The organism is Robertmurraya massiliosenegalensis JC6 (assembly GCF_000311725.1).
Taxonomy (GTDB): Bacteria; Bacillota; Bacilli; order Bacillales; family Cytobacillaceae; genus Robertmurraya; species Robertmurraya massiliosenegalensis.
Genome location: NZ_HE978511.1, coordinates 174,281 through 231,951, shown reverse-complemented (window position 1 = coordinate 231,951; position 57,671 = coordinate 174,281). Strand labels below are relative to the sequence as shown.

The window sequence follows — 57,671 nt, the reverse complement described above, 5'->3', positions numbered from 1 at the left end:
CGGTCCTTCAGATCTCAGAACATAATATCATTTCAAGAAAAGGATCCACAGTCAATATTCGTGAATATGAAGAAAAGGACTTTATCCCTTTTCAGTGCCTTCATCACGAAGCGTTCCCTAATACCTATCTTAGTGCAGATGAAATGAGTAATAAACATGGCAGTGAGCAAAAATTATTAATTGCAGAAAATCATCAGCAATTTTGTGGCTATGTTTTTTGTGAAGCCAACCCAAGTTTTTCTGAAGGCAATATTGAATTTATCGCTGTTTCACCATCTTTTAGAAAGCAGGGAATAGGGAATGCACTCATGAAGAAAGCCTTAGATTTTCTTTTTAGCTTTAAAGAGATAGAGGTTATTAGTTTAACGGTCAATGTAGAAAATCAAGCTGCCTTAAATGTCTATCTTCGTTCAGGGTTTAAGGAGCAACAACGCTTGTTTGCATACCGTTGTCAGTTATAAAAATGGACAGGCGGGTGCTAATATGTCACATGAAGAGAGACTAGTTAGAAAAGGATATCCAGAAGCCAAAAGAAAGTAGCTAACAGCGAGGAGACGAGACCGATGTTTGAACACATTTTTTACCGCGGTAAAATTATCTTTGAAAATGAGTTATTTAAGCATTATCACACTGCAGAAATGCTATTACTATATGATGGGAATTTCCTTCAGTTTAAGAGAATGCCATCATTAGAAGAATGTGAAAAGGCAGTAGAATATTTGAAAGAGTTCCATCAAAAAAATGGACAAGAACACATCAAGCTACTTTTTCCTGAAAACGAAAAGATCACAGGAGAGCTAGAACGATACTTTAAGCAGTCGGGATTCGAATCTGGTTTAATGGAAGTGTATCATATTTTGCCAAGCCAGTTTTTGAATATAGTCAAAAAACCTAATATCGTGATTCAAAAGGTTACGATAGATAATTGGGGGCAATTTACAAAGCTTGCATATGAGATCGATGCTGAAATTAGTGAAGATTTTGCTATGCATAAAAAAGTTATTCATGAGAAAAACTTCAAAAGCCCTAAATTTATGCAATTGATCGCTTTCTATGATGGGAAACTAGCTGGTACGGTGGATGTTATTCTTGGGGAAGACACAGCCGAAATAGATGGACTTGTTGTTTTGCCATCTTATCGAAATAAGGGAATTGGTAGCCATCTTCAGCAATTTGTGATGGAAGAATGTGCGGATAAGCGTGTCATTTTAGTAGCTGATGGGGAGGACACACCGAAAGAAATGTACAAAAAGCAAAATTATCAATATGCAGGGTTCAAGTATGAAGCGCTATTGGTTTATTAGTTCAAAAAGGTATTTTCAAGCAAATTGAGTTATAATAATTGTAAATTAAGAGAAGGAGTGTCATAGATGGAAGGAACGGAAAAGCATTATTCGGAGGATAAGTTTTGGAGTAAATTGAAGAGATTTGCTTTAAAAGCGGGACATTCAGTTGTCTACACCGCACTCTTGCTCTATTACACCTTGCAAAAACCTGAGTTGCCTAAAAAAGCTCGGGTAACTATATTAGCAGCACTTGGTTATTTCATTCTTCCACTAGATTTAATTCCTGATTTTGTCGCAGGGGTCGGTTTTACCGATGATTTAGGTGCTCTAGGTGTTGCTTTATTTCAAGTAGCGATCCATATTGATGATGAAGTAAAGAAAAAGGCAAAGGATAAATTAGTAAATTGGTTTGGAACAAATGTTGACACTTCTGAAGTAGACAATAAAATCTAAGAAAAGGCGGCATAAGTGAACGCTATCCTTCAATTAAGGAAAGGTTCATATAATTTGTCGCTTTTTATTTTGGGGCAAAAATTAAACTGTTGTATAATATTCTGAAAATTGTTATCATTTTATTTATATAAAAGTTCAACTTGTGATGAATAGAGGAGGAGCATTATGCTTTCTGAGCTAGGAATTGAACAAATAACGATTCCGTTACCTTTTCGCTTAAACCATGTTAATTGTTTTATAGCAGATGGGAAGAGAGGAAGAACGGTAATTGATACAGGCTTACATTCTGATGTGACGAAAAACATTTGGGCACCAATCATCGCGAAAAATGACATAAAGGATATCATCATCACCCATTATCATCCCGATCATTTTGGATATTCAGGCAGTATGCAGAAGTTAACAGGTGCTGATGTTTGGATGACAAAAGTAGATGCAGAAATGGGACTAAGTTATTGGAGTCCTGATTCAATAAAAACGAAAAAGCGAAATTATCTTACTTGTGGACTCCCTGAAGAATTAGCACACCAAATAACTTCGAATGAAGAAAGTTATACTGAACGGGTAGAGCCATATCCTGTCATTCAGCATGAAATAAAAGAAGGCATGAGAATTCTATTTGGTAAGCTGGAATATGAGGTCATTTTTACGCCAGGTCACTCTGATGGATTATTTGTTTTATATAATAAAGAGGAAAGTATTTTACTTTCGACCGATCATATTTTACCGAAAATCTCACCTAATATTTCATATCGGTTTAGAGGGAATCCGAATCCCTTGCAATCATTTATTACTTCTTTGGAAAAAATAAAAAAACTGAATGCTGAATACGTGTTCCCATCCCATTTTAAACCTTTTAAGAATGCGAATCACCGAATTGAAGAACTAATGAGTCATCATGAAGAAAGATTGGAATTTACATACACAACAATTAATAAGCCATCAACAATTTATGAAGTAACTCAAGCTTTATTTCATCAGTTAAATCTCCATCAAATGAGATTTGCTATAGGAGAGGCACTTGCCCATTTAGAATATTTAGTGGCTAATAATCAGTGTAGAAAATATCAAACTAATGGAACTTGGTACTATGAGGCAATATAAAGCCAGAGGGGATGTCCTCTCTGGCTCTTGTCAAGTAAGTAACTAGTTTCTCATATTATTCCTTTTCCATTAATTGTTTGATTTCTTCAAGAAGTTTTGTTTGTTTTCTTTGGTAGGTTTCATTTATAAAAACAAAATAGACGAAAAGTATCGCAATCAAGATCAGCATCTTTTTTTCTCCTTTACTACTAATATACCATTTTTTGTTAGGAAAAGAGACGCTTAATAAGGAAGGAAATGAGAGGAGAGGGACTTGGTAGGATTCGAACCTACAAAACACACATGCAGTGCCTGATTGACACCGCTGGTTGCTCTATCCACTTGAGCTACAAGTCCCTAACAAATAGTATGGGAAGTTTGATGTATAATATTCTTTTTTAGATGTGTTTTTAAAAACCATTTAGAGGCTTTAATAATGCGGGCGAATCATTTTTAGCTGAATTCACAAGTGTTGAAACCTCGTATTTTTCCATTTTTTCCGCAGGATAAGGCTTTAACAGCTTTTTTAAATCGCAAATTGGTTGGTAGGTGGGATTGAGCCAAGTTTCATATGCATCAGGTGATAAAATCACGGGCATTCGATCATGGATATCCTTTGTGACATCATTCGGTTCTGTTGTGATAATTGTACAACTCGTCAAAGGTGTTGTTCCTTTTGACCATGTTTCCCATATACCAGCAAAGGCAAAAGGTTTTCTGTCTTTCATCACAAAACGATACGGATGCTTTTTAGATTCTGTTCTTTTCCATTCGTAGAAACCATCTGCTAAAATAAGGCAACGTCTTTGTTGAAATGCCTGCCGAAAGCTTGGTTTTTCATCAATCGTCTCCGCTCGTGCATTAATCATTTTAAAGCCCATTTTTTCATCTTTTGCCCAGAAAGGGACAAACCCCCACTTCATATGTTGGGCGACTCTATTCGTTCCATCTGAGACAACCGTTAAAATATATTGTCCAGGAGCAATGTTATATCTAGGGCTTAGCTCTTCATCATTAAAAAACTCAAAATAAGCTTGCAATTGAACAATTTCATCTGTCAAAGTGAATCTACCACACATTGAAACACCTCATTTCCTTCATGGAATCTTTATTTTATTATTTCGAAAAGAATTGGAAGAATAAAAAATCCCTGTCGAGGGGGAATTTCGACAGGGATAAGGAGAGGACAAAACCCTAACTCTTATAACACAATACCCCAAAAAACGGAAACTTAAACGTCTGAATGTTAGAATAATTAGTGCCGTTACTTATTTTGTTTCCTCAATTTTCTCCGTTTTTTTCTCCTCTACAGTAATGACCTTTCTCGTCGTAAATTTTCCACCTAGTGTTTGCTTAAACATTTGGTGCCCTAAAACAGCTACACCTGCAGCAATGATGCCATTGAGAATCGCATCAACAGAAAAGCCAAAAGCAAATGTTCCGATCATAATAGCTAACCCAAGGAGAATCCAAATGATTGTCCAATTAGCGATTTTCGGAGTTTGCTTTAATGCGTAGCCGACGACCCATAGTGCTGGAACAAGTATATAGTAATTTTTATTTAAAAAATCTAATAGTTCCATAAATGAACCCCCTTTTCCCTGAGCCTAATCTAATCGACTATTTTTAAATTGAGAAGGATAAATCGACATGTATAAGCATGAGCTAGATGGAGCGACTCAGTTAATGTATTATCGAGATATTATATGTCATTTTCAGATTTATGCTTGTTCATTTGTAATAGTGATAAGAGTGGGTAAATTATTTTATTATAATATTCAGAATACATTGACTTTATGTATACGCTTTCATTATGATGGGGATGTAGGACATTTTAGAAAAGGGGGTAAAAGAATAGTGAATTCGATTTGGCTTGCGATTATTGGCATGATCGTTTTTGCACTTGGTTATCGCTTTTATTCAAAGTGGATAGCTGAAAAAATTTATCGACTTGATCCGAACTATGTCACACCAGCACATCAATTTGAAGATGGGGTAGATTTCGTACCGACGAATAAACTGGTCTTATGGGGACATCACTTTACATCTGTTGCTGGTGCTGCACCAATTGTTGGGCCAGCCATTGCTGTCTATTGGGGTTGGTTACCTGCGTTTCTTTGGGTAATACTCGGTACCATTTTTGCTGCAGGTGTCCACGATTTTGGAACAATTGTTTTATCAGTCCGAAATAAAGGTCAATCTGTTGGTACGATCACCAGTAAAATTATCGGTAGTCGCGCGAAAAATATGTTCTTATTTATTATACTCATTCTTGTATTAATGGTTAATGCTGTATTTGCTTGGGTCATTTCAAATTTGTTTATTCAATTTCCATCAAGTGTACTACCTGTTTTTATTCAAATTCCACTGGCTATTTGGATTGGATATGCAGTATATAAAAGAAAAGCAAGCATGCTTGTTCCATCCTTGATCGCCTTAGCGGTGATGTACATTACTGCTATTATCGCAAGTAATGTACCAGCTCTTCAAATTGATTTAGTAAAGGCCTTTGGTGGAGCAGAGAATACGGTTTTATTTGGTCTTGATGGAGTGGCCATGTCATTCTTTATTTGGATCATCATTTTGATGATTTATTGTTATGTTGCCTCCACTTTACCAGTTTGGAAACTGTTGCAGCCACGTGATTTCATTAATTCACATCAACTAGTAGTTGGTTTAGTCATTCTATATGCTGGTTTAGTTGTGCTACAACCAAAAGTAACAGCACCAATGACAAATGCAGCAGCAACGGACACTTCATGGATCCCTTTATTATTTATCACGATTGCATGTGGTGCGATCTCAGGATTTCACGGGCTTGTTTCTTCCGGAACGACTTCTAAGCAGTTAAATAAAGAAACGGATGCCCGCTTTGTTGGCTACTTTGGTGCTGTAGGAGAAGGGACACTTGCCCTTATTTCGATTATCGCCTGTGTTACTCTTTTTGCAACCAAAGGAGACTTTATGGCTGCTTATTCAAGTTTTGGTGCAGCAAATGGTGGCGGTTTAGGTAATTTTGTCAATGGAGCGGCGTTACTAGCGACAGGGATCTGGATCCCAGAAGATGTCGCTCGAACGATCGTAGCCGTCATTGTCGTTAGTTTTGCAGCCACTACTTTGGATACTTCAGTTCGATTAATGAGATATATTATCTCAGAGATTGGAGAGGAATATCAGATTAAATCACTATCAAAAGTGCATGTGGCGACAAGTTTAGCTGTTTGCACTAGTGCTGCTCTTGTATTACTCCCTAAAGGTCCAAATGGCTTTGGTTCAGGTGGTTACCTACTATGGCCACTTTTTGGAACAAGTAATCAACTTTTAGCTGGCGTCAGCCTATTACTCATTTCAATTTGGCTGAAACGTCAAGGACGTAATTATCTGCCTACCTTTATTCCAATGGTCTTTATATTTGCTATGACCGTTTGGGCAATGGTGCAACAAGTTGTTTTTGACTGGTCAGGACTTGGAGCTACTGATACAAATCTATTACTCTTTATTCTCGGAGGAATTATTCTCATTCTAGTCATCTGGATTATTTTAGAGGCAATTAGTGCTTTTCGGAGAAATGATCCACCTTCGATTTCACAGGACATGTAATCTAAAAGTAGAGGCTAGGACTTCCTAGTCTCTATTCCCTTACCATATGAGGAGTGTTTTTAATGAATTTTTTTGAGCAATTAAAAAAGGTTGTTGCTCTTTACGAAGAAATATTAGAGCAACCTCATCGCACAGAGCTTGCACGAGAATTAAGAGACGAAGAGGATTTATTTATGCTTCTATGTTTCTCAGAAATGGTTGGGATTCCAAATCCAGCTTTCTATTATACACTTGAACTGTATCCGTTACTGCTTGAACGTTTTCATCAGTGGCACTTACGTTTGGGACTCGAAACTTCTCCATTAGATGGAGTTCGATGTTGTTAAAAGGAGGATTCATAATGGATTTACTGCATAAAAAAATATATTTTATTGGAGGTAAAGGCGGAGTGGGAAAAAGTACTTCTTCCGCTGCATTTGCCTCATATTTATCCTCACTGCATAAAAAAGTCCTCCTTGTTTCAACCGATCCTGCTCATAATACAGGGGATCTGTTTCATTTGAATTCTAATGGAGAACTTACATCCATTTACAAAAATTTAGATTTTATTGAGATAGATTCAGAACGAGAATCAAAACGATACATAGATGAAGTGAAAAATAATTTGCGTGGCCTTGTAAAAGCCACTATGGTAGAAGAGGTACACCGACAAATTGAGCTTGCTGCTAGTACCCCTGGTGCGGAAGAAGCTGCGCTTTTTGATCGGTTATCTTCTATCATTATCGAAGAAGTTAAAAACTACGATGCGATTGTATTTGATACAGCTCCAACCGGCCATACCATACGTTTATTGACATTGCCACAATTAATGGGCGTTTGGATGGATGGAATGTTAGAAAGAAGGAAGCAAGTAAATGAAAAGAACTTTCATCGCTGGATGGATGACGGAGAAAGTCGAACGGATCCAATTTACGAAAAGCTCCAAGTGCGGCGGAGAAAGTTCTCTAGTGTGAGGAAATATCTACTCGATTCCAATCTGACTGAGTATATCTTTGTTTTAAATGCAGAAAGACTTCCCATTCTGGAGACTCGAAAAGCCATGGATATGTTAAAGCGGCATGAAATCAATGTGAAGACGCTTTTTGTAAACAAGCTCATTCCGGAAGATGCAGACGGAATGTTTATGGAAAAAAGAAAGGCCAATGAACAGATCTATCGAAAGGAAATTGAAAGGGTTTTTCCAGAAGCGAGAAAAGTGATGCTTCCAATGTTAGAATCTGATATTGCAACATTAGCGCATTTAAGGAGATTTACAACGTATCTACAAGAAGGATTAGAAAATATCAAAAATCAAATAGACAGTCACTGAGGTACCCCAGTCGATGGGAGTACCTTTTTTCTGCTTAGCATGTCTCCTTTTTTATCATTCTTATATATAAAAGGTGAAGGGAGGTGAAGAACATGGCTGAAGCAATGATTATGGATTCAAAGTTACGCCTTTTGTTTGAAACAGGTATAAATGAAAAGGGAGAGCCGGTCTATAAGACGAAAACTTATAACAATATTGATAAAGAGGCAACGGCAGACCAACTTTCTGAAGCAGCACAAGCACTAGGCAGTTTATCGCTCTATCCAGTGATAAGTGTTGAACGTACGGACAATTTTGAAATTGTCGGTTAATGAGTGAGATTTTGTTTAACGAATTTTACAAGAGGAGGTGAAAAAATGGCTAAAACATTAGAATTACAATTTGTGACAGATTTCGGAAACTCTTTCAATATCTCAGTAGATGCACCGAAAGAGCCGGTGGAACCAACAGAGGTAAAAGCAGCGATGGAAGCAGTTATTGCTTCTAATGCTTTCTTTAGTCAAAAGGGAAGATTAGCAAGTGTGAAGGGAGCACGCATAATTGAACGCAATGTAACAGAATATGAGATTTAAAGTTGGAAGGAGCCAGGAATGCCGTATCTGGCTCCTTTTGAAATAATAGGAGAGGAGAGATGAAAGGTGGAACAAATCGTTCCTTTGATCAGCGATGTTGGCTTTCCGATCGTCGTTACTCTTTATTTGCTTTATCGTATTGAAGCGAAATTAGATGTAGTCGTACAATCTATCGAAAGCCTTCCTGGGCAAATAAAGGAGGAGCTCCATTTGACTTTTTTATGGCATAGATGATCATAAAAATTCAAAGTGGAATAGTAATTTTTCGAGGTGTTCAGTCATGATTCGACACGTTTAAACATTGATATAAAGGCGTTTGTCGGATTTATTCAGATTGACAGAATTGACTGAAAATGTTATATTAAAAACAGCCGTTATCACGTGATTGTTTTTTGCAAGATGCTTGTTCCAACATGTTTCGAATGATTTCACAAGATTAAAGTGCTAGAATAATGATTTCATATTGTGCATTATTCATAGATGAAAGCCTTTTCGAAATGGACTCGAGTAATGTAAGTAGATGCAATACGTTGTAAATGGTGAATTTTACACAAGGCACTTGTCCTGTGCCGATTTAGGAGGATTTTTTTTAATGAAAAACGGTAAAGTAAAATGGTTTAATGCTGAAAAAGGATTCGGATTTATTGAATCTGAAGATGGAAATGATGTATTTGTACATTACTCTGCAATTCAATCTGAAGGCTTCAAAACATTAGAAGAAGGTCAAGAAGTATCTTTCGAAGTTGTTGAAGGTGCTCGTGGGCCACAAGCGGCTAATGTAGTAAAATTATAATTGTAAATGTTTAAACAGCTCAACCATTTGGTTGAGCTGTTTTTAATTTGGATGAATTCCATTTATTATAAAGTTCATCGTTTTTAAAAACTGGTATAATGATGACAGATAAACGAGGTGAAGATGATGAAATTTATTCATACTGCAGACTGGCATTTAGGAAAGCTTGTGCACGGTCTATACATGACAGAGGATCAACGAGTTGTCTTAAATGAATTTGTTAAATTAGTAGAGGAAGAACAGCCAGATGCTGTTATTATTGCCGGAGATTTATATGACCGTTCCGTGCCGCCGACTGATGCGGTAGAACTTCTGGACGAAATGCTTTTTAAGATGAATGTAGAATTAAAGACACCAATCATTGCGATAGCTGGAAATCATGATAGTGCAGAGAGGTTATCTTTTGGGAGCTCATGGTATCGAAACAGTCATTTCTATTTGACAGGAAAGCTGCAAAAATCATTTGAGCCTATCCGTTTAAATGGTGTTAATTTCTATTTGGTACCCTATGCTGAACCAGGTATGGTCAGACATTTGCTAGAGGATGATTCTATTCATTCGCATCAAGATGCGATGAAAGCCGTAATTGGCAAAATAGAAGAAACAATCAATGTAAATGAACCGAATGTTTTTGTTGGACATGCCTTTGTACTAGGGGGAAATACTTCCGACTCTGAGAGAACACTATCCGTAGGAGGGTCAGGATGTGTAGGTCAAGAATTATTCGAACCATTTTCCTATACGGCATTAGGGCATCTTCATAGTCCAGATGCAATCAAACATGACAAAATCTTTTACTCTGGTTCATTATTAAAATATTCTTTTTCAGAAGCGAAACAAAAAAAATCAGTTCAAATTGTTGAGATGAATGAGAATGGTTCCTTCGAAGTTCGCTATCATTCCCTTGCTCCAAAGCAGGATATGCGCGAACTAGGAGGGTATTTAGAGGAGTTATTAGACCCAAGTTTTTATGAAAAGCAAAAATTAGATGATTATTTAAAAATAACGTTACATGATGAAGGGGCACTTATCGATCCAATCAATAAGCTCCGTCAAGTGTACCCGAATGTTCTTCATCTAGAGCGAAAAATTAACCTGCAAGATATGAAACAAAGAGATCAAGTTACCGCTCATCGAGAAGAAAAGAAATCAGAATTAGAATTATTTGAGCAATTTTATATGGAAATGACAACTGCTGATTTCACCGAAGATAAGAAACAAGTGATGGCAAATTGTATCAACGAGGTGCTCGTAGAGGAGGGAGCGAAATGAGGCCGATTACGTTAACGATGCAGGCTTTTGGTCCTTATGCTGGGCGTGAAATGATTGACTTTAGTGAATTAGGAAGCCGGACGATGTTTGTTATTTCAGGAAAAACAGGTTCTGGGAAAACGACGATTTTTGATGGGATTAGCTATGCGATTTATGGAAAAGCAAGTGGCGAGGATCGCAACGGTCCAGAACTTAGAAGTCAGTTTGCTCCCGATGACCTCCATACAGAAGTCTCCTTAAAGTTTAGCTTGAGAGGGAAAGCCTATTTCATTGTCCGTTCACCCCAACAGGAAAAGAAAAAAGAACGGGGCGACGGTTATCGTACCATTGGCGCGAGCGCTGAATTATATCTATTTGATGAACATGGAGAAAAGCAACTTGTAGCTGCAAATGTTAGAGATGTGGACGAGAAGATTAAAGAGATCATGCTCATCGACAGCAATCAATTCCGCCAAATTTTAATGATTCCACAAGGTGAATTTCGCAAACTATTAACCTCAGATAGTAAGGAAAAAGAGGCGATTTTGCAGCGCTTATTCCACACGGAAATTTACAAAAGGGTGGAGGACAAGCTGAAGGAAGAAGCAACTGGATTAAAGAGAACAGTTGAAAAACAACAAGAAGAAAGAACTTTACTCCTTCGAAAAATTACCGCCCTTTATAATAAGGAATTACAAGCTTATTTAGAAGCTGGTAGTGAAAATGATGTCCTCTTATTTCCGCTTTTAGAAGATGAAATTGAAAAAATGGGCGAGAAACTAGAACAAATTCAGCTTGAGAAGGACACAAAAGAAAAGGATAAAGAGCTTCTCGTACAAAAGTTATATGAAGCAGAAAATATCGTCAAACAAATGGCCATGAGAGACGACTTAGGTGTCAAAAAGGAAAAGCTCGAAAATGAAAAAGAAACAATCCTGGGAAAAGAAAAGGAAATTGCGCAGGCCAATAAGGCTTCTATTTTAGCTAAGCAGGATGAACTTTGTCATCGCCTTAAAAAAGAACAGGATACACTTGTTGCAGATATGAAAGTAAGACAACAAAGAGTAGAGGAACTAAAACGACTTTTACACAAATATGAGGAAATTCTCCAAAAAGAATTGGAGAGAGAAGATGAGCGAAAGCAAGCACAAGCCGAAATCCATTCCCTCCAACAAATGAAAGAAGAAGTGACTTCATTTGCGCTTCTGGAGGAAGAGGTGCATCAACTAAAAGCGGGGACCGAGCAACTACTTGAACAACAAAAGCAATCAGAAGAAGCTTTTCAACGTGTCGGAGTTGAGTTAACGAAGCTTGTAGAAGAGAAATCCTTGTTAGAGAAAGTAGCCGTTCAACTAATTGAAAATGAGCGCAATATGGAAAGGTTTGAAACAGAAAAGACACTCGTTGGTAAATATGAGTTACAATGGCAAAAAAATAACGAGTACGATAAAAAATTCGAACAAAATCAAGGAATGCTTATGAGTGCTAAAGTGCGACTTGAAGATGCGAAGGCAACGGTTGAAGAGCTAGAAAATAGGTGGTTCCATGGACAAGCTGCGAATCTAGCACGTCAACTGCATGAGGGAGATGCTTGTCCTGTTTGTGGATCGTTGGAGCATCCGAATCCGGCCACAGAAGGTGCAGGATTGATCCCAGATGAAAACGATCTAAAAGCCGCAAAATTGCAAGTCTCGACGATAGAACAAGAGAAATCAAAGATTGAAGCAGCGTTTCTAGATGTGCAATATCGCGTGAAAACAGGATTAGAGGTACTCGAGGAAATCAATCAAGAACTGCTGAAGCTTCGTCCAGATTTTACTCAAGAAAATCTAGAACCATACAAACTCTTTTTACTTGATCGAAAGAAAGCTTTACAGGAGGAGCATAGAGGGCTCGTAGAAAAACAAGCGCGGTTGGAGAAAATTACGAATGAGATCAAGTCGTACGAAGAGAGAAAACTTCTTCTTGAAAAGAAAGTGGCCGATCTTAAGACTCTGGTTAATGAGAAATCACTCGTGTATACGGAGAAAAATACGCAATTAAATGGGGCGATCTCGCGTATACCAGAGGAATTACGGACGATTCAAGCTTTCGAGCGCAAATGGCAGGAAGCAGTAAGAACTCATGAAACGTTTGTGAAAAATTTGGAAACAGCACAAAAGAATTATCAAGAAACGAAGGAAAAGTTTTCTTCTGAACAAAGTGCTTTTGAAACAGTGGAGAAACACGCCACTGAAAAAGAAGCAGAATTGAATATAGAGCGTCAAGCGTTTCTGACACAAATGAAGGAACAAGATTTTGCCGACTATAAGCAATTTAACCGTGCTAAAAGGACTCCTAGTCAAATTCAACAGCTTGAAAAAGACATTCTTGAGTATCATCAAGAGCTTCGTTCTGTTAGCGACCGCTATCAAGAATTAGTGGAAGCCTTGCAAGATGTGGACAAGCCTAATTTGGCAGAGTTACAGCAAGCGGTACAAGATGTTCAAAAGCTAATCGGGGAATTGAGTGATCAGTATACGAATCTTCTCATTAAAAAGAAGGATAATGAACAAATCCGCGATTCCATTATTCGGATTAATGCAGAGATGAAGACACTAGAAGAGCGCTACAAATTGGTCGGTGAGCTATACGATATTACCCGCGGCCAAAATGCATCAAAAATTACATTCGAACGCTATGTGCTAGCAGCCTTTTTAGATGATATTTTACAGGTAGCAAATGGACGATTATTGAAGATGACCAGTGGTCGTTATGAAATGCTTCGGAAAAGAGACCGAGCGAAGGGCAATGCGCAAAGTGGTCTAGAGTTACTTGTGTTTGATCAATACACAGGGCAAGAACGTCATGTTAAAACCTTATCTGGTGGAGAAAGCTTTAAAGCTGCTCTTTCCCTTGCATTAGGACTGGCAGATGTCGTGCAAAATTACGCTGGGGGCGTATCGTTAGAGACGATGTTTATAGATGAAGGATTTGGAACCTTGGATCCGGAGTCTCTGGATCAAGCGATAGAAGCACTGATTGATATTCAAAGTAGTGGACGATTGGTTGGGATCATTTCTCATGTTCCAGAACTCCGTGAACGAATTGATGCAAGACTTGAAGTAACAGCGACACAAACAGGTAGTACGACAGCCTTTCATTTTCTAAATTAATGCTAAAAATAACTACTCGATTTTCGGATCGTGTAGTTATTTTTTTGTGTTTCCATTATAATACAGATATTAAATTGATGAGAGGGGAGAATAGGTTGAACGGCTTTTTTGGACATCAATATGAGCTCTATCCCTTTCAAATATTTTCTGCTTATCATGTCATCGTTCTGATCGTGTTTTTATTCGTTTGTTTATGTATTGTGAAATTCAGAGAGTCGCTTAAAAAAAGTGAAAGAGTGATAAAGATTGCCATGTTTATAGGACTCTTTCTTCTTGAATCACTTTACCATATTTGGTTGTATGCCGGTGAACAATGGGATATGACCTTTGCATTACCGTTTCATCTTTGCTCCATCAGCTTACTTCTTTGCCTCGTTCTACTCGTAACCGATTCGAAGCATATATTTCAGTTTGTCTATTTTCTTGGATTGGCCGGTGCCGTACAAGCGATCGTGACACCAGAACTATTTGTAGGGTTTCCCCATTTCCGTTTTTTTCAGTTTTTTATAACGCATATGTTGATTATTTGGGTGGCTTTGTTTTATGTATGTATAAAAAGATATGTCGTGACAAAGAGAGGGATGTGGGAAGCTTTCACGTTTCTGAATCTTTCAGCTATACTTGCCTATTTGGCAAATGTCGTGACTGGTGGAAACTATATGTTTTTAGCTCGTAAGCCTTCAAATCCATCTTTACTTGATTATTTAGGTCCGTATCCTTTTTATATTCTAGTGTTAGAAGGTATTGCCTTTATATTGTTTTTTATATTGTATCTTCCTTGGATAAAGAGAGAGGGGAAAAAATGAAGAAAATTATGGTTATCGGTGTCTCATCAGGTGTAGGAAAATCAACATTGGCAAAAAAAATAGCAAAGAAATTGGACATCCCAGTTTATCATTTAGACACTCTTTACTGGAAACCAGGTTGGGTTGAAGCAGAAATGGAAGATTTCAGCAAAGCTCAAGAGGTGATTGTACAGCAATCACAATGGATTATCGAGGGGAATTATAGTAGTACGTTTGATCTTCGCTTTAATCATGCAGACACGATCGTCTATGTGGAAAAGCCACTCCTCACCTGTCTGTATCGAGTTGTCAAAAGGAGGATTCAAAATCATGGAAGAACAAGGAGCGATATGACTCCAGGCTGTGAGGAGAAGATCGATTGGCAGTTTATTAAATTTATCCTAACGACCTATCACCGTCGCAAAAAGAAAATGGCGCAACGATGCGAGACGTTCAAGGACACGAAACAGGTTATTATGGTACGGAATAATCGCGAGATTGAAGCACTAATGGAACGACTGGGATAAGTTGACAAATATAGGTATGAGGTTAGTCAAGTAGGCGCCGAAAATATGTGTGGACGCTTTTTGCTTAATGTTAAAGTATGCTCGTTTTATTGAGACTAGGGGAGATTTTCCGCTTATGGAAAGCAAAAAATTTTTGAATCAATAAGCAAAAATCTCTCCTTTTATAAATCAGATAGAGCACTTCCTTTAAATGATTGCGACACCCCTATGAAAACAATGGCACTTATTATTTTTCAACCTCTTTATACGTTATATCAATGACACGTTCCGATTCTTTATCATATTCAATACTTACTAATACACCGAATTCTTTATCTTTCTCCTTAAGCCATAGCTTAAATTTTTCAACAGTGGTGTTTGTTCCTTGAACACGTCCTTCATGTTTATAATCTTTAATTTCTGCATTTGGGTATTTCTCCTTTGTTTTACTAACAGCAAGCTGGCCCCACTTTGCATACTTTTCTTCCGCTTGAATAAATGATGAATGATTTATCACAAAAGCAAACGGTACAGATAAAAGCATCAAACTTATGAGTATTTTTTTCATTTTTAGCTCTCCTTTTTTCTTTTAGCTTTTCTAAATTTTCAACACTATTCATGAAAATAGGCTATTTTCGTAAACATTGTGGCCTTTAAATAAAACTGTGATGTTCATCCTTGAAAGTAACCGTATTTCAAGCTACAGTTAATTTACATAGATAAAGGAAGGGAAAGTCAGAATGAAAAGATATTTTACGATTGGAATGGCAGGGCATATTGACCACGGAAAGACGACGCTGACGAAGGCATTAACGAATGTGGATACGGATCGTTTAAAAGAGGAGAAAGAACGTCAAATTTCGATTGAATTGGGATTTGCTCCTCTTTATGAAGATAATGAAATACAAATATCAGTCGTGGATGTACCAGGTCATGAACGGTTTATACGACAAATGATTGCTGGTGTAGCAGGAATTGATTTAGTTGTACTGGTCGTTGCTGCAGATGAAGGTGTGATGCCACAAACAAGAGAACACCTAGATATTTTAGGATTTTTAGGGATAAAAAATGGGCTTGTTGCAATTTCAAAAATTGATCGGGTCGAAGAAGAATTTATCGAGCTCGTAAAAGAGGATATTAAAGAAGAATTAATCGGAACCGTTTATGAAGATGCGCCAATCGTTTTAGTGGACAGTATTTCGAAATTCGGAGTGGAAAGTTTGAAAGAGCAGATTATACATATGTTAAAAGAACGAGAAATGCGAGATGTAAAAGGTGCATTTCGTTTACCTATTGATCAAGTGTTTACGGTTAAAGGGCAAGGTACTGTTGTGAGGGGAACCGTGTACGAAGGAATGGTGGAAGAAGGCCAATCCCTAACAGTTATTCCGAAGGGTCTAGAAGTGAGGGCACGACAAATCCAGGTTCATCATCATCCAGCGAAAGAAGCGTTTGCTGGTCAGCGGGCAGCTATTAATTTATCAGGTGTTTCTAAAGATGACCTTGAACGTGGAGATGTTGTCGTTTCTTCTGAGCACTTTAATGTAACGAGAACGATCGATGTCGCTATACGAGTTGTTGAAGATTTGGATTACATGGTAAAGCAAAGGATGCCAATTAAATGTCATATTGGTACGGCAGAGGTGATGGGCCGGATCGTTTTCTTTGACCGAAATGAACTAAAAGAAGAAAATGATGAAATTCTTTGCCAAATTCGTTTAGATGAAGAGATTGTCACAAAGCGAGGAGATCGCTTTATTTTACGAAGGCCAAGTCCACAAGAAACAATTGGTGGCGGTTGGGTAATCGATCCTCAAGGGCAAAAATATCGATTTGGGGAACGGACGATTTCAGAGTTAGAACAGAAAAAAGAAGGGACGCCTGGAGAAAGAATTGTAACGGCATTAATGGAATCGAAAAGTTTATTACTTGACGAATTAATCACGAGAACATCTCTTGAAAAAGATGTGCTCAAAGAAGAGTTACAAAGTGAAGACTTTGTTTTATACAACGGAAAAGAGTTTACATTAAAAGTGCTTGTTGAAGTAATTGAAGAAGAATTATACAACCGACTCCGGGATTACCATACGAATTTTCCAATGAAGCAAGGACTGAATAAAGGAGAGTTCATTCAAGCTTTAGTGAAACAATATCCGAAAGGGTTGCTCGATTACGTGATTGAAGAAGGAATTAAAAGGGGGGTATTCAAACGAAAAGAGCAATTTATCTCGTTAAATGAATTTGAGGCCCATGTTCCGAAAAATTGGCAAGCACGTTCGGAAAACTTGATTCAGAAGCTGAAATCTGATGGGATGCAGGTTCAATACTTTACTAATTATTTGAAAGATGCTGGAATTCCAGACAATATCGCTTTTGATTTACGAAAATTTTTAGAAGATACTGAGCAAATTGCTGCCTTAGATGGTCAATTTTACTGGCATGGAGATGTCTTTAAAGAATCAGTGGCGAAACTAAAAAGTCATACCGAAAAAGAATTTGAAGTAGGTGAAGCAAAGGATGTCCTTGGTTTATCGCGGAAATATATGATTCCATTTCTTGAGACGTTAGATCGAAGAGGATTAACTATAAGAGCGGGAAATAAACGTATTTGGAAGTAGAGGAAGAGACGAAACTCTCTTCTTTTTTATATTTCATTTTCCCAACAGAGGCGATATTACAATGGTGGTCATTTAAAAACGAAGATTTTTAGCATTTTTTTGAAGCGACCCATATAAAATTCGTTCTTTTTTAACTTGAGAAGCATAATTGCGAAATTAATTTAATAATATAAATATTTTAAAAATACTAAATATATATTAAAATAAAAGTAAGCGTTTTCTTATTCTCCAAAAGAGAGGGATTTGACATGCAGCATTTATATTTACAGGAAGAACATGAAATTTTTCGAAAAGCTTTACGAAAATTTCTTGAAAAAGAGGCTCATCCATTTTACGAAAGATGGGAGGAAGAGCGGTTAATTCCACGAGCATTTTGGGAGAAGATGGGTTCCCAAGGCTATCTTTGTCCAGATGTCGAGGAAGAGTATGGGGGAAGTGGAGTTGATTGGGGTTTTTCAGTGATCATTAATGAAGAATTGGAAAAGGTTGGTTCTGGATTAGTGGGAATAGGGCTTCATAATGATATTGTCATTCCTTACATTACTTCATATGGGACGGAAGAGCAAAAAAAGCGTTGGCTCCCGAAATGCGTGACAGGTGAAACGATTACAGCGATTGCTATGACAGAGCCAGGAGCTGGTTCAGATCTTGCTAATATCCAAACAACAGCAAAGCAAAAAGGGGATCACTATATATTAAATGGACAAAAAACATTTATTACAAACGGCATTCAAGCGGACTTAATCCTCGTAGCCTGTAAGACCGAACCACGAGCAGTGCCAAAGCACAAAGGAGTCAGTCTTTTGGTTGTTGAGAGGGATATGCCTGGTTTCTCACGTGGGAGAAAATTAAACAAGATTGGGTTACATTCCCAAGACACTGCAGAATTAATTTTTGAAGATTGCCTTGTACCAAAGGATAATCTTATCGGCGAAGAAGGGAAAGGTTTTCAATATTTAATGGAAAAGCTTCAACAGGAACGATTAGTTGTTGCGATTGCAGCACAAGCCGCTTCAGAAAAAATGTTTGAAATGACCATGTCTTACATTAAAAGCCGTGAAGCTTTCGGAAAGCCCATTAGTAAATTTCAAAATACACAATTTAAAATGGCTGAAATGGCAACAGATATTGAGATGGGAAGAGCCTTTCTCGACCAACTTATATTCGAGCATATGAATGGAGAAGACATCGTCACGAAAGTATCGATGGCGAAATGGAAGCTAACGGAGAATGCAAGAAAGATTGCGACTGAGTGTATGCAATTACATGGTGGATATGGATATATGGAAGAATACGAGATTGCTAGACGCTATCGAGATATTCCAGTAGCAAGTATTTATGCAGGCACAAATGAAATCATGAAGACGATTATTGCAAAAAACATGGGGCTGTAATATTTCTAATCTGAATGATGCTTAATTTGGAGGGATAAAAAAATGACAACGATTGGTAGAATTTTTGATTTAACCGTTGCGAAATACCCGAATAAAGAGGCACTTTATGATGTGAGAAAGAATCTTCGTTTAACCTATCAGGAATGGAGTGAGGAAGTAAATAAGTTAGCCAATGCTCTTATTAAGGAAGGGGTAAGGAAAGGGGATCGGGTTTCTACGTATTTATTTAATACAGAAGAACTGGCAACGACCTTTTTTGCTTGTGCTAAAATTGGAGCGGCTTTTAATCCGATTAATTTTCGTTTAATGTCTGAGGAGCTAGCTTACATTATTCAAGATGCTGAGCCAAAGGTTGTTCTCTTTGAAAAAATGCTTTCCTCAGCTATCGAACCGATTCATCATCGCTTTGAGCAAACAGCCTTTTGGTATATTGATGAAGACACGCCAGAATATGCAGCCAATTATAAAGAAAAAGTGGCTTCAGCACCAAATAATAAAATAGACGAAGAAATTGATGAAAATGATATCTACGCTATTATGTACACGAGTGGTACAACGGGTAGACCAAAAGGAGTTATTCATCGCCACCGAGATATGAGCGAGCAAAGTTTAATTGTTATTGCTTCCACGAAGGTAACGTCAGAGGATGTGGGACTTGTAACAGCCCCGATGTTCCATTGTGCAGAGCTGCACTGTGCCCTATTACCGAGGGTTCATGTTGGTGGAAAGAATGTTATCCTTCATCATTTTGCACCAAAGGATGTACTTCACTTAATCGAACAGGAGAAGATCACGAAGTTCTTTGCTGCCCCAACGATGTGGAATATGCTCCTGCAAGAGAATTTAAGTGATTACGATCTTTCGAGTTTAAAAATAGGCTTGTACGGGGCAGCACCGATGGCTCCTAGTCTTGTGTTTGCCTGTCAGGAAAAATTGGGCATCCAACTTGTTCAAGCATACGGTATGACCGAGATGGGTCCAGCGATTACCTTTTTAGCTGAAAATGATCAAATACGAAAAGCCGGCTCTGCAGGACAGGCGTGCTTAAATCATGAAATTCGAATTGTTAAACCGAAAGAGGATGGCCCATCAGAACCAGAAGACATTGTACCAGCAGGGGAAACAGGCGAGATCATCGTCAAGGGGCCTTGTATGATGAGTGGATACTTTCACCGTGATGATGCAACTGAAAAGGCATTATATAAAGGTTGGTATCATTCTGGCGATATCGGTTACCTAGATGATGAAGGCTATCTTTTTGTAAAAGATCGAGTGGATGACATGATTATTTCTGGTGGAGAAAATATTTATCCACGTGAGGTTGAGGATTGCTTATATGGACATAGTGGCGTTTTGGATGTTGCGGTTATTGGGCAGCCAGATGATAGGTGGGGAGAATCAGTAACAGCTTTTGTTGTTAAAAAAGATCCTACCATAACAGAGGATGAGTTGGACGAATACTGTAAAAACAGCGAACTTCTGGCCAATTATAAGCGTCCGAGAAAATATGTCTTCTGTGAAGTATTGCCACGAAATGCAAGTGGGAAAATCCAAAAATTTGTCTTGCGTAAGCAGTTGGAAGATATGTTCAACTAAATAAAGAACCGCTTGGTATCATACCAAGCGGTTGATTTATTATGTTAATTTAAATGAGCTTTTCAAGGAAACGATCAAGTTAAAGACAGGTTTTTCAGATGTCGAATACTTTGGATCTACATTGAAATAGCCGTGACGGAAAAATTGGAACTTATCCTGTGGCTTTACATCTTTCAAATTTGGTTCAACAAAGCCTTGGATAATTTGGAGTGAATTTGGGTTAACATTTTCCAAAAAGTTCTTGCTGCTATTTTCTTCACTGTCCGCTTCTTCATCTAAAATAAGTGGTTCATAAAGGCGGAATTCTGCAGGAATAGCATGTTTTGCATCAACCCAGTGTAGTGTTCCTTTTACTTTGCGATCGGTAAAACCTGTTCCGCTCTTTGTTTTCGGATCATACGTACAATGGATTTCAATGACATTGCCATTTTCATCTTTAATCACATCTTCACACTTGATGAAATAAGCATGTTTTAAGCGTACTTCATTTCCAGGAAACAAACGGAAATATTTTTTTGGTGGATCTTCCATAAAGTCCTCTTGCTCAATATAGATTTCACGTGAGAATGGAATTTGTCGAGTTCCCATTTCCTCATTCTCAGGATTATTCTCTGCATCCAACATTTCAACTTTATCTTCTGGATAATTGGTGATGACCACTTTTAATGGACGAAGAATGCCCATCGTACGAGGTGCTTTAAGCTTTAAATCTTCCCGCACGAAGTGATCTAGCATGGCTGAATCAACAAAGCCTGAACCCTTTGAAACACCCGTTGCGTTTACAAATTCACGAATGGCTTCAGGAGTAAAACCTCTGCGACGAAGGCCTGAAATTGTAGGCATTCTTGGATCATCCCAGCCATCAACAAACTTTTCATCAACAAGTTGCTTTAATTTCCGCTTACTCATGACAGTATTTGTAATATTAAGGCGACCGAATTCAATTTGACGAGGTTTGCTTTCTGTTTCGCATTCCGCAATCACCCATTCGTAGAATGGACGTTGATCTTCAAATTCTACCGTACAAAGGGAATGGGTGACTCCCTCAATTGCATCCTCCAATGGATGAGCAAAGGCATACATTGGATAGATACACCACGTATCTCCTGTATTATGATGGATTGCATGGGCAATTCGGTAAATGACCGGATCGCGTAAGTTTATATTTGGTGATGCCATATCAATTTTTGCTCTAAGTACTTTTTCTCCATTCCCGAATTCGCCGTTACGCATTCGTTCAAATAAATCAAGATTTTCTTCGATAGAACGATTGCGGGAGGGGCTATCTTTTCCAGGCTCTGTTAAAGTACCACGGTATTCACGGATTTGCTCAGCACTTAAATCGTCTACATACGCTTTTCCTTTTTTAATAAGTAAAACTGCTTTACTGTACATTTCCTCAAAATAGTCAGAAGCAAATCGTAGTTCATCCCAGTCATAGCCAAGCCATTTCACATCTTCTTTAATGGAATCAACATACTCTTGGTCTTCTTTTAGTGGATTTGTATCATCAAAACGCAAATTGGTTAAACCGTTAAAGTCATCAGCTAATCCAAAGTTGATAACGATTGATTTTGCATGTCCAATATGTAAATAGCCATTTGGCTCAGGAGGAAAACGAGTGACGATTTTGTTGTGCTTACCAGTTTCTATGTCCTCCTTCATGATGCTTCTAATGAAATTCGAAGAGTTTTCCAATCTTTATCAGCCTTTCCAGTTATCTATTGTTATTGTCCTATTATACAATAGGACAGTAAAAATTCACAATGGTTGCAAAGATCGCTGTCATTAAAAGGAGAATGTGAAGATCGAATGCTTGTTTATTCGATAATTTTTAAATCCATTACACACACTTTCAAATTGCTTGACTCATACATATATTAATAGGAAGGTTTTTTAATATGATGGTAGGGAAAATAACATGAAAAATCGTGATAATATGGTATGATGATGGTGTAATTTATTTTCCTCTATTTTTAAGAGTTTATAAGGAGTATATATATATGAAATACAGATCCGCATTTGATATAATCGGTCCGGTTATGATCGGACCTTCAAGTTCACATACAGCTGGTGCAGCAAGAATTGGACGTGTAGCAAGAACATTATTCGGCTACCAACCTCAAAAGGCGATGATTCATTTGTATGGATCCTTTGCTGAAACGTATAAGGGTCATGGGACAGATGTCGCTATTGTAGGTGGCTTGCTTGATTTTGATACATTTGATGAACGCATCCCCACCTCTCTACAATTAGCGAAAGAAGCTAATATGGAAGTGGAATTTGTTATAGAAAAATCGGTTACAGACCATCCGAATACCGTTCGCATCAGACTTTTTGATGAAAAGAAGGAACTGGAGCTTGTCGGAATTTCCATTGGTGGCGGGACGATAGAAATTACAGAACTTAATTCATTTCAACTTAAGCTTTCTGGGGAAAATCCAGCAATTCTAGTCGTTCACAACGATCAATTTGGAGTCGTATCTGCCGTCACGACAGTAATGGCACAAAATGAAATAAATATAAGCCATATGGAAGTATCTCGTAAAGAAAAAGGAAAAATGGCGATGATGGTCATTGAAGTGGACCAGAAAATCCCTAATGACGTGATCAAAGAAATTGAGAGCCTTCCAAACGTTACGCAAATTATTAAAATGGTGGAATAAGAGTTAGAAGGGATTGGAGCAAGATGATGTTTCGAAGTGTAGCGGAGCTAGTGGATCTTGCAGAAAAAAGGCAAGTGAAAATAGCAGAAGTAATGATTCAACAGGAAATTGAAGTAACAGGGCTATCACGTGAAGAGATTATAGCGAAAATGGACCGTAATTTAGAAGTGATGGAACAAGCGGTTGAACGAGGGTTAAAGGGTGTGACGTCTGTATCTGGTTTAACAGGTGGAGATGCCGTGCTTCTACAAAATTATATAAAAAGCGGAAAGTCGCTTGGTGGAGATATTCTCTTAGATGCTGTAAGTAAGGCGATGGCCACAAATGAAGTGAATGCGGCAATGGGTACGATTTGTGCAACACCAACAGCAGGTTCCGCTGGAGTCGTACCGGGGACTTTATTTGCGGTAAAAGAAAAATTAAATCCGTCTCGAATGGAAATGATTGAGTATTTATTCACGGCAGCAGCCTTTGGCTTTGTTGTCGCCAATAATGCATCTATTTCAGGAGCAGCAGGTGGTTGTCAAGCGGAAGTAGGCTCTGCTAGTGGAATGGCAGCAGCGGCTATCGTAGAATTAGCTGGTGGAACGCCAAAACAGTGTGCCGAAGCAATGGCGATTACTTTGAAAAACATGCTCGGTTTAGTATGCGATCCAGTTGCTGGACTTGTTGAAGTTCCTTGTGTCAAAAGAAATGCAATGGGTGCATCCAATGCCATCACGGCAGCAGATATGGCCTTAGCTGGGATTAAGAGTCGAATTCCATGTGATGAAGTGATCCATTCCATGTATTTAATTGGTCAAACGATGCCAACAGCACTTCGTGAAACAGCAAAGGGTGGATTGGCAGCAACTCCAACTGGAAAAAGACTTGAGGCTGAAATTTTCGGACGACAAAAACAAGTACAATAATACAAATGGGCCTGAGAAATTCTCAGGCCATACTTATACATAATAAATTAGTTTAGTTCCTCACAAAAAAATCAAATCCAAGCATCGTTAACATTCCAAAGACGAATGTCCAAACGACAAAACCAATTCTATAAAAAAATTGTAAATGTAGATGAAGTTAAATGGGCCATATTTATCATGAGCTTATAGATGAAAAAACTAGGTAGGTGACCCAAAGTGAACAGTAAATTGCTAAAAGCGATAAAATTACGAGAAAATGGGTTTTATGAGCAGTGTTATCAAGAGATGACTGAATTGGCAAAAAATTTCCCAGATGATCCAGAAATTCTTTACCAATGCGCCTGGAGTTGTGATAGTCTGGGAAAGGAAGCAGAAGCTATTCCTTATTACGAATCAGCGATAAAGCTTGGATTATCCGGTAAGGAGCTAGAAGGAGCCTATTTGGGACTAGGTAGCACATTTCGTACATTAGGAAATTATGTGCAGTCAAAAGCAGTGCTAGAAGTGGGAATGAATCTTTTTCCTCAAAATCAAGCGTTAAAAGTTTTTTATACGATGACTTTATATAATCTTAACGAACACGATAAAGCAATGGAAACGCTGTTAAGTTGCCTTATGGAGAATACGGCAAATGAAGACATTTTGGCATATAAAAATGCGATCCAATTTTATGCGAATAAGTTAGATCAAATATGGGTGGGGGAATGAATGATGAAAGATATCATTACGACTGAAGAAGAGTTGCGAGAGCTGATCGGCTTTCCAAGCGAATTGGTTAAGAAAAAGGTCATATCGGAGTTAGATCATCACTGTCAAAACTTTATTGCCAAGTCTCCTTTTTTGACCATTTCAACTGCAGATGAAAACGGTTTTTGTGATGTGTCACCAAGAGGGGATCATCCAGGGTTTATTTATATCGAAAATAAGCAGTCCTTAATTCTCCCTGAAAGACCAGGAAATAAAAGATTAGATACATTAAGTAATATTCTCAAAAATCCTCAAGTGGGACTTCTCTTTTTCATCCCAGGTCTTGGAGAAACGTTAAGAATTAATGGCAAGGCATCGATCATTAAAAATCCAGACATACTTGCAAAGCTAACTGCCAGAGGAAAAACACCGCTAGTTGGAATACGTGTTGAAGTAGAGGAATGCTATATTCATTGTGCCAAAGCGTTTATGCGTTCAGGACTATGGGAGCCAGATACATGGTCTGATAAACAAGCGATGCCATCAGCTGCGCAAATAATCTTTGATCATGCGAAAATGTCCTCAGTAGAAGATATTGAACAAAGATTAGAAGAAGGGTATAAAAAGAGGTTATAATATTTTTTTATTCATAAAAATACATATCAGCAATGGACTCAACTTAACAAACTAGCATTCTATCGATTAAGGAGAGTTGTGCGAAATGAAACGTTTAAGGTTAGGACTTTTTACATTTTTGGTTATGGTAGCGGAATTTGGATTCGCATATTTGTTGGCTGAAAAGTTTCAACTTCTTCTTTTAGATTCGATGTTTTATGTCGGTTTATTTTTCACTCTCTTTTTTATCTCCTTTTCGAGTACAGGTGGCTTTCCTACCAATTATAGTGAAATGAGTGTAGCCACCAGTTATCATGGATTAAAAAATAATTATAAGCTTAAACGAACATTTGGTTCATTAAGTGTTAACCCTTTCGTATTGGGCTCTGTTCTTTTTTTCATGATAGGATTTGTGATTGCTTTCATTTTGAAAATGATCGTCGCTTCATAAAGAGGAGTATTCTAATTTCATGATAGATGCTCCTCTTTTTTTATTTCAATTAAGCTAGCCTCTTTTGAATTGGCACAGTTTGTCTCTTTCTTCATAAAATACATGAGAGACATTCTTCGAGAAGGAGTTAAAGCAAATGAAACTAAAGGTCTGTTTTCTTGTGACGGAGCATTCCTTTTTAGATGTGAGAATTTTTGAGAAGGAAGCGAAAAGCTTACAAAAAAAAGGTTATGAGGTCACATTAATTGTTCCAAAAGTAAATGGATATTTATTCGATATCAATGGCAAGAAGGTAAAAGATCTTCCGTCTTCTAAAAGTTTTTATCATGATGGAATCAAAATTATCCCCTACTCAGAGCGCTTAGCTTATCCACTCATTTATAGCTATTACGATCAGATCACTTCTAGACATCACAATGGTTTTCAAGATGAACTTACAAGATTAGGCGTAGAAGAAAATGCCGATATTTATCATGCCCATGAATTTCTCTCTTTTTATGCAGGTGTCGGAATTAAACGAACGTTACAGGAGAACGGGCGAAAGGTGAAACTAATTTATGATAGTCACGAGCTATTTCCTGATCCACTTGAGTCGATGAATCAGAGAATGCGCATGGTCATGGAAGATATGTTAAAAAAGATGCTCAAAGAAGTAGATGGGATTATTACCGTCTCTGAATCGATTAAGTCATGGTATTTACGTAAAAAACCTGACTTGTTCATTGAGATTATTTATAATTCTCCACCTTTGGCGAGGGAGTATAGAGAGAAAGAACTAACTTCACCGTTTACAATCATTCATGAAGGTTTTATTAGCGAAACAAGAGGAAATTGGAGAAAAATGATCGGTATGGTAGAAGCTTTACAAAAAGAAATGGACATAAGATTTAAAATCATTGGTGGGAAAAGAGCAAATGAGAAAAAATTAGTAGTACCCCCTCATCTCAAGAACCATTTCGAAATCAAAGAGTGGATGAACTTTAGCGAAATCCCACAAGAAATGAAATCCGCTCATTTAGGGTGGATTGATTTAAAATTAACACATTCCTTAAACAATCAATATGCGATGCCAAATAAGTTTTTCAGTTATTTAAATAACGGGGTACCGGTATTAGTGAATAATGCGTTAGAGATGAAGACCTTTATTGAAAAGCATCAGTGTGGGATTGTAGTCCCCAAGGATCAAGCTACTCCAGAAGATTACGTCCATGCGATACGCAATCTCACTCAAAACAAGGAACTAGTAAAAAAAATGAGCGCAAATGCTAGAAGAGTAATGGAAGAAAGCTATTGTTGGGAGAAAATGGAGCAAAAACTGATTGATTTTTACAATCGGATCATGACTAAAATATGAAAGGACTGAAATCGTTTGAAAGTGTTACATGTACCCTATGGATCGCCGATGATCGACTTATGTCATGCGCTAAAAAAGCAGGGGATTGATGCAACAGCTTGTCATTTTACAAGTAATCATTATCAATTTGAACCAGATCTATGCTTGAATTTAGAGAATTTATCAAAGCACGAAAGAGAACAAAAACTATCTGAGTTTTTAAACGAGGCGATTGCCGAATACGATATTTTCCATTTTCATTTTGGAGAGAGCTTTTTCCCAGATAAAAGGGATTTAGAAACCATTAAAAGAGCGGGAAAGAAAATGGTTATGCATCATCATGGTTCAGATGTGCGTATCTTTGCCGTTGCGAGAAAACTGAATCCTCATATTCGTGTAAAGCCTGAATGGACAGAGAAAAAAATTCGCCAAAACTTACAAGTTCTTTCCAACTATATTGACCACGCATTTATCCAAGATTATGAATTATACCCTTATATTCAACCATATTATAAGGAAATCCACATCATTCCCCATACATTAGACATTAGTCGAATTCAACCCGTATATCCAGAAGCAAAGAAAGTTCCACTCCTGGTACATGCACCAACAAGACGAGATCTTAAAGGAACTGAGCAGATTGTTAAAGCGGTCAATCAATTACAACGTGAAGGTGTACCCTTCCAATTTCAATTAATTGAAGGAATGACATATGAACAAACGAAAGAATGGCTTTCGAAGGCTGATATTGTCATCGATCAACTAAGAATTGGAGCATACGGTTATGTGAGTACTGAAGCAATGGCGTATGGAAAACCGGTTATTTGCTATTTAAGGAAAGATGTCAGCAATAAATATCCTCCAGGACTCCCCATTGTCAACGCTGATCCTGGAAACATCAAAAAGGTACTCAAAGATTTATTGAACAGTCCGAATAAATGGAAAGATCTAGGAATGCAAGGGAGGCGATATGTAGAACATACGCATAGTCCTGAAGTAGTTGCAAATCAATATATAAATATCTATAAAAAATTATTCTAAAAAAAGTCTATTTTTTTATTCTCTTCCAATCGTCCATACATTTCTCTTCTCCCTTTCATACGGTAAAAGGAAGGTAATTATAGAAGAGAGGTTGTGCTATGGAAAGGAAAATAGAGGACAAAAATGTAGCAGTCGTTGGATTGGGTAAGATTGGACTAGCACTGGCTGCGGTAATCGCTAATAACGGCTATCGTGTAATCGGAGCCGATATTAACCCTAGTGTTGTTTCTCTTGTTAATGAGGGAAAGTCACATGTTAAAAATGAGCCAGGATTGGAAGAAATGGTTAAAAGAGCGTATGAAACTAAGCGTCTATATGCGACCTATCAAACAGTTGAGGCCGTTAAACAAGCAGATGTTGTGATGGTCATCGTACCTGTATTAATTGATCAAAACAATGAGACGGATTATCGTTATATGGATTTAGCTGTAAATGAAATTGCAAAAGCCATTCAAAAAGGGACAATGGTCATTTTTGAAACGACGGTACCGGTAGGAGATACGAGAAATCGCTTTGGAAAAAAGATTGAGGAGATATCAGGATTAGTAGCAGGAGAGGACTTTCACCTTGTTTATAGTCCAGAACGAGTATATTCCAATCGGATTGTTGAGGACTTGGCGAATTACCCTAAGGTTATCGGTGCCATTAACATTGAAAGTCTTCAGAGAGCAGTTTCTTTTTATAAAAAGGCGATGAAATGCGAAACAATGCCTGTTTCTTCATTAGAAACAGCGGAGTTTTCAAAGGTAGCAGAATGTGTTTATCGTGATGTAAACATTGCTCTCGTAAACGAACTGGCTAAGTTTGCGAGTATGAAAGGCGTTGCAATGGATGAAGTAGTTCAAGCGAGTAACAGTCAACCATTTTCCCATTTGCATAAACCAGGAATAGGTGTTGGTGGACATTGCATTCCCATCTATCCATTTTTCTTTATTAACAAAGGGCTCCCCAAAGGTCTAACGACATTAGCTCGTACAATAAATGACGCCATGTCAGAGTACGCCATAGATAAACTAGAGCGTGAGTTCGGGTCATTAAGTGGAAGAAACATCCTCATTTTAGGTTTGTCGTTTCGAGAAAATGTGAAAGAAGTGACGAAATCTACTACACTATTACTGTTGGAACAACTGGCACAAAGAGGAGCGAGTGTGTGGATTAACGATCCTCAGTTTTCCAAAGAGGAAATTGCAAAATATGGTGTTACTCCTCTATCTTTTTCAGATGAGATGACCGAGCAAATAGATGGAGTGATTATGCAAGCCTATCATGAACCATATCGAACTTTGGATTTTTCCATTTTCCCAAAATGCAAAGTCGTTCTAGATGGTAGAAATGTCTTAAACAAAGAGGAAATCTCTGCACTTGGCATGAAGTATATCGGAATTGGGATCGAATAGAGGAGGGTGATGATATGATTCCAATGGTAGATTTAAAGGCAGAAATGAATATATTGCGAAAACCGATTTTAAAGGCTATTAATGAGGTTTTAGAAAGTGGTCAGTATATTTTAGGAAGCAAGGGCGAAGAATTGGAAAAGCAAATTGCTTCTTATGTGAATTCGACTTTTGCCATAGGGGTTGGCAATGGAACAGATGCCCTTTATTTGGCATTGAAGGCACTCAATATTGGTCAGGGCGATGAGGTGATTACGACACCATTCACTTTTTTTGCAACGGGTGAGGTGATTTCACAAGTAGGAGCAAAACCAGTATTTGTAGATATCGAAGAGGACAGCTATAATATCGATCCGCGCAAAATTAGAGAAAAAATCACATCCAAAACAAAGGCCATAATCGTCGTGCATCTTTTTGGACGAGCAGCTAAAATGGACGAAATTCAAGAGATTGCAAATGAGTTCGATTTAAAGATTATTGAAGATGCATGTCAGGCAATCGGTAGCGAGTACAAAGGACGAAGGGTAGGAGCACTCGGAGATATTGGGTGTCTTTCTTTCTTCCCCTCCAAAAACTTAGGTGCGTATGGGGATGGCGGAATGGTTGTAACCAATGATAGAAAATTATATCAAAAGCTTCTTTCTTTAAGAAATCATGGTAGCAGGCAAAAATATATCCACACCTGTATCGGAATTAATAGTCGTTTAGATGAAATTCAAGCGGCGATTTTACTGCTTAAACTAAAGCATTTAGATGTTTTTTTGCATAATAGAAAAGAAGTAGCGAAACGGTATACGAACGAGTTGGCTAATTGGTTGAAGACACCTGCTGCGATCGAGAGTAGGGAGCATACTTTTCATCAATATTGTATTGAAATTGATGAACGTGATGAACTTGCAGAGCACTTGAAGGCAGAAGGGATCTCTAGTGCTGTTTATTATCCGATCCCTCTTCATTTACAGGAAGCTTTCTATGAATTGGATTATAAAGAGGGCGATTTTCCCATTACTGAACAAGTGGCAACAAGAATATTAGCCCTACCAATCTGTCCATTTTTAACGCTAGAAAACCAGAATAAGATCATTGCTAGTATTAAAAAATTTATTTAATAGACTTCTGCGGAAAATGTACAAACTCGCCAAAATAGATGCAAATGCGGATACCAAATAAAATCGTTTTCGTATGATATTAATGGGAGCGGCAAAAAAGCACTCATGATAGAAAGAAAGGAGGAAATGTAATTGAATAATGATATTCTTCGTCAGATGTTTTTAAATAATCTTCAATTACTTTCACAAGCAGTTAATGTGAATCTCATTACACCAGCAGAACAAGTTGCGCAAAACGTTGAGGAGGTAGTTGGAAATTTGGGATCTTCGCTTTTCCCTTCAAAAAATCGCCAAACATTGCGTGCCTTCTTAACCAATCTCTTAAATGAGCAAGTAACGATTTCTACCCCTCTAGAACCAATCACTGGAACGCTTATTGCGGTACAGAGAGATTATGTTGTTGTAGTAGAGAGTGATGGCTCCCTTGTATTGATTCCACTTTCTCAAATTCAAACAGTTACAGAAATGTAAGAAAGGAGTGATATCATGTTTCAAGCGTTATTCTCTGCTGAACTAGCAAGACGTGTAGGTACGATGGTGGAAATTGGAGTAGCTGACAGAGTGGTTGAAGGTGTACTGGCTTCTGTATCAGGAGAACTTGCCCTTGTTGTTGAAACGACTAGTTATACTCCGAGTTTAACTTCTGCTATTCCACTCTCTGCGATCGTCTATGTTAGAATCCCAGCTACAGCCGCATAACAATTATTTTTCGAAAACCTGCATTTAGAAAATGCAGGTTTTCTCTTCTAAAAAGAAATTGGATCAAAGGTTGGCATAGACAGCCAGTAATCTTTTTTTCATATGATCCCAGCTGTAGACATTCTCCATAATCGTTCTAGCGTTCTCTCTCATTTCTTCCAGTAACGATTTATGATGATAAAGATAAATGATGGCATTTGCGAAATCTTTGGCTGTTGCATGAGGTTTTTCCACGACATGACCGCATTGATGTTGTTTTACGACTCTTTCCATTTCAGGAGCCTTGTTGACTAAGATCGGAACACCATTATTTAAATAGCTAAAAAATTTATTAGGCAATGCATAGGAACGATTCAATGAATTGGCTAAATCATCAAAATCAATCCAGCCAACATCCACATCTGTCATATGTTTTTGAATATCTTGATATTCAACCCATCCTGTCATGTTAATTTTGTTCTTTAAAAATTTTGGAATATGAATGGACTCGCCGTATCTTGGTCCGCCAATAATTTTAAATTGGAAATTTTTAATCGCTCTGGAGCAAATTTCAGAAATCCCGATAATTTTTTTGATATTCCCTTTTTGAGCTTCAATACTTCCTTCATAGCAAATGGTAAATCCGTTTTTAGCTATTTTTCTTGTTGGTACTGATAAAGGTGGAGTGTTATAGATGACTTCCACCGGGAGTTGAGGAATTTCTCTTTGATACCAGTTTTTAATCGAGTCGGAGACGGTAATGATGTGATCAACTTCTTTTAGCATAAAGAGCAGTTTTTCTTTTAACTTTTTCTTGGCAGGATCTGAATAACGTTTATCTAACGGATCGGGAACTAATTCATGACTGTCATAAATGAGTTTCACTTCTTTTCCTTTCGTTTTTTTCATTAATCGTTTAATTCCAATTCCAGCGAACAAGGATAAATATTCGTGGGCATGATAAATATCAGCATTTTCTTGAATCGCAAGGGTAGTTAGCGGATTTGGGAAAGCTTCTTTTTCCCATTTGCTTTCATCTTCAAGCACTTTATTAAGAAAAGGACGGGATTTCTCAAAGCTATACGTTATCATTTTGATGCCTTCATGCACAAAAATTGGTTCGAGAAATTTGTCCGTCAAAGGTTGCCCGTTTATATCAAATAAATAGCCTTTTTTACGTGGGACAATCATCGTTACTTCATAACCTGCTTCATGCAGTGATTTTGCTTCTTTACGAAAAATTCGAGAATCTAAAAAGGGATGCTCAGCCACGATCATGCAAATTTTTTTCATTGAAATCACCACCAAAATTAGAGTATGGACACAATCAAGCTCTGTAATGTATTCATATGATCAAGCTAAGAAGATTGTTTCTAGATGATCCATACTTGTGTATGAAGAAATTACAGAGGAGTTGAATGAAATTGAAAATTTTAACAATAATAGGCGCGAGACCGCAATTTATAAAAGCATGTATGATGTCAAAAGAATTTGTGAAGGAAGACAACGTGCAAGAAATGCTCGTTCACACTGGGCAACATTATGATCCTTCCATGTCAGATATTTTCTTTGAGCAATTAAAAATTCCACAACCTGATTATCATTTAGCAGTTGGTTCACACTCTCATGGGAAACAGACGGGGAAAATGCTAATGGAGCTGGAAGAAATTATGCTCAAGGAACAACCTGAAATGGTGTTGGTGTATGGTGACACGAATTCCACATTAGCAGGTGCTTTGGCTGCAGCAAAGTTACACATTCCTATCGCTCATGTTGAGGCTGGTTTGCGTAGTTTTAATAAAAGGATGCCAGAAGAACAAAACCGGATCTTAACCGATCATCTTTCAACGCTCTTGTTCTGTCCAACAGAAACAGCGGTAAAGCATTTAGAAAAGGAAGGAATCGTTAATGGAGTATTTCAAACAGGGGATATTATGTGTGATACGGTCAACTTCTTCTTACCAGTCGCCATTGAGCATTCATCAGTATGTACAAAACTTGATTTAGAGAAAGGTAATTATTTTGCTGCAACGATTCACCGAGCAGAGAATACGGCAGATGGCCAGCAATTAACACAATTACTCAATACATTAAATAGGACGGGGGAAAAAATTGTTATTCCCATTCATCCAAGGACAAGAAATAGGATGAAAGAATATCAGATCCAACAGACGCAATTTACCAATCTTCACTTTATTGAGCCATTAAATTACTTAGATATGTTAGCTCTCGTTCATGATGCAAAAGGGGTTCTAACAGATTCTGGAGGCTTACAAAAGGAAGCCTATCTTCTTAAAACCCCGTGCATCACTCTAAGAGAAGAAACAGAATGGACAGAAACGGTTATAACTGGCTGGAATCAGCTAGTAGGTAATGATTCTAGTAAAATCTTTGAAGCTGTGGAACATTTACAGATTCCACAAGAGCATCCTCTACTGTTTGGAGAGGGTCTTACTTCTAAAAAAATCCTTGATGGTATTCTCGCATTTCAAAAGTAATCTTATCCATTGCCTAACTGACCCCTGGATATGGTCAGTTAGGCATATTGAAATTCACCAAATAAATAGTCCTTCCATCTTGTCAGTGTCTCAGCCATTTTTTGATCATTCTCAATGGAATTGAGGGCATTTAATTGGTATATATGGGTGATGTGATACCCCCATTTAGCCACATTTGGATAACCACCATCTGTCGTATAATGAGTAAGATCATAAGCTGTTCGATTGCCTAAGTCGTATAATGGTAACATTCTTTTTAAAGTAGTGATGCCGTTTTGATAAAGCTTTAAAACAGCCCGATCAAGAGAGGATTTATAGAGATCATATAATCCAATTAACGAGTACATAAATCCATTTAATATATAGCTTGGTGGATTCGTCGGACATTCTTCATAAAAAGAATACTTTCCTTCAAACTTAGCTAAAATTCCATTTGCACTAGAAGGAGTTTCAAAAATCCTCTTAGCTTTTAATGCGGAGACGAGATATTTTTTATCATTTGTGAGATAGGTCGCCCTTGATAACACGGACAGTGCTGCTCCCATTCCGATCGCAGAGTACCAGGGACCTTTTATCTTTTTCATTCTTTTAGGATAATAGTGAAAATCGAATTTGTAAGGCCATCCGCCAGATTTATCTTGATTTAGTAGAAACCAATTAGCTATCTTAAGAAACTTTTTTTTGCTTTCCTCATCCTTATTGCTTAAATATAAGCTATAGTGCTGTAAACCATAAAATCCGATAGTAGTAGGATTATAGTGAGTTCCAAAGGGATAAACCGTTTGTGGTATGCCGTTTGTATCAAAGGTAACATTCCAATTTTCTACTCGATTTTTGTCATAATGCAAATAATTACCTCGATGATCATACTTAAGCATTTCAAATAACCGGGTCTTGGTAATATCAATCTTTAATACATTCTCTTTTGCGATAAATTGCTTGACAGTAAGATAGCCCTTTTCAAGTAAGGAATAAGGAATATAATATTCATCGCCAATAAGCTTGCCAACACTCTCATGTTTGTCATGCATGACTATTTTAATATCTTTTATTCTCTCAGAATCCATGAAAATGTCTCCATTCCTATTTAAGCTCTCTTGCTGGTACACCAGCTATTATGAGGTGATCACCAACATCTTTTGTGACAACGGAGCCGCCACCGACAATCGTGCCAGCCCCAATTGTAACTGCAGGAAGGAGCGTCGCATTATTTCCAACCTTCACTCCTTTTTTTAGATGTGGCCCTTTTAATAGATAATCTTTTGCCCCCATATACTTATCATTTGCCATCGAGACACAGGGACCAATAAAGACCTCATCTTCTAAGATCGTGTCGCCTGTTATATAGGAAAGGGTTTGGATCGTACAATTTTGACCAATGGTTGTATTTAGCTCAACAATGGCATTTCTTCCAATGACCGTACCTTTTCCGATAGAGACATTCTCTCGAATACTGGCATGGTCACCGATAAAAACATTTTCAGCAATCGTCGTATTTAAGTAAATCGAGGCCATATTACCGATAGTGGTATGATTGCCAATGATAAGTGGTTGTGATGCAAGGGTTTGCTGGCGCATCCGCTTATTGCCACCAGGGGTAATACCTAATACGCAATTCGCCCCAATTTCTACGTTATCACCGATTTGTGTCCCTTTTAAAATGACCGTATTATGACCAATGACGACATTTACTCCAAAGGTCACATCGTCTTCAATGACGACATTCCTTCCGATTATAGGTTGTACTGACATTAACTTGATCCTCCTTTATGAGTTGCAATGATTTTTTCAATTTCTTCCACCAGCTGTTTAGCTCGAACCGTTAAGGTATGGTTTTGATGAACAAACTGATAGCCCATTTCCGTTATTTTCTTTCTTTCCTCGTCATGCTCTAAATAATATGCAGCTTTCTTTTTAAAATCCGAATCAGTAATCGGGATAAAATGGGTTCCAGGTATAAAACCGAGGGCTTCTAGCTCTTCAAAAGTGGGTGCAAGCAATAATGTTTTACAAGCAAGTGCTTCAAAGTATTTCATGACAGGGTAAAGATAGATGGAAGGGCTAGTGAAGAAGATTTTTGAACGATTTAATTCGCGGGCATACTTCTCTCCAATAAAATATCCACTTTTCACTTTATTGGTTACATCTCCGTAGCCCGGATGACGATGGTAAATGAAATTTGGGTCCTGTTCATATGCTTTCGCGATTTTTTGACGAAGTGGATACATATCGTCAGTGGAGCCCATTAATAGAAGGTCAATGTCTTTTGGAAGTTGATAGTCTTTGTAAATTTTAGGTTGCACGAAATGAGGAAACCATTTTAGACGGTTCGAAAATTCTGGGTAAATTTCAAGAAATTGTTTTCGAATGATGGAAAAGATATAACCAATATTATTTTTCTTAATATAAATTCTTCGTGGCTCCTTAAATCGATAGACATCATTGACGATTAATCCTGTTGGTATGGATATTTTCGAAAGTCCTTGAATATAAGGGGTTAATTGATTAGCAATATCATTTTGAATTAGGATAAAATCAGGTTGGAATTGTAATTTCTTTAATATTGTTTGAATGGAACCTGATTTCCGCCAAATTTTGACGGTGGCAAATTCACTTAAAGCTTGTTCTAAATACTGGAAGTTCTTCACGATTAACGTTGAGGTGTCGTTTGAAATATAAAGGATCTTAACCATTTTGATTCCTCCATGGAAAGGACGAGTTCCCAAATATTGCTTTCCTAAACAAACGTACAAGTTATCCAAAATTCTCAGCATACATTATAGTAATCAATGATTCTGGGAGGATGTTGACGATGAAAGTTGGCGTTATTGGGACAGGAAAAATGGGTGAAAACCATTTGAAAAATTATATTGAAATATCCGATCAATGTGAAGTCGTTGGAATATATGATGTAAATGAAAGACGAGCAAGTGAGCTCGCTAGCAAATACAATGTGAAGTACTTTAAAGAGCTGGAAGAATTATTACGAAATGTAGAGGCAGTAAGTATAGCGGTTCCAACAAAGTATCATTATGAGGTTGCAATGGTTTGTTTGAACCACGGAGTTCATATCCTACTCGAAAAGCCAATGGCAAACAAGGTAATAGAAGCTAAACGAATATTAAAAAGAGCTGGTTCCACAGGGGTGAAAGTACAAGTGGGCCATATCGAGTTGTACAACCCACTGATCTATCTCTTGAAAGAACGGCTCAAAGATGAAAAGATTATAGCAATAGACATCCATCGGATGCAACCTTATGATATGCGAATGAAGAATGTTGATGTCGTATTTGATTTAATGATTCACGATATTTATATTGTAAAAGAGTTACTAGGTTCAGAAATCACCCATTTTAATACGATTGGGAAAATGGCAGAACAGATGCCAAAGCATGCGATTGTAAGTATGTTATTCGAGAATGGAACGGTCGCACAAATGACAGCTAGCTATAACTCGCAGGAAAAAATTCGGAGCATCCGAATTTTTACTGAAAAAGCAATCTTTAAAGTGGACCTGTTAAAAAATAAAATTGATGTTAATCGTACGACCCATTTTTCCGTTCAGAATGGAGAGTTAACATTTCCCCAAAAACTGTTGGAAACAATAGAAGTACCTCATTTTAATCCACTAAAGAGTCAGCTTCAGGATTTCATTCATTGTCTACAAACGGATAGAACACCATTTGTAACTGGGGAAGATGGAATGAATGTATTAAAAATCTGCACGAGAATTAGTAATGATATTAAACAATGGTCATCCAACCACGACGGAATGCTATTTGATGATGATTAGCAGGAAGAAAAAAAGGAAGCACGATTTAGGTGCTTCCTTTCAAAAAGGAGTAGATGGGTTGTGAGTAATATATAGTATGCGATATTCGAAGTTTGGTATGGACAAGCATTGAGATTTTGAAAATATTTTTCAAATATGTGATCGTGACTAAGAAAAATTGCTTATAGCATATTTTCAGAAAAAGGCGTATTTTAGTAGTATGAATGATAAGTACATAGAAGAAGGGTGAGTTGAAAATGAACTTAGGTTATATTAACGGAAAATTCGTTCAATTGGATGAGCTGGTGGTGCCGATTGAAGAAAGGGGACATCAATTCGGGGATGGCGTATATGAAGTCATTCAATGCTATAATGGTCATCCTTTTATGTTGGAAGAGCATTTACAAAGATTGATTCGTAGCTGTGAAGCGATTCGACTACCCATTACTGAAACACTTGCCGATTTTCGTGACATTATTTTTTCAGGTATTGAAAAGTCACAAATGCAAAATGGAAAAGTGTATTTGCAGGTCACAAGAGGTATCGCTGAAAGAAACCATCCATTCCCTGAAGTACCGGTATCAATTTCGATGACCTTAAAAGAAATGGAACCTATGCGCACAGAATATCGAGCTCAAGGCGTTCATGCGATTACACATGAAGATGAAAGATGGGCGAAATGCTATATTAAATCCCTAAATTTATTACCGAATATTTTAGCGAAGCAAGTTGCCCAGGAAGCAGGGTGCTTTGAAGCAATACTGGTGAGAGATGGCCATATCACTGAAGGAACAAGCTCAAATATATATATGGTGAAAGATGGAAAAGTAATTACAACACCACTGAGCAATCATATATTAGCAGGAATTACGAGAATGGCTGTGAAAGAATCAGCTGAAGAGCTAAATATTCCATTTGTGGAAAAAAACTTTACTGTAAAGGAACTTTTAGAAGCAGATGAAGTCTTTATGACAAGCACACTTGCAGAGGTCCTTCCAATTGTAAAAATAGACGGTGCTGACATCGGCACTGGTTCGCCTGGAGACATCACAAATAAGCTTTACATCCATTATCAAGAGCTCAAGAAAAGAGCAATGGAAGTGATGAAGTGAACATCGTCGATATGCATTGTGATGCCTTGATGAAGCTTGAGGAATCGAGAGGAAAAATGTCTTTTCAAACGGATTCTAATCTTGATGTCAATAAGAATCGGCTTCTAGAAGGAAATGTAAAGGTACAAGGTTTTGCGATATTTGTTGATCCGAATCTAAGGTCAAATCATCTTTTTGACATTGTTTTGGAGCAGGTCAGGCTTTTTCAAGATGAAGTGTTAGCGAAAAACGAAGATATTAAACATATTAAGGACTGGTCACAATTAGCTCATTTAAAAGACGGAGAAATTGGAGCCATTCTTACTTTAGAGGGAGTAGATGCAATCGGCAACGATTTAACTAAGCTCCAAATACTTTATCAACTTGGCGTACGCTCTGTTGGCTTAACGTGGAATAATGCCAATTTGGCAGCCGATGGTGCTGGAGAACCGAGAGGAGCAGGTTTAACTGCCTTTGGAAAAGAAATCGTTCATTTCAATAATGAACATCGTTTATTTACGGATGTGTCTCATTTAAGTGAAAGAGCTTTTTGGGATGTAATGGAAGTGGCGAAATATCCGATTGCTAGTCATTCGAATACGAAGAAGTACTGTGATCACCCTCGGAACTTAACTGATTCTCAAGCAAAAGAGATGTTTAAGCAAGGTGGATTGGTTCATGTTGTATACTATCCTCGTTTTGTAAAGAAAGATGGTACAGTTACAATAGCTGATTTAATTAGACATATTGAGCATCTTTGTGAACTTGGCGGAGTTAAACAAATTGGACTTGGTTCTGATTTTGATGGAATCGATATAAAAATTCCTCGATTAGCACATGCAGGAGAGGCACAAAACTTAATTAATGAGCTACTAAAACACTATTCAGAGGATGAAGTAAGGGGCTTTGCTTCAGAAAACTTTCTTCGGAATTTGCCGAGATAAGAAAAAAGGATCCTGTAAGCCAAAAATGGTTTAGAGGATCCTTTTTATGTTTATCGAATCATTTCTGAAAGCACGTAGTGGTGCAATAGTTTTGCTGTGTTTTCGATGCTGGATTGGTGAGTTCGTTCGAATGCGTGGGAAGAATCGATTCCAGGTCCGATTAATCCATGGACGATGTCATGGCCAGAGCGAATAGCAGCCGACGCATCGGAGCCGTAATACGGATAAATATCAAGCTTGTAGTCAATATTATGCTCTTCAGCAAGCTTCACTAAGGATTTGCGAAGTCCATAATGGTAAGGCCCAGAAGCATCTTTGACACAAATAGATACCGTGTATTCATCTGTTGATTGTCCATCCCCCATCGCTCCCATATCTACAGCTAAATACTCAACTGTTTCTGGGGTGATATTGGAGTTACCGCCATAGCCAATTTCTTCATTATTGGAAATGAGGAAGTGGGTAGTATAAGGTAATTCAATATCATTCAATTTGAAATGCTTAATTAATTGTAATAGGATGGCGACGCTGGCTTTGTCATCTAAATGACGAGACTTAATAAATCCGCTTGGAGTGAGTTCAACTCTTGGAGAGAAAGAAACGAAATCACCGACTTCTATGCCAAGATTTCGAACATCTTCAGCGTTTTTTACGACCTCATCAATGCGTACCTCCATATTGTCTTGGCTTCTTTCTGCTTTCCCTGCATCTTTATAAACGTGAACAGAGGTTTGATGCATAAGAATTGTACCTGTAAATCGGCGTCCAGAACTCGTTTCAATTTCGCAATATTCTCCTTCAATGGAGTTATATTTAAAGCCACCAATTAAATCAAGCTTTAATCGACCGCTCGGTTTAATTTCTTTCACCATCGCACCTAAAGTATCTACATGCGCTGTTAGCATGCGGTGCTTTGAAGTAGCTACTCCTGGTAATGTCGCAATTAAGCCACCTTTGCGATTGCGATATGTATCGACTTGTAACTCTTGAAGAAATTTTTCGACGTATGTAATAACTTCATTGGTGTTTCCAGTAGGACTTGGAATGGATACAAGCTCCTGTAAAAGATTCATCGTTTCTGTCGTATTTGGATAGGACAAACTTGATTCCCCCTTTATAGATTTAATATCTTTATCATCATACCATTAATTAAATGGACAATGTAAGAAAATTCCTGATAGGAGATTGATTCCTTCATTTTGTACAGGTAGAATGAGGATGAAGAATACAGTTAAGGAGGTCATTGGATGGGTGAATGCAAGCTTGACCATTCATTGGAAGATGTAAAAACTAAATTTGAGGCACAGTCTCCATTTTTACCTGAGGAAATAAAGTCATTATTTGAGAATTTTTTTCGTGAAGAACATTCACAACATATTTTGAATGATGTCTTTCATTTATTGAAAAAATATGACTTAGCGACTGATGAGGAAAAGGAAACGAGAAACAACCGTCTATTGATGGTCTTAAAAAATACATAAGCTCACAAAAGTCATGTTCACAAAGCTTGCTGAATACCCTTAATAACGAGAATCTTTTTCGAAAGACTAAAGAGGAGAGGGTATACGTGGCAAAGCTTTACAGCATGATCATTGATGCACCACTTGAGTGGGTGTGGTCATATATGGAGGATTTTGGTCATTGGGGACCGCTTGTTCCAGGGTATGTAAGTCACGAGATTATGAACGAGAAGCAGTCAAATTGGGTGTTCACGACAGACTTCGGTTTTATCAAAAAAAATTGGAGTTCGAGGTCCATATTTTAAGTAAAAATGCACCTAAAAGAATGACTTTTCAAGTGGATGGAAATAACGAAGGATTTACAGGGCACGGAAGTATTGAAGCCAAAAGCTTGAAGAGTAATCGTACATTTATTAGTGCTAGTCTTGATTTACAAGCAACAGGAACATTAGCGAAGATGATAAAGCCGATGTTGAAATCAAATCCTCCTAAAATCACAAATGAATTTAAGGAAGAAGTGACAGCTCGAATTCATCAATATCATCGATAATCAACTGGAGAAATCAAGACGATCTCTTAAAATTATATAGTAGCAAAAAACGTAGAGTCATGAATCTCTACGTTTTTTTTTGAAAATATATTGCTTTTTTTCTTAAATAGTGTAAAATTACACCAAAAGTAAAATATAGTAAAAAAGCTAAAATAAGGCAGGGGAGTTTGCATGAAACCTCTATCGGGAGAAGTAAAGAAACAGATTGTGCAAGAAGAACTTTGGAAGTTGAAAGTAAATCGTTATATTTCTTCTGATCTTTATGAAGAAGTAGTTAAAGCACATGAAGCGTATTATGTGGATATAGAAGAAAAGGTTGAAAAAGTAGATCCGCAACCTAAATCAGAAGAGCCACTAATTTCAAAAGTAGAAAAAAAGGTCGTGCCGCTAAAAGCGAAACCTATTATCAAAAAAACAGAAGATCAAATACGAGAACGGAATATTACTTGGCTTCTAAACCTAGGGGTTATCCTTTTGTTAATTGGAGGTTTGTATGTAGCTACAAGCAATTGGGACACGATGTCTAGTATTACAAAAGCTGGTTCTATTGGACTAATTTCCGTTTTGTTTTATGGAATTGCGTATGTATCGAAGAAAGTACTTAAGATTGATAAAACGGCTTTCGCCTTTCTGATCCTCGGGAGTCTATTTTTACCGATCTTTTTCTTGTCAGTAGCCTGGTTTGAACTTCTAGGAAGCTATTGGTCGATCAATGGAGAGGGTAGTAATCTGTTTGGGATGTTTAGTTGCTTACTCATCGTTCCGATTTATGTTCTTTTAGCAAATAAGCTCGGATCTAGATTATTTGTTTGGTTTACCTATATTACGTTTACAGTAGGGGTAGGCTATTTGTTTGCAGCATTAAACTTTAGTCAAGATAGCTTTTTTCTTGGGATGATGGCGTTTCAAGCGCTCACCATATATCTGTATCATCAAATAAAAAAGAAGGATTCATATAAACTTTTTATGGTAGAGTTTGCGAATTTTGCGCAGGCAAACTTAATTTTAACGACCGTACTAATGCTCATACTTTTCCATTCGAGCATGTATCTCGGCTTCAATCTAATCGTGACAGCTGTTATTTATTTATCGATGGTCTATGTAAGTGGTCGGAAGGAATTCCATTTTGTCTTTAGCGCAATGCTCGTGTACGGTGTTTTCCGATTTGTTGAGTTTTCAATGTTCGCTGAGATGAGTTCTTTTCTCTATGCATTAATCGGATTTGTTTTCTTACTTGTGCCACTTGTCTTAGACGATCAATTTCCTTGGAAAAAGATTTTTATGCTCACAAGTGCAATCGTGTCAGGTCTTGCTTTTCTATTTATTAGTTTAGAGGCAGTTCTAATCAATTTGGGTCAACCATCAATTCCATTATTGTTCGGCTATATAGCGATCAGCGGTAACTTTTTATATTTGAGCCATGTAGCGAAAAAATTATTGTTCCGTTATTTAAGCGCAGTGTTCATCTCAGTTGTTATGTTCGAAGCTTTATTACTGGTTGATGAAGTGATAACGGTGTCTCCGCTTATGATCTTTGTTGCTTTAATCGGCTTCGTCATGTTTGCTGGCTTTGGTCTTTACATAAATGTTAGGATTTTTGAACTTATTAAACAACCTGCAAGAGATATAGGATGGGCTTACATGGCGATTGCCGCATATGCTTCTTTGACGATGTATGCATGGTGGGAGGTGGCTATTATCCTCCTATTCATATACGTCAGTGCTATCATAAGTATAACGAAGGAATCAAGAGTAGAATTCCGTCCTTTTGCAAAGTGGTTGGCCCCCATATCGTTAGGATTAGCTATTTGGGCATTTTGTGAAGAGTGGAAAATAGCTTCACGATTTTACTCCGAACAGCTTGGACCTGCCTTTCACTTTCTATTTGCGAGCTTAGTTGTTACAGGAGTCTTATTTATCGTCAAAGATAAAGAGCTGAAAAGAAATCATTTTTACACATCTCTTGTGTATTATACGTTTGCTCTTCTAACCACAGCGGTCATTCCATTTCAAGTGCAGTGGTTTCAAACGCTCTTATTTGCAGGTGGAGTAGCGATGTACACTTGGTTATATGTCTACACAAAGAACAAATTAGTACCGTATTTGATAGCTTGCATGACGTTAATGACATATTATTCGCTGTTAGAGTCGATAGGGGAAATCTGGATTCTATTCGCTATCATAGGGGCAGTTATTCTCTTTATCGTTTCTTTCATGATGAAAAATCGTGATCTAAATATATATCGGGCCTTTGGCCTAATCGGACATATTTATATGCCTTTAGGATTATTGCTAACTCTATTTGTTCATGGAAATGAGGCAATTTGGAGCTTTTTAATCGCATTGATCATATATGGCGTCAGTACGATATTAGCAGAGCGTGAATGGAAACGAAAGTTCTTTTTATATGGCGCATTTACGATGATTTTTGCTACATTCGTGGCGGCCATTGCTCATTTGGAAACGATTGAAAAAGAATTCGCATTTTCTTTAACGAGCATCGTAATTGCAGGGCTATGGTATTTTGTAAATGAGCCTTATAAAAAGAGAATACTATATTACTTTATTCCTTTTTCATTAGTCGGCACCATGGTTTTCCTGAATATCTATCCTTATACAACCTTAATCTTTATCGTTTCAATTTTTTACTCTGTAGGTATATTAGTTGTTTTACATTTGTCGAAGTGGAGGATGCTGTCGATAATCCCAATCCTATTTATTTATACGGCTGTTCGACAGTATTTAGCCTATCATTCATTTGGAGAAATAAATGAAATAATTACGTTGGCTGTCTTTGGCATGGTCTTCCTTTTAGCAGGGAAATGGTTTTATCCTGCCTTTTACGAAAAGAAGGAGAATGAAATTCCTACTCTTGATGTGTACACCATATTTGCCGTTCTCTTTTTTGCAACGATCTATGGCTTTGAACAACCATATTTATGGATCAAAATTATTCCAGGCCTACTAATTGCTTTGACTGTCTGGTTACAAACAAATCGAATTCCAAGTGAATACAAGTGGGCTCCAACTTTTATCGCAGGAGCGTATTTGCTGCAACCGTACTATGCCATCATTTCTGAGATCTCTGTCCATGAACGCTTAGAAGCAGAAGTGTATGCCTTGCCATTTGTCCTTTTATCCATCTACCTAAGACTTTGTATGAAAGGACGTTATGAAAGAATCACAAATTACCTTCAATGGGGAATCCTTCTAGCAGTATCTGTTTTCCTCGTTATCGATGGCTTGGAATCGTCGACGATCTATGATGCTCTCATTCTCGGAAGTCTATCTTTAACATCGATTCTTGCTGGGGTATTCTTTAAGACTAAGTCGTATTTCTTTGTTGGTACAGGAGTTCTTTTGCTAAATGTGTTCATGCAGACGCGTCCTTTTTGGGGAAATCTCCCTTGGTGGGCTTACTTGCTTATCGCAGGAACGATATTAATTGCGGTTGCGAGCTCTAATGAATGGAATAAGCAAAAAGCAGCGAGAGGAGAAGCGACGTTCATTTCAACTTTAAAGGAAAAAGTCATGGGCGTGTGGAAATTATGGAAATAGTAAAGCTTTATTGCATATCTTCAGTATTGGGGAGGTGGAGTGATGAATTTCAAATTATATGAAGCAATAGAGATTTTAGAAAGGACACCTAAAACATTGCCAATTTTCCTGCTAGGTCTTTCTGAAAATTGGCTGACTTGTGATGAAGGGGAAGGGACTTGGAATATTACAGAGATTGTTGACCATCTCATTGAAGGGGAGAGAAGCAATTGGATCCCACGGCTAGAATTTATTCTGCAGGAAGGTGAAAATAAGCCGTTTCCAGCATTTGATCGATTTGCTCATCTGCAACAAAAAAAGGAAGTTGGTTTTCAACAAAAGTTAGAGGAATTTCAAATGATTCGATCACAAAACATTGGCCGTTTAAGAGCGCTTGTTGATTCCGATGTTCAATTGGAAGTAACAGGCTATCATCCAGCTTTCGGTGTTGTCAAGGTTAGAGAACTTATTTCCACTTGGGCTGTTCATGATTTAACACATATTGCGCAAATGGTTAGGGTCATGGCTGAAAGATATCGAGTCGATGTTGGTCCGTGGGTAGAATACTTAGGGATATTGAATAGAAAATCGTGAAAAAAGGGCGCTCAGTCGAATAAACTGGGGCGCCCTTAAATGATTTATTGAAAAAAGAAAATGCCCATCAATGAGTAAATGATTACGGTGGAAAAAAGAATGGTCATATGCAGCAGGGAATAAATAAACATCGATTTTGCCCACTTATGCGCATCCATTTTTTTCGAACCATACAGGCTTAATATGAGCCAGCCTATACTTAAGATAAGAGCTACAAGCATAAGGCCAAGGCTTATCGTCCCAATCAAAAAGCTCATGGCAATCATGATAACGAGATAAATATTCGTTTGTGTATAAGTCCTTTTAACCCCTTTAACAACAGGGAGCATCGGTACGTTGGCGGCTTCATATTGTTCATGATTGCGAATCGCAATTGCGTAAAAGTGGGGCATCTGCCATATAACTGTTACAAAGAATAAACCAATGATAGCGGGATGAGTGATATCAGGATGAATCGCTGCCCATCCGATTAATGGCGGCATCGCTCCAGAAATACTGCCAATTTCCGTATTATAAATGGTTCTTCGTTTGGACCACATCGTGTATGGTACGACATAAAAAAACAGCCCGAGAAAGCCAAGAAGAGCAGCTAATGGTGTCGCCAAAGCGAGAATGCCGATTCCTAAAATTGTCATCGCAATGCTAAGCAAAAATACCGCTACGGGAGAAACTTCTCCGGTGACTGTTGGTCGATTTCGAGTCCGCTTCATAATCGCATCAATATCTCGGTCATAGAGATTATTGAAGGCGCCAGCAGCAGCGATAACCAATGTAGTTCCGATAAAAGCATAAATGACGTTTGGGTATATCTCAATCAAGTTTTTATGATACGTAAAGATCGAAAGAGTTAGACCTGCAAACATCGGAATTAAGTTCGATTTAATAATGCCTGCCTTCACAGTGGCAGCAATAATTTTGGACAAAGGTCGTTTTGGAATCGCCAGTGTACTATGATTCTCATTTATCACTTTAAGTAGTCCTTTACAATAAATTTCGAAAATGTAGATGTCAATTTACACGTCGTGTGATATTAATCACCTTGTGATCGCAATACTATTTTACCATCATTCTGCAAATAAATTAAGTACCATGCCTGAAATGAGAGAAAAGTGGTCGCTTTTGGCTTAATGCCAATAATGAGAGAGCAGCAAAATGATGGAATATCGGGCAGTAAATGAATGAATTATCGTTTAGACTAGCGTAACCCCACGAGGAAACTTTTTATCAAATGGAATTGTAAACGTTTTATTTCTAAAACGATTGGAAAAAAGTGTAGAATAGAGAAAAAGAAAGGGGAATGAATGATGGATTTAGGTTTAAATGGCAAATCAGTATTAGTTCTTGCATCAAGTAAAGGATTGGGAAAGGCGATTGCCCAAGAATTTGCCCGTGAAGGTGCACGAGTGATGATTACGAGTCGAGATGGAGAGCTTCTTCAAGCGGTTGTGGAAGAAGCTTGTGGCGAGGTCCATGCCCAAGTTTGTGATATTACTAAATCTACTGAGATTAAGGCATTAGTGGAAAAGACGGTTACTTTATACGGTACGATCGATATTTTAGTTAATAATTGTGGTGGTCCTCGAGGTGGTAACTTTGATGATTTGGATGATCAAGCTTGGCATGAAGCGTTTGATTTAACGTTATTAAGCTATATTCGTACCATTCGTGAAGTGCTCCCGATTATGAGGAAAAATGGAAAAGGAAGAATCGTAAACGTAGCCTCCATTTCGATTAAACAGCCAATAGAAGGTTTATTGTTATCGAATACATTAAGAGCAGGTGTAAATGGACTTGCTAAAAGTTTATCGCAGGAATTGGCCAAAGACCATATTTTGATCAATACAGTAGGTCCTGGTAAGTTTGCCACTGACAGGGTTATCGAAATCGATCAGCAACAAGCAGATAAAAAAAATATAAGTCTTGAAGAACTGCAAAAGTCTTCCCAAAGTACGATTCCGCTTGGAAGATACGGACAGCCAAATGAATTTGCAAAAGCCGTTGTATTTTTAGCATCTGACGCAAATACATATATCACAGGACAATCGATATTAGTGGATGGGGGCTTAACAAAGGCGTTGTAATGGGCGAAAAAACTATACAAGTCATTAAATAATGGGGTGAAAAAAAGTGAATCGGTTGAATGGTACAATGGCTCATGCTGGGAAAAGTATTCCATTTTTATATCTCAGTCACAAAAAAAAGTCGAACACTTTAGCTATACTTCTACCTGGATTAGGATATACAAACCAGGCACCACTACTTTTCTACACGACAAGTATCATAGCTTCGAAAGGCTATGATGTTTTACAAGTGAACTACAAGTACTCAAGGGAAGAAATGTCTAATTTAAAGGAGGGAGACTTTACAGATGCTATTCTGAAGGTCATTCATCACATCATAGAGAAGCAGGATTACGAGCATTATATTTTAGTCGCTAAATCAATGGGAACCATTGCTCTTCCATATCTTTTAGAAAATCCACTTTTTCAATCAGCGAAAGTTGTGTGGCAAACCCCTTTACTTCAAAGAGAGGATGTATACAAGAGTCTTAGAATTACTAAAAATCGTGGTTTGCTATTTATCGGCGATAAGGATCCGTGCTATATAGAGGAGAGAGTGTCCTTTTTGCATAGCAGGACAAATCTTGCACTTCACATTATTGAGAATGGAGATCATGCTTTAGAGTTGAACAATGATGTATTTGCTTCAATTGAAATAATTTCCGATATTGTGAGAAAGATAGACGATTTTATATAAAAATCGACAAATTATACGATAATAATATTATGTAAACTAAAGCGTGAATTGATTTTTACATCAGAGAAATATGTCGAAAATTGCTATTTTATAATAATATTTTCTCTGTAAAGATGTCATACAATTGTTAGTTCATTACATGAATATTACAGTGTTATTAAAAAGGTCAAATAAAGAATACAACCTCTCGAAAGTTATAGACGGATAGAAATGGGGTATGGTAGTCTATAAAAGTTAAATTGGGAGGTTGAATATGAAAAATAGAGAAGCTTACTATGATAATGCAAAGTTTTTCCTAATCTTTTTCGTTGTATTTGGCCATTTAATCCAGTCCTATATTCATGAAGACAAATTTATTTATACGATATACACGACTCTATACACATTTCACATGCCGGCATTTATTCTAATATCAGGATTTTTTGCAAAAGGGTTCCATCAAAAGGGATACTTCACTAAAATAACGAAAAAATTGATTATCCCGTACTTGATTTTCCAAGGAATATACTCTCTTTACTACTATTTTCTTATGGATCAAAGTGTTACGGCTCTGAATCCATTAAATCCACAGTGGTCATTATGGTTTTTGATGAGTTTGTTTTGCTGGAATGTGATGCTATTTGTATTTGCAAAATGGAAACCAGCCGTATCCTTGGTAATGGCTGTTAGTTTAGGAATTCTAGTGGGTTATTTTAATGAAATTAGCAATTTTTTAAGTTTGTCGCGAACGTTTGTCTTTTTTCCATTCTTTCTCCTTGGGTATTATTTGAAAAAGGAGCACTTCGAAAAAGTCAAACATATTAAATTTCGTTACTTATCACTAGGGGTTTTGCTCGCCATTTTTCTTATTGTTTATGTGTCGCCAACTTTCGAATATAGATGGTTATTCGGTTCCAAGCCATATGATATCGTGAACGAGTACGAAATTAATGGCGGTCTTATTCGTCTAGGTGTTTATGCAGTCGCCCTTTTAGCAACGTTGAGCTTTTTAGCACTTGTTCCGCGACGCCATTATTTCTTTACAAAATGGGGAACAGGCTCTATCTATGTTTATCTATTACATGGTTTCTTTGTGAAGTACTTTCGAACAAGTGAGTTTGAGGGAGTTCTCAGTGAATCTGAGCAAATTGTAGTTCTAATCTTTTTATCATTGTTATTAACAGGTTTCTTATCAAGCAAATGGATTAGAAAGATTGCTCAACCATTAATTGAACTAAAGGTAGGCTTTTCTAAGAAGTATGCAGTAGATGGAGGAGACAAACAAAGAAGAATGTGAAGATGATTCTACATGTATACATCCCGACAAGGGTAGACTCTTAATAACTAATTATTAGGGGTCTTTTTTATGAAAAAATATTTCTTTTTCATGATCTTTATGACAATAATATTTGGAATTTGTTCAAAGCCTTTTCTTGCAAGTCGTGAACTCCAAATTGTTGCATTTGGTGATTCCATTACATATGGAACAGGTGATCCGGAGAGGAAGGGCTATGTAGAAAGGATTAAAGTGGCAATGGAGCAAAAGGGCCTGCCATCTGTTCATATTTCTAATTTCGGAGTCCCGAAATATACAACGATGGATATTCTGAAACTTTTACAAAATAAAAAAGTGGTTAAGAACATTGAAGAGGCAAACTATATTATTCTTTATGTAGGTACAAATGATTTTCGTCAAAGTGCTCAATATGTATTCAAACCTCTTCCTTATAAGAAGCTATCGAAAGGGAAAAATCTTTACACGGAGCATCTACTTCGAATCATTCATGTCTTGAGAGACGCTAATCCATTTGCCCCGATTATCGTATTAGGACTTTATCATCCGTACGTTGAATATGAAAATCAAAAAGAGATTTACGAAACGATTGAAGAATGGAATAAAGGAATTAAAAAAGTTACGCAAAATTTTCCACAAACCTATTTTATCCCAACAGCAGATTTGTTTATTAATCGTGACAAAAAACGATACTTTAGTGATTCTCTCCATCTAAATGAAAGAGGATATGATCTTTTAAGTGAACGTGTGACAGATTCATTATTGTCATTGGAAGTGCAACAATAAAGGCTAGCTATTTTCAGCTAACCTAAAGACTTCTTTTTATGGCTACATCCGTGCTCGTACAAGAGGGGCACCATACTAGAATCGTGTTGGCTCATTCTACTATAAACTTCCAATATATATGAGGTTCTCGATTCGTTCTGCATCCAATCCACCACTCAAAATCGTTTGGACATCATTTATAGCATCAACTAGTCGAACTGATTCTCCAGTTCTGCCTGTGTAATCTTCGGCAATAATAAATGGTTGGGTTAAATATGCCTCTAGACGTTCTCCTCTGCGATAGATTTCTAACTCTGATGAGGGGAGACTCTCCATCCCTCTTACAGAAACCAATGAACGTAATTCGCGAAATCTACGGAGCAGTTTTCTAGCATGCAGCTGTATGGAAAAATGGAATTCGTCAAGATGATTTCCTTCTAATACAGAAGACGTGGAGTAGATGGGATTTATCGCTGGAAACAAGTTTCGTGCAGCTAGGTCGGCATCAAAATATAAGAGCGTTTCGAGCGGACCATAAGGAAGTTCCTCATCGACTACTTGCCCTTTTAAATCAACTAGAAAGGTTGTAACGTCTTCAACATTTTGAAGTTGTATCCGATTTTGTAAATCAAAAATTTCCCCAGAGATTACATGCTCTCTGTCTGTTGCTAAGATGATTTCATTGTTATTCGTTGCCAATTCGCAGATTAAATGATAAGTTTCTTCAATTGAGTTTGTAATATGGTCGACATCTTTTAGCAAATCAGCAAGTTCAGGGTATTGCCCTTTAGGTTTGAATAAAATCGATACATAGTTATCTTCCTTAAATCGATGTAACATCTCACCAAGTAATACTAATTGGCCCATTCCAGGACGGGCAATGAGACCAATTGTTCCACCTTTTGCAATTGGGGCAAATAAATCCACTGCTTTAATTTTTGTTTCGAGAATGGTTATTGGTTCATTACGTATGACGAGTTCATCAAGACTACATTTTGCTAATGTTGCAAGAGCTACAAGAGTGCGAACCTCAGATCGACCAACTGGAATTTTCCCCGTACACAAATTTGAAACTGTAGCTGGTCGTAATCCTACAGATCGGGCGGCACTGGTTAGATTAGGTACTCTCTTTTTTAACAAGGGGACATTCAATTTAATGTTATCGATTTTAGACACCTACTTTATTTATTAGGAAATTATCAATCGTTTCAATGAATGTTGTCACATCTGGTTCAAAAATATTATGGTCTGATTCTTTGAAAACGGTCCATTCCGCATTCGGCAAATTTTTCAAGTATCTCTTTCCATCTTCAGAAGATAATATGGATCCTTTCATCCCCCCTTGAATAATTAGTGCGGGACAAGTAATGTTATGCAACTCTTCCCAAAAGAATACTTCAGAAGAATCTCGTTCGATTCCAATTAAGGCTGTTTTCGTTATGCGCTCAAGAATAGGTTTTCCTCTCCAAGGGGGAAGTGTTAAATAAAACTCTGCCCAGCCAGGAGGTAACGCACTATGTATCGCAGGATAATCTCCAATGATTAAGCCTCTTAAAGAAGTTGTGTTCTGAAGAGCAAACCCAATCGTATATGAGACGCCTCTTGAAAAGCCAAAAAGAACATATTTTTCTAAATTTAGATGCTGGATAATCGCACAAATATCATTTACATGATCTGACAGTGTATAGCCTGTTTCCGGACTACTACTTGCTCCACGACCTCGAAGTGTGATGATAACCGTATGTCTTGGAGATAGCATATCAATGAAAGGGGTATAGTCGTCTGCTGATTCACTAAGTCCAGGAATGATAACGAAAGGTGTTCCTTCTAAATGACGGTTTACCTCTGTGAAGTGTATGTTTACTCCATCATGCTCAACTGTACCTGTTCGAATATTCATTTCATATCCCACCCTATATTTATTTACTAAATAATTGATAGATGTTGTGTTACTTTTAAAAGTAATAAAAATTACGTTATAAGTCAATATAATTTTAGTAAACTCTGTTTTTTTGTATAGATTGTGGTTATTTGTAAAAACCTAGAAGCCGGCTTTTACCCTTATATCACGGTTATGGCTATACAAGAAGTGTGTGACTGTACTTTTCGCTCCCTAAATCAGGCATTTTATTTCTTATTGAGAAGTGGTAGGTTAGAAATGGGGGTTTACGATTTTGTCTATCGGTTCATTCCTTGACATTATAGCTATGGTGAAATTTAAGCAATATATTCAAAAAGAATTGGAGGAGAAATAGATGACCGTACTTTTTAGAGTAGAATTATATGTGAAAGATATTGAAGAATCGCTAACGTTTTATCAAAATATTATTGGTTTACAGTTGTTTGGAAGAAATGAACGTTCTGGAAGATTTAATTATGATTGTTTTTCCTTATTAGTAACTTCAGTTAGTGTTCTTGATGAAAAACATTATTTTAGTAGAAACACGGAAGTGAATATGAAGGGGAAGGGGGTTGAATTCATTATTGTCGTCGATGAACTAGAGAGGGTGTATGAACGTTGTTGTAAATATAATTATCCAATCGAAGTTGAAGTGGAACAGTATCCTTGGGAGATGAGAGGATTCAAAATAATAGACCCAGATGGCTATTTTTTAAGAATTACATCAAAATAAGCCCTTGAAGAGGGATAGAAACGATTCGAGGAATGAGGGTCACTTGTAAAAAATGTTTCTAATTATTGTAAATTATCTTTATCCACTTCTTTTAGTTTACGATAAAACGCTGCCTGACAGACCCTTGTTATTGCGCAGTTTTCTGTTACTATTTTTCTCTGTTGTTTTTTGTAATTCCATAGCATGGCTTATCCTTTCGAAGAATCTGAATTTTCTCCAAATAGTGCGTAGGTATCAATAAACAGTGACGTTACAGTCTAATCTCTTCCTCTTTACCTATCAGACGTATTATGCTAAACAAAAAAGAAACCACTAATTTCGTGATTTCTTATCCTTGAATCGGTAATTTTATGGTGAAAGTCGTGCCTTTTGGATGATTTTGTGACGCTGAAATGGAACCATTATGTTTTTTAACGATCCATTGAGCAATGGAAAGTCCAAGTCCACTGCCGCCAGTTTCTCTAGAACGAGCTTGATCTTCTCTGTAGAATCGTTCAAATATAAGATTTTTATTTTCTTCTTTAATGCCAACTCCTGTATCCATTACATCAATAACGATTTTATTATCAGAAACGGATGATTGTATTTTGATGTAGTCACCATGACCAGTATATTTTAATGCGTTATCAAGTAAAATGACGAATAATTGATGAAGTCGAGTTTCATCTGCTTCTATGGTTGTTTTAGTATTTAAATTTAATGAAAAGTGCTTATTTTGAGATTCAGCAATTTCAATATAGGGTTCACAAATCTTTTCAATAAAGTCGTCCACCATGATCGCTGTTTTAACAAGTTCTGTTTCGGAAGCATCTGCTCGTGCTAATGTCAGTAAATCTGTTGTAAGCTTGGTTAGCCTCCGGGTTTCAGATAGACTGAGTGCGATGTTCTCAAATTTGTCCATAATCTTCTCATGTGGGTTAGTGAGCAGTAGCTCTAATTTGTTTTGGATAATGGTTAACGGTGTTCTAAGTTCGTGTGAAGCATTTTCAACAAATTCTGTTTGTTTATTCCAAGAATGAATGATCGGATTCATCATTTTTTTCGAGAGAAAATAGCTAGCTGAAATGGACAGGATAATAAAGATAGATGAGCATATGATAAGAAGTTCTCCAAAATGCTCAATGATTGTTTTTTCAGCATCAATATTAATCATTAACTGAGTATAGGCAATCTCATCATTTTCGTTGACGTCTTTAAATAATAGATAACGGAAATTATAAGCATCGTTAACGGACATATTCGTGATCGTATCTACTGTACTGGTATCTAATTGATAATCTTGTAAATAACTTTCATAAAACAACGTACCCATTCGATTTTCATTCATGATTTTCCCAGAACTATTCCAATTTAAGACGATAATTCGAGGATTTGGTTCATTTCTTAATCTTTCATTAGGTGGGAGATTCATATTTGAGCTAGGTAGTCTGAATTCAGTCACAGCTTGTTCTTCCAACATTTCCTTAAAACGCATAAGCTCTTCGTCCGTTTGTGAGAACAATGTACGTTGAACCTGGCTGAAGACGATAATTCCAAATATAGAAAAAATAATTGTAAAAGCAATTAAATTAAGAATCATAAAATTGATTTGTTGTCTTTTGAATATTTGTCTTTTACCCATTTCCTTCACCATTTTCTGATAGCATATAACCTAAGCCCCGAAAGGTCTTAATATAGTGATCATAATGATATTGCTTCAAGGTTTTTCGTAAGTTACTAGCATACACTTCAACAACTGTTGTAGAAGTATCTGACTCGAATCCCCAAATTCGATCAAAGATTTGTTCTTTCGTTAAAATCGTGTTTTTATTGTTCATTAAATACTCAAGCAGGTCGAATTGTTTTCCGTTTAATTTAATAAGTTCCCCTTTGATAGAGGCTGTTCTATTGATAACATTTAATTTTAACTCTTTAAAAGAAAGGCTGTTTTCTCTAAATTCCGCTCCGGTTCTTCTAACAATTGCCTCCAAGCGCAATAATAGCTCTTCACGATGGAAGGGTTTGACTAAATAATCATCGGCTCCAACCTTAAATCCTTGAATTTTATCATCAATTCCATCCTTTGCGGTTAACATGACCACTGGAGTAAAGATTTGTTTTTTTCGTAATTGTTGAAGGATTTCATAGCCATTCATATGTGGAAGCATGATATCAAGAATAATGCAGTCATAAATATTTTGTTCTGCTAAATAAAGCCCTTCTTCGCCGTCAAAGGCTTGTTCGACATCGAACAAGTTCTCAGTCGTTTCTTTAATCGTGTCTGAAAGGTAGGAATCATCCTCTATAATTAATAGTTTCAATGGTAAACTCTCCTAAATTGAATAGTTAATAGCTTGATTATAGGACGAACTTAGTGATTTTGGGAAATTTTTTATCTATGATAGCCTAAAAGAATGGGATTGACAAATGGACACCAGTTTTCTTTCTAATGCTAGAGCTAACATTTGGAGCATTCATTTGATTGACATAAAGTTTTTTAGACGCTACTGTAATAGAAGGAATTTTAAGAGTATTTAAGAAATAGATAACTGGATAACGAATATAGAGGAGAATGGCCATATGAAAAAAGTACTAGTACTAGGTGGAACACGATTTTTCGGTCGTAAATTAGTAGAGCTTTTGATTGCGAATGGAGAGGAAGTCACGATTATCACTCGCGGTCAATCAGGGAATCCCTTCGGAGATAAGGTGGAACATCTTGTAGTGGATCGGACAAATAAAGATGAACTTGCTGAGAAAGTTGCAGGACGCAATTTTGATATTGTCTATGATAATATTTGTTATTCTCCAAATGAGGCGTATGAGTTTTGTGAAATTTTCAATGGCAAAATTGGAAAGCTTGTGTTCACCTCAACCTTATCAACGTACACGGTGGATGGGAAAGAAAAGCATGAAGGGGACTTTGATCCATATCATTATGAGATGCACATGGACAAAAATAAAGACTTTACGTATGGGGAAGGAAAGAGACAGGCAGAGGCCGTGTTCTTTAAGTATGCAAAATTCCCTGTCGTGGCGGTTCGATTTCCCATTGTAATGGGAACGGATGATTACACACGTCGTCTACATTTTCATGTCCAAAGAGTGGCGCAAGGTGAACCAATTGGGTTTGTGAATATGGATGCTGAAATGTCATTTATTCTAGCAGAGGAAGCTGCACGATTTTTACAATGGGCTGGGGATACGAAAGTGGAAGGACCATTTAATGCTACAGCAAATGGGAAAATATCTTTAGAAGCGTTAATGAAATTAATTGAAGAAAAGACAGGGAAAACAGCGCAAGTGACGATAAATGGAGATAAAAATATTCATTCACCTTATGCAATCTCAGAATCTTGGTATATGTCAAATAAGAAAGCTTTTGACAAAGGTTTTTCATTCACAAATTTACATGAATGGTTGCCAATATTAGTGGAAGAGATTGCGAACGAAAGTAAATAAGACAAACCTTCACAGATAGGAAATCGATACGCTATAATAAGCTGTATAAATTGGCGAAATGGGGCTTTGTGAGATTTGATACTCGTAATCGATAACTATGATTCTTTTACATATAATTTAGTTCAATACATACGTGAATGTGGTTCTGAAGTGGCCGTGATCCGCAATGACGAAGTGACATTGGAAGAGGTTGTTAACTTAAGTCCGACGCATATTGTTATTTCTCCAGGCCCGGGAAATCCTGGTACATCGGGAATCTGTTTGGATGTTGTGAAGGAACTGCATAAAGATATCCCCATTTTTGGTGTGTGTCTGGGACATCAAATCATCGCACAAGCATTTGGAGGTAGCATTACAAAAGCAACTCAACCAATGCATGGGAAAGTATCGGTCATTCGGCATGATCAAAAAGGGGTGTTTCGTGGTATTGAAACACCATTAGCTGTGACCAGATATCATTCTTTAATCGTAGAAAGCCCACTTCCAAACAATTTTGACATAACTGCAGAGACAGAGGATGGCGAAATCATGGCCTTGCGTCATAAGCATTTTCCGTTAGAGGGAGTACAGTTTCATCCTGAAGCGATTTTGACTGAGGCTGGATTAGAAATGATTCGAAACTTTATTAAACCGAGGAATATGAATGATGAGTAATTTACAAATAGAGTCACCACTTTTATCCTTTGAATTTGCTACTGCAGAAGGTGAGATTAAACCTTATACGTTTAGCCAACCTGAGAAGGTGATCGTAGCTTATTCAGTTGAAGAAGTCATCCCTAGCCTCCAGAAAATTGAAAAAGCAGTGGAAAAAGGCTATTATGCAGCTGGTTTTTTGACTTATGAGAGTGCACCTGCGTTTGATTCAGCATTTAAAGTAAAGGCGGGAACGCATATGCCTTTATTATGGTTCGGGCTTTTTTCCGAAGTGCAAAATAGGTCGATTCAGAGTTCAGGTTATTATCAGCATTCTTCTTGGATTCCTTCTGTTCAAAGAGTAGGATATGACGCTGCTATAGATTCAATTAAGAGGCATATTGAAAATGGGTATACGTATCAAACGAATTATACGA

General features: G+C 37.3%; 60 protein-coding genes and 1 tRNA gene (2 of these 61 running past the window's edge). 46 read left to right on the top strand and 15 right to left on the bottom strand.

Translation table 11 applies throughout. From position 1 onward, the window contains the following. The 4 genes from BMSHG_RS01280 to BMSHG_RS01265 form a co-directional block, all read left to right on the top strand. Window positions 1–461, top strand: the 3' portion of a protein-coding gene (locus tag BMSHG_RS01280; RefSeq protein WP_019152617.1) for a GNAT family N-acetyltransferase. 418 nt of this gene lie to the left of the window's left edge; only the last 461 of its 879 coding nucleotides appear in the window; its start codon lies beyond the left edge, outside the window; the stop codon is at window positions 459–461. A 102-nt stretch (window positions 462–563) separates the two neighbouring features. Next, window positions 564–1,304, top strand: coding sequence for a GNAT family N-acetyltransferase (locus BMSHG_RS01275; protein ID WP_019152616.1), 741 nt, complete (start codon window positions 564–566; stop codon window positions 1,302–1,304). A gap of 66 nt (window positions 1,305–1,370) precedes the next feature. Further along, the gene (locus tag BMSHG_RS01270) at window positions 1,371–1,739 is read left to right on the top strand and encodes a YkvA family protein (RefSeq protein ID WP_019152615.1); all 369 of its coding nucleotides are present in this window, start codon (window positions 1,371–1,373) and stop codon (window positions 1,737–1,739) included. A gap of 165 nt (window positions 1,740–1,904) precedes the next feature. Then, window positions 1,905–2,843, top strand: coding sequence for an MBL fold metallo-hydrolase (locus BMSHG_RS01265; protein WP_019152614.1), 939 nt, complete (start codon window positions 1,905–1,907; stop codon window positions 2,841–2,843). Between the two features lie 248 nt (window positions 2,844–3,091). On the opposite strand, the gene BMSHG_RS01255 is transcribed toward BMSHG_RS01265, so the two are convergent. The 3 genes from BMSHG_RS01255 to BMSHG_RS25570 all read right to left on the bottom strand — a co-directional run bounded on the left by BMSHG_RS01255 (window position 3,092) and on the right by BMSHG_RS25570 (window position 4,405). Beyond that, window positions 3,092–3,179, bottom strand: a tRNA-OTHER gene (locus BMSHG_RS01255). 53 nt (window positions 3,180–3,232) lie between these two features. Further along, window positions 3,233–3,901, bottom strand: coding sequence for an SOS response-associated peptidase (locus BMSHG_RS01250; RefSeq protein ID WP_019152612.1), 669 nt, complete (start codon window positions 3,899–3,901; stop codon window positions 3,233–3,235). 189 nt (window positions 3,902–4,090) lie between these two features. After that, window positions 4,091–4,405: a phage holin family protein gene (locus BMSHG_RS25570; RefSeq protein ID WP_019152611.1), complete on the bottom strand. Its 315-nt coding sequence runs from the start codon at window positions 4,403–4,405 to the stop codon at window positions 4,091–4,093. Between the two features lie 274 nt (window positions 4,406–4,679). Between BMSHG_RS25570 and BMSHG_RS01240 the strand changes: the two genes are divergently transcribed. The 11 genes from BMSHG_RS01240 (at window position 4,680) to BMSHG_RS01190 (ending at window position 14,814) form a co-directional block, all read left to right on the top strand. Continuing rightward, window positions 4,680–6,422: a carbon starvation CstA family protein gene (locus BMSHG_RS01240; protein ID WP_026073285.1), complete on the top strand. Its 1,743-nt coding sequence runs from the start codon at window positions 4,680–4,682 to the stop codon at window positions 6,420–6,422. Between the two features lie 62 nt (window positions 6,423–6,484). Then, window positions 6,485–6,748 (top strand): cory-CC-star protein, encoded by a 264-nt coding sequence (locus BMSHG_RS01235; protein WP_019152609.1) that lies wholly within the window; start codon window positions 6,485–6,487, stop codon window positions 6,746–6,748. A gap of 14 nt (window positions 6,749–6,762) precedes the next feature. Next, window positions 6,763–7,731 (top strand): ArsA family ATPase, encoded by a 969-nt coding sequence (locus BMSHG_RS01230; RefSeq protein ID WP_019152608.1) that lies wholly within the window; start codon window positions 6,763–6,765, stop codon window positions 7,729–7,731. 92 nt (window positions 7,732–7,823) lie between these two features. Beyond that, the gene (locus BMSHG_RS01225) at window positions 7,824–8,042 is read left to right on the top strand and encodes a DUF1659 domain-containing protein (protein WP_019152607.1); all 219 of its coding nucleotides are present in this window, start codon (window positions 7,824–7,826) and stop codon (window positions 8,040–8,042) included. A gap of 45 nt (window positions 8,043–8,087) precedes the next feature. Further along, window positions 8,088–8,303, top strand: coding sequence for a DUF2922 domain-containing protein (locus BMSHG_RS01220; protein ID WP_019152606.1), 216 nt, complete (start codon window positions 8,088–8,090; stop codon window positions 8,301–8,303). Window positions 8,304–8,369: 66 nt separating this feature from the next. Beyond that, window positions 8,370–8,537, top strand: a complete 168-nt coding sequence (locus BMSHG_RS01215) for a YvrJ family protein (protein ID WP_019152605.1) — start codon at window positions 8,370–8,372, stop codon at window positions 8,535–8,537. A gap of 358 nt (window positions 8,538–8,895) precedes the next feature. Next, window positions 8,896–9,096, top strand: a complete 201-nt coding sequence (locus BMSHG_RS01210) for a cold-shock protein (protein ID WP_019152604.1) — start codon at window positions 8,896–8,898, stop codon at window positions 9,094–9,096. A gap of 126 nt (window positions 9,097–9,222) precedes the next feature. Next, window positions 9,223–10,368: an exonuclease SbcCD subunit D gene (locus BMSHG_RS01205; RefSeq protein WP_019152603.1), complete on the top strand. Its 1,146-nt coding sequence runs from the start codon at window positions 9,223–9,225 to the stop codon at window positions 10,366–10,368. Beyond that, window positions 10,365–13,502, top strand: coding sequence for an AAA family ATPase (locus tag BMSHG_RS01200; protein WP_019152602.1), 3,138 nt, complete (start codon window positions 10,365–10,367; stop codon window positions 13,500–13,502). The genes BMSHG_RS01205 and BMSHG_RS01200 overlap by 4 nt, the downstream gene beginning before the upstream one ends. Before the next feature lie 95 nt (window positions 13,503–13,597). Continuing rightward, entirely contained in the window at window positions 13,598–14,308 is a 711-nt protein-coding gene (locus BMSHG_RS01195; protein WP_019152601.1) for a YwaF family protein, read from the top strand. Then, window positions 14,305–14,814, top strand: coding sequence for a P-loop NTPase family protein (locus tag BMSHG_RS01190; RefSeq protein ID WP_019152600.1), 510 nt, complete (start codon window positions 14,305–14,307; stop codon window positions 14,812–14,814). The genes BMSHG_RS01195 and BMSHG_RS01190 overlap by 4 nt, the downstream gene beginning before the upstream one ends. 226 nt (window positions 14,815–15,040) lie before the next feature. On the opposite strand, the gene BMSHG_RS01185 is transcribed toward BMSHG_RS01190, so the two are convergent. Next, window positions 15,041–15,361, bottom strand: coding sequence for a DUF3889 domain-containing protein (locus tag BMSHG_RS01185; RefSeq protein ID WP_019152599.1), 321 nt, complete (start codon window positions 15,359–15,361; stop codon window positions 15,041–15,043). 172 nt (window positions 15,362–15,533) lie between these two features. Between BMSHG_RS01185 and selB the strand changes: the two genes are divergently transcribed. The 3 genes from selB to BMSHG_RS01170 all read left to right on the top strand — a co-directional run bounded on the left by selB (window position 15,534) and on the right by BMSHG_RS01170 (window position 20,401). Next, window positions 15,534–17,411 carry a selenocysteine-specific translation elongation factor gene (gene selB / locus BMSHG_RS01180; protein WP_019152598.1) on the top strand — a complete coding sequence of 626 codons (1,878 nt, stop codon included), beginning with the start codon at window positions 15,534–15,536 and terminating at the stop codon, window positions 17,409–17,411. 248 nt (window positions 17,412–17,659) lie between these two features. Continuing rightward, window positions 17,660–18,805 carry an acyl-CoA dehydrogenase family protein gene (locus tag BMSHG_RS01175; RefSeq protein ID WP_019152597.1) on the top strand — a complete coding sequence of 382 codons (1,146 nt, stop codon included), beginning with the start codon at window positions 17,660–17,662 and terminating at the stop codon, window positions 18,803–18,805. A 42-nt stretch (window positions 18,806–18,847) separates the two neighbouring features. Continuing rightward, on the top strand, window positions 18,848–20,401 hold the full coding sequence (locus BMSHG_RS01170) for a fatty acid--CoA ligase (protein ID WP_019152596.1): 1,554 nt from the start codon (window positions 18,848–18,850) through the stop codon (window positions 20,399–20,401). Window positions 20,402–20,440: 39 nt separating this feature from the next. Here BMSHG_RS01170 and BMSHG_RS01165 read toward each other — a convergent pair whose 3' ends face one another. Beyond that, window positions 20,441–22,099: a glutamine--tRNA ligase/YqeY domain fusion protein gene (locus tag BMSHG_RS01165; protein ID WP_019152595.1), complete on the bottom strand. Its 1,659-nt coding sequence runs from the start codon at window positions 22,097–22,099 to the stop codon at window positions 20,441–20,443. 305 nt (window positions 22,100–22,404) lie between these two features. Here BMSHG_RS01165 and sdaAB point away from each other — a divergent pair, with 305 nt between their 5' ends. The 11 genes from sdaAB (at window position 22,405) to BMSHG_RS01110 (ending at window position 31,307) form a co-directional block, all read left to right on the top strand. Further along, a complete protein-coding gene (sdaAB, locus tag BMSHG_RS01160; RefSeq protein WP_019152594.1) occupies window positions 22,405–23,067 on the top strand; it encodes an L-serine ammonia-lyase, iron-sulfur-dependent subunit beta in 663 nt (220 codons plus the stop codon). Between the two features lie 26 nt (window positions 23,068–23,093). Continuing rightward, window positions 23,094–23,978: an L-serine ammonia-lyase, iron-sulfur-dependent, subunit alpha gene (gene sdaAA / locus BMSHG_RS01155; RefSeq protein WP_019152593.1), complete on the top strand. Its 885-nt coding sequence runs from the start codon at window positions 23,094–23,096 to the stop codon at window positions 23,976–23,978. A gap of 216 nt (window positions 23,979–24,194) precedes the next feature. Then, the gene (locus BMSHG_RS01150) at window positions 24,195–24,686 is read left to right on the top strand and encodes a tetratricopeptide repeat protein (RefSeq protein ID WP_019152592.1); all 492 of its coding nucleotides are present in this window, start codon (window positions 24,195–24,197) and stop codon (window positions 24,684–24,686) included. Further along, entirely contained in the window at window positions 24,687–25,301 is a 615-nt protein-coding gene (locus BMSHG_RS01145; RefSeq protein ID WP_019152591.1) for a pyridoxamine 5'-phosphate oxidase family protein, read from the top strand. It begins immediately after the preceding gene. Window positions 25,302–25,386: 85 nt separating this feature from the next. After that, window positions 25,387–25,731 (top strand): hypothetical protein, encoded by a 345-nt coding sequence (locus BMSHG_RS01140; RefSeq protein ID WP_019152590.1) that lies wholly within the window; start codon window positions 25,387–25,389, stop codon window positions 25,729–25,731. A gap of 136 nt (window positions 25,732–25,867) precedes the next feature. Further along, entirely contained in the window at window positions 25,868–27,085 is a 1,218-nt protein-coding gene (locus BMSHG_RS01135) for a glycosyltransferase family 4 protein (protein ID WP_019152589.1), read from the top strand. A 21-nt stretch (window positions 27,086–27,106) separates the two neighbouring features. Further along, entirely contained in the window at window positions 27,107–28,105 is a 999-nt protein-coding gene (locus BMSHG_RS01130) for a glycosyltransferase family 4 protein (protein ID WP_235776314.1), read from the top strand. A gap of 98 nt (window positions 28,106–28,203) precedes the next feature. Next, window positions 28,204–29,502, top strand: coding sequence for a nucleotide sugar dehydrogenase (locus BMSHG_RS01125; RefSeq protein ID WP_019152587.1), 1,299 nt, complete (start codon window positions 28,204–28,206; stop codon window positions 29,500–29,502). Between the two features lie 14 nt (window positions 29,503–29,516). Continuing rightward, entirely contained in the window at window positions 29,517–30,608 is a 1,092-nt protein-coding gene (locus BMSHG_RS01120; RefSeq protein WP_019152586.1) for a DegT/DnrJ/EryC1/StrS family aminotransferase, read from the top strand. Window positions 30,609–30,740: 132 nt separating this feature from the next. Then, window positions 30,741–31,079, top strand: a complete 339-nt coding sequence (locus tag BMSHG_RS25565; RefSeq protein ID WP_019152585.1) for a DUF2642 domain-containing protein — start codon at window positions 30,741–30,743, stop codon at window positions 31,077–31,079. Window positions 31,080–31,094: 15 nt separating this feature from the next. Beyond that, window positions 31,095–31,307 (top strand): hypothetical protein, encoded by a 213-nt coding sequence (locus tag BMSHG_RS01110; RefSeq protein WP_019152584.1) that lies wholly within the window; start codon window positions 31,095–31,097, stop codon window positions 31,305–31,307. 63 nt (window positions 31,308–31,370) lie between these two features. Here the strand turns inward: BMSHG_RS01110 and BMSHG_RS01105 are convergent, their stop codons facing one another. Further along, window positions 31,371–32,579: a glycosyltransferase gene (locus BMSHG_RS01105; protein WP_019152583.1), complete on the bottom strand. Its 1,209-nt coding sequence runs from the start codon at window positions 32,577–32,579 to the stop codon at window positions 31,371–31,373. A 131-nt stretch (window positions 32,580–32,710) separates the two neighbouring features. Between BMSHG_RS01105 and wecB the strand changes: the two genes are divergently transcribed. Further along, window positions 32,711–33,784 (top strand): non-hydrolyzing UDP-N-acetylglucosamine 2-epimerase, encoded by a 1,074-nt coding sequence (wecB, locus tag BMSHG_RS01100; protein WP_019152582.1) that lies wholly within the window; start codon window positions 32,711–32,713, stop codon window positions 33,782–33,784. Between the two features lie 38 nt (window positions 33,785–33,822). Here wecB and BMSHG_RS01095 read toward each other — a convergent pair whose 3' ends face one another. The 3 genes from BMSHG_RS01095 to BMSHG_RS01085 are packed head-to-tail and all read right to left on the bottom strand — an operon-like array spanning window position 33,823 to window position 36,477. After that, a complete protein-coding gene (locus tag BMSHG_RS01095) occupies window positions 33,823–34,851 on the bottom strand; it encodes a D-glucuronyl C5-epimerase family protein (RefSeq protein WP_019152581.1) in 1,029 nt (342 codons plus the stop codon). A 16-nt stretch (window positions 34,852–34,867) separates the two neighbouring features. Further along, window positions 34,868–35,536, bottom strand: a complete 669-nt coding sequence (locus BMSHG_RS01090) for an acyltransferase (RefSeq protein WP_019152580.1) — start codon at window positions 35,534–35,536, stop codon at window positions 34,868–34,870. Beyond that, the gene (locus tag BMSHG_RS01085; protein ID WP_019152579.1) at window positions 35,536–36,477 is read right to left on the bottom strand and encodes a glycosyltransferase family protein; all 942 of its coding nucleotides are present in this window, start codon (window positions 36,475–36,477) and stop codon (window positions 35,536–35,538) included. The genes BMSHG_RS01090 and BMSHG_RS01085 overlap by 1 nt, the downstream gene beginning before the upstream one ends. Window positions 36,478–36,596: 119 nt before the next feature. On the opposite strand from BMSHG_RS01085, the gene BMSHG_RS01080 reads away from it, so the two are divergent. From BMSHG_RS01080 to BMSHG_RS01070, 3 genes are all read left to right on the top strand, one after another. Beyond that, on the top strand, window positions 36,597–37,577 hold the full coding sequence (locus tag BMSHG_RS01080) for a Gfo/Idh/MocA family protein (RefSeq protein WP_019152578.1): 981 nt from the start codon (window positions 36,597–36,599) through the stop codon (window positions 37,575–37,577). A gap of 236 nt (window positions 37,578–37,813) precedes the next feature. Next, a complete protein-coding gene (dat, locus tag BMSHG_RS01075) occupies window positions 37,814–38,668 on the top strand; it encodes a D-amino-acid transaminase (RefSeq protein ID WP_019152577.1) in 855 nt (284 codons plus the stop codon). Continuing rightward, complete coding sequence (locus BMSHG_RS01070) at window positions 38,665–39,591, top strand: dipeptidase (RefSeq protein ID WP_019152576.1); 927 nt, start codon at window positions 38,665–38,667, stop codon at window positions 39,589–39,591. The genes dat and BMSHG_RS01070 overlap by 4 nt, the downstream gene beginning before the upstream one ends. A 50-nt stretch (window positions 39,592–39,641) precedes the next feature. Here BMSHG_RS01070 and BMSHG_RS01065 read toward each other — a convergent pair whose 3' ends face one another. Beyond that, on the bottom strand, window positions 39,642–40,691 hold the full coding sequence (locus BMSHG_RS01065; RefSeq protein ID WP_019152575.1) for a M42 family metallopeptidase: 1,050 nt from the start codon (window positions 40,689–40,691) through the stop codon (window positions 39,642–39,644). A 147-nt stretch (window positions 40,692–40,838) separates the two neighbouring features. On the opposite strand from BMSHG_RS01065, the gene BMSHG_RS01060 reads away from it, so the two are divergent. From BMSHG_RS01060 to BMSHG_RS01040, 5 genes are all read left to right on the top strand, one after another. Beyond that, window positions 40,839–41,072: a hypothetical protein gene (locus tag BMSHG_RS01060; RefSeq protein WP_019152574.1), complete on the top strand. Its 234-nt coding sequence runs from the start codon at window positions 40,839–40,841 to the stop codon at window positions 41,070–41,072. An 86-nt stretch (window positions 41,073–41,158) separates the two neighbouring features. Then, window positions 41,159–41,356: an SRPBCC family protein gene (locus tag BMSHG_RS28105; RefSeq protein WP_019152573.1), complete on the top strand. Its 198-nt coding sequence runs from the start codon at window positions 41,159–41,161 to the stop codon at window positions 41,354–41,356. A gap of 32 nt (window positions 41,357–41,388) precedes the next feature. Beyond that, a complete protein-coding gene (locus BMSHG_RS28100; protein WP_148346782.1) occupies window positions 41,389–41,601 on the top strand; it encodes an SRPBCC family protein in 213 nt (70 codons plus the stop codon). A gap of 171 nt (window positions 41,602–41,772) precedes the next feature. Continuing rightward, the gene (locus tag BMSHG_RS01045; RefSeq protein WP_019152571.1) at window positions 41,773–45,159 is read left to right on the top strand and encodes an SCO7613 C-terminal domain-containing membrane protein; all 3,387 of its coding nucleotides are present in this window, start codon (window positions 41,773–41,775) and stop codon (window positions 45,157–45,159) included. A 42-nt stretch (window positions 45,160–45,201) separates the two neighbouring features. Then, the gene (locus tag BMSHG_RS01040; protein ID WP_019152570.1) at window positions 45,202–45,732 is read left to right on the top strand and encodes a DinB family protein; all 531 of its coding nucleotides are present in this window, start codon (window positions 45,202–45,204) and stop codon (window positions 45,730–45,732) included. 44 nt (window positions 45,733–45,776) lie between these two features. Here BMSHG_RS01040 and cyoE read toward each other — a convergent pair whose 3' ends face one another. Further along, entirely contained in the window at window positions 45,777–46,700 is a 924-nt protein-coding gene (cyoE, locus tag BMSHG_RS01035) for a heme o synthase (RefSeq protein ID WP_019152569.1), read from the bottom strand. Between the two features lie 336 nt (window positions 46,701–47,036). Between cyoE and BMSHG_RS01030 the strand changes: the two genes are divergently transcribed. The 4 genes from BMSHG_RS01030 to BMSHG_RS01015 all read left to right on the top strand — a co-directional run bounded on the left by BMSHG_RS01030 (window position 47,037) and on the right by BMSHG_RS01015 (window position 50,548). Next, complete coding sequence (locus BMSHG_RS01030; protein ID WP_019152568.1) at window positions 47,037–47,813, top strand: SDR family oxidoreductase; 777 nt, start codon at window positions 47,037–47,039, stop codon at window positions 47,811–47,813. A 46-nt stretch (window positions 47,814–47,859) separates the two neighbouring features. Beyond that, a complete protein-coding gene (locus tag BMSHG_RS01025) occupies window positions 47,860–48,489 on the top strand; it encodes an alpha/beta family hydrolase (protein ID WP_019152567.1) in 630 nt (209 codons plus the stop codon). A 253-nt stretch (window positions 48,490–48,742) separates the two neighbouring features. Continuing rightward, window positions 48,743–49,765: an acyltransferase family protein gene (locus tag BMSHG_RS01020; RefSeq protein ID WP_019152566.1), complete on the top strand. Its 1,023-nt coding sequence runs from the start codon at window positions 48,743–48,745 to the stop codon at window positions 49,763–49,765. Window positions 49,766–49,834: 69 nt separating this feature from the next. Then, window positions 49,835–50,548: a GDSL-type esterase/lipase family protein gene (locus BMSHG_RS01015; protein ID WP_019152565.1), complete on the top strand. Its 714-nt coding sequence runs from the start codon at window positions 49,835–49,837 to the stop codon at window positions 50,546–50,548. Window positions 50,549–50,647: 99 nt separating this feature from the next. Here the strand turns inward: BMSHG_RS01015 and BMSHG_RS01010 are convergent, their stop codons facing one another. Together BMSHG_RS01010 and BMSHG_RS01005 are read right to left on the bottom strand one after the other, a co-directional pair. Continuing rightward, the gene (locus BMSHG_RS01010) at window positions 50,648–51,694 is read right to left on the bottom strand and encodes an ATP synthase subunit B (protein ID WP_026073281.1); all 1,047 of its coding nucleotides are present in this window, start codon (window positions 51,692–51,694) and stop codon (window positions 50,648–50,650) included. A gap of 1 nt (window position 51,695) precedes the next feature. Further along, a complete protein-coding gene (locus tag BMSHG_RS01005; RefSeq protein ID WP_019152563.1) occupies window positions 51,696–52,427 on the bottom strand; it encodes an alpha/beta fold hydrolase in 732 nt (243 codons plus the stop codon). A 355-nt stretch (window positions 52,428–52,782) separates the two neighbouring features. Between BMSHG_RS01005 and BMSHG_RS00995 the strand changes: the two genes are divergently transcribed. Further along, the gene (locus BMSHG_RS00995; RefSeq protein WP_019152562.1) at window positions 52,783–53,160 is read left to right on the top strand and encodes a VOC family protein; all 378 of its coding nucleotides are present in this window, start codon (window positions 52,783–52,785) and stop codon (window positions 53,158–53,160) included. A 328-nt stretch (window positions 53,161–53,488) separates the two neighbouring features. Here BMSHG_RS00995 and BMSHG_RS00990 read toward each other — a convergent pair whose 3' ends face one another. After that, a complete protein-coding gene (locus BMSHG_RS00990; RefSeq protein ID WP_019152561.1) occupies window positions 53,489–54,781 on the bottom strand; it encodes a sensor histidine kinase in 1,293 nt (430 codons plus the stop codon). Further along, entirely contained in the window at window positions 54,774–55,460 is a 687-nt protein-coding gene (locus BMSHG_RS00985; protein WP_019152560.1) for a response regulator transcription factor, read from the bottom strand. Before BMSHG_RS00985 ends, BMSHG_RS00990 begins: the two co-directional genes overlap by 8 nt. A 259-nt stretch (window positions 55,461–55,719) precedes the next feature. Between BMSHG_RS00985 and BMSHG_RS00980 the strand changes: the two genes are divergently transcribed. The 3 genes from BMSHG_RS00980 to pabB form a co-directional block, all read left to right on the top strand. Beyond that, a complete protein-coding gene (locus BMSHG_RS00980; RefSeq protein WP_019152559.1) occupies window positions 55,720–56,601 on the top strand; it encodes an NAD-dependent epimerase/dehydratase family protein in 882 nt (293 codons plus the stop codon). 75 nt (window positions 56,602–56,676) lie between these two features. Beyond that, window positions 56,677–57,255, top strand: a complete 579-nt coding sequence (locus BMSHG_RS00975; RefSeq protein WP_019152558.1) for an anthranilate synthase component II — start codon at window positions 56,677–56,679, stop codon at window positions 57,253–57,255. Next, on the top strand, window positions 57,248–57,671 hold the 5' portion of the coding sequence (gene pabB, locus BMSHG_RS00970) for an aminodeoxychorismate synthase component I (RefSeq protein ID WP_019152557.1). Its footprint extends 1,334 nt past the window's final position; 424 of the gene's 1,758 nt are visible here — the first part of the coding sequence; it begins with the start codon at window positions 57,248–57,250; its stop codon lies beyond the right edge, outside the window. The genes BMSHG_RS00975 and pabB overlap by 8 nt, the downstream gene beginning before the upstream one ends.

Coding starts and splice junctions, on each gene's coding strand:
- BMSHG_RS01275 (WP_019152616.1), top strand. CDS start 564: ATGTTTGAACACATTTTTTACCGCGGTAAAATTATCTTTGAAAATGAG.
- BMSHG_RS01270 (WP_019152615.1), top strand. CDS start 1,371: ATGGAAGGAACGGAAAAGCATTATTCGGAGGATAAGTTTTGGAGTAAA.
- BMSHG_RS01265 (WP_019152614.1), top strand. CDS start 1,905: ATGCTTTCTGAGCTAGGAATTGAACAAATAACGATTCCGTTACCTTTT.
- BMSHG_RS01250 (WP_019152612.1), bottom strand. CDS start 3,901: ATGTGTGGTAGATTCACTTTGACAGATGAAATTGTTCAATTGCAAGCT.
- BMSHG_RS25570 (WP_019152611.1), bottom strand. CDS start 4,405: ATGGAACTATTAGATTTTTTAAATAAAAATTACTATATACTTGTTCCA.
- BMSHG_RS01235 (WP_019152609.1), top strand. CDS start 6,485: ATGAATTTTTTTGAGCAATTAAAAAAGGTTGTTGCTCTTTACGAAGAA.
- BMSHG_RS01230 (WP_019152608.1), top strand. CDS start 6,763: ATGGATTTACTGCATAAAAAAATATATTTTATTGGAGGTAAAGGCGGA.
- BMSHG_RS01225 (WP_019152607.1), top strand. CDS start 7,824: ATGGCTGAAGCAATGATTATGGATTCAAAGTTACGCCTTTTGTTTGAA.
- BMSHG_RS01220 (WP_019152606.1), top strand. CDS start 8,088: ATGGCTAAAACATTAGAATTACAATTTGTGACAGATTTCGGAAACTCT.
- BMSHG_RS01210 (WP_019152604.1), top strand. CDS start 8,896: ATGAAAAACGGTAAAGTAAAATGGTTTAATGCTGAAAAAGGATTCGGA.
- BMSHG_RS01205 (WP_019152603.1), top strand. CDS start 9,223: ATGAAATTTATTCATACTGCAGACTGGCATTTAGGAAAGCTTGTGCAC.
- BMSHG_RS01200 (WP_019152602.1), top strand. CDS start 10,365: ATGAGGCCGATTACGTTAACGATGCAGGCTTTTGGTCCTTATGCTGGG.
- BMSHG_RS01190 (WP_019152600.1), top strand. CDS start 14,305: ATGAAGAAAATTATGGTTATCGGTGTCTCATCAGGTGTAGGAAAATCA.
- BMSHG_RS01185 (WP_019152599.1), bottom strand. CDS start 15,361: ATGAAAAAAATACTCATAAGTTTGATGCTTTTATCTGTACCGTTTGCT.
- selB (WP_019152598.1), top strand. CDS start 15,534: ATGAAAAGATATTTTACGATTGGAATGGCAGGGCATATTGACCACGGA.
- BMSHG_RS01175 (WP_019152597.1), top strand. CDS start 17,660: ATGCAGCATTTATATTTACAGGAAGAACATGAAATTTTTCGAAAAGCT.
- BMSHG_RS01170 (WP_019152596.1), top strand. CDS start 18,848: ATGACAACGATTGGTAGAATTTTTGATTTAACCGTTGCGAAATACCCG.
- sdaAB (WP_019152594.1), top strand. CDS start 22,405: ATGAAATACAGATCCGCATTTGATATAATCGGTCCGGTTATGATCGGA.
- sdaAA (WP_019152593.1), top strand. CDS start 23,094: ATGTTTCGAAGTGTAGCGGAGCTAGTGGATCTTGCAGAAAAAAGGCAA.
- BMSHG_RS01145 (WP_019152591.1), top strand. CDS start 24,687: ATGATGAAAGATATCATTACGACTGAAGAAGAGTTGCGAGAGCTGATC.
- BMSHG_RS01140 (WP_019152590.1), top strand. CDS start 25,387: ATGAAACGTTTAAGGTTAGGACTTTTTACATTTTTGGTTATGGTAGCG.
- BMSHG_RS01135 (WP_019152589.1), top strand. CDS start 25,868: ATGAAACTAAAGGTCTGTTTTCTTGTGACGGAGCATTCCTTTTTAGAT.
- BMSHG_RS01125 (WP_019152587.1), top strand. CDS start 28,204: ATGGAAAGGAAAATAGAGGACAAAAATGTAGCAGTCGTTGGATTGGGT.
- BMSHG_RS01120 (WP_019152586.1), top strand. CDS start 29,517: ATGATTCCAATGGTAGATTTAAAGGCAGAAATGAATATATTGCGAAAA.
- BMSHG_RS01110 (WP_019152584.1), top strand. CDS start 31,095: ATGTTTCAAGCGTTATTCTCTGCTGAACTAGCAAGACGTGTAGGTACG.
- BMSHG_RS01105 (WP_019152583.1), bottom strand. CDS start 32,579: ATGAAAAAAATTTGCATGATCGTGGCTGAGCATCCCTTTTTAGATTCT.
- BMSHG_RS01095 (WP_019152581.1), bottom strand. CDS start 34,851: ATGGATTCTGAGAGAATAAAAGATATTAAAATAGTCATGCATGACAAA.
- BMSHG_RS01090 (WP_019152580.1), bottom strand. CDS start 35,536: ATGTCAGTACAACCTATAATCGGAAGGAATGTCGTCATTGAAGACGAT.
- BMSHG_RS01085 (WP_019152579.1), bottom strand. CDS start 36,477: ATGGTTAAGATCCTTTATATTTCAAACGACACCTCAACGTTAATCGTG.
- BMSHG_RS01080 (WP_019152578.1), top strand. CDS start 36,597: ATGAAAGTTGGCGTTATTGGGACAGGAAAAATGGGTGAAAACCATTTG.
- dat (WP_019152577.1), top strand. CDS start 37,814: ATGAACTTAGGTTATATTAACGGAAAATTCGTTCAATTGGATGAGCTG.
- BMSHG_RS01060 (WP_019152574.1), top strand. CDS start 40,839: ATGGGTGAATGCAAGCTTGACCATTCATTGGAAGATGTAAAAACTAAA.
- BMSHG_RS01045 (WP_019152571.1), top strand. CDS start 41,773: ATGAAACCTCTATCGGGAGAAGTAAAGAAACAGATTGTGCAAGAAGAA.
- BMSHG_RS01040 (WP_019152570.1), top strand. CDS start 45,202: ATGAATTTCAAATTATATGAAGCAATAGAGATTTTAGAAAGGACACCT.
- BMSHG_RS01030 (WP_019152568.1), top strand. CDS start 47,037: ATGGATTTAGGTTTAAATGGCAAATCAGTATTAGTTCTTGCATCAAGT.
- BMSHG_RS01020 (WP_019152566.1), top strand. CDS start 48,743: ATGAAAAATAGAGAAGCTTACTATGATAATGCAAAGTTTTTCCTAATC.
- BMSHG_RS01015 (WP_019152565.1), top strand. CDS start 49,835: ATGAAAAAATATTTCTTTTTCATGATCTTTATGACAATAATATTTGGA.
- BMSHG_RS01005 (WP_019152563.1), bottom strand. CDS start 52,427: ATGAATATTCGAACAGGTACAGTTGAGCATGATGGAGTAAACATACAC.
- BMSHG_RS00995 (WP_019152562.1), top strand. CDS start 52,783: ATGACCGTACTTTTTAGAGTAGAATTATATGTGAAAGATATTGAAGAA.
- BMSHG_RS00990 (WP_019152561.1), bottom strand. CDS start 54,781: ATGGGTAAAAGACAAATATTCAAAAGACAACAAATCAATTTTATGATT.
- BMSHG_RS00980 (WP_019152559.1), top strand. CDS start 55,720: ATGAAAAAAGTACTAGTACTAGGTGGAACACGATTTTTCGGTCGTAAA.